A 57,671-nucleotide genomic window follows, 5' to 3' on the forward strand; every position below is an offset into this window, starting at 1 on the left:
ATCGCAGCCGTCAGTGTCGTCTTGCCGTGGTCAACGTGACCGATCGTGCCGATGTTGACGTGCGGTTTGCTCCGCTCAAACTTTGCCTTTGCCATTTTAGGCTCCTATTCTTTCCAGACCCCGCGAAGGGGCTAACTCGTTGAGGTGACGACCCCGGTTACTTAGAACCGGAGTACTTCGCCTGAATTTCCTGCGCGACGTTCGACGGGACCGGCGCGTTGTGATCGAAGGTCATCGTGTACTGTGCACGGCCCTGAGACATCGAGCGCAGCGTGTCGACATACTTGAACATGTTCGCCAGCGGAACCTCGGCCTCGATGACCGTTGCGTTGCCGCGCGGCTCCTGGCCCTGGATCTGGCCACGACGAGAGTTCAGATCGCCGATGACGTCGCCAACGTAATCTTCCGGGGTTACGACCTCGACGCTCATGATCGGCTCGAGGAGCTGGGCACCGGCCTTGCGGGCAGCTTCACGGAAGCAGGCGCGCGAGGCGATTTCGAAGGCGAGAACCGACGAGTCAACATCATGGTAGGCACCGTCAATGAGGGTGGCCTTGATGCCGAGCATCGGGAAGCCGGCGAGCGGGCCCGACGACAGAACGCTTTCGATACCCTTCTGGACACCGGGGATGTATTCCTTCGGAACCGAACCGCCGACGATCTTGGATTCGAAAACGAAATCCTCGCCATCCGGATTGGGTTCGAAGATGATCTTGACGCGGGCGAACTGACCCGAACCACCCGACTGCTTCTTGTGGGTATAGTCTTCTTCGTGGGCCTGCGTGATGGTTTCGCGGTAGGCAACCTGCGGCGCACCGACATTGGCCTCGACCTTGAACTCACGCTTCATGCGGTCGACGAGAATGTCGAGGTGAAGCTCACCCATGCCGGCGATGATCGTCTGGCCGCTTTCCTCATCGGAGAAAACGCGGAAGGACGGGTCTTCGGCAGCGAGACGGTTCAGAGCGATACCCATCTTCTCCTGGTCGGCCTTGGTCTTCGGCTCGATCGCGATCCGGATAACCGGCTCGGGGAATTCCATCCGTTCCAGGATAACAGGCTTCAGCGGATCGCAGAGCGTGTCACCGGTGGTGGTTTCCTTCAGGCCGGCCAGGGCAACGATGTCACCAGCGTAAGCCACTTCGATGTCCGAACGCGAGTTCGAGTGCATCTGCAGCATGCGGCCAACGCGCTCGCGCTTTTCCTTGACCGTGTTCATCACCGAGGAACCCTTTTCAAGGGTACCGGAGTAGACGCGGCAGAAGGTCAGCGAACCGACGAAGGGGTCGTTCATGATCTTGAAGGCCAGCATGGAGAGCGGCTCTTCATCATCAGCGTGACGAGCGATGTCGGCTTCGGTCTTGACGTCGATACCCTTGATGGATTCGATGTCGACCGGCGACGGCAGGAAGTCGACAACAGCGTCGAGCAGCGGCTGAACGCCCTTGTTCTTGAACGCCGAGCCGCACAGCATCGGGAAGAACTGAACGCCGATCGTGCCCTTGCGGATCAACTGACGGATCTTGTCGTTGTCGGGCATCTCGCCTTCGAGATAGGCTTCCATGGCTTCTTCGTCGATTTCGACGATGGCTTCGATCATGGCTTCGCGCCATTCTTCGGCCTTGTCCTTCATGTCAGCCGGAATATCCGTGATATCCCACTGCGCACCAAGATGCTCGCCGTCCCAGACGAGCGCCTTCATCTCGATCAGGTCAATCACGCCCGCAAAGTCGTTTTCAGCGCCGATCGGCAGCTGAATGACAACCGGGGTCGCGCCGAGACGGGACTTGACCATCTCGACCGAGCGATAGAAGTCGGCGCCGATCTTGTCCATCTTGTTGCAGAAGATCATGCGCGGAACGTTGTACTTGTCAGCCTGACGCCAGACGGTTTCCGTCTGCGGCTCAACGCCGGCATTGGCGTCGAGAAGCGCAACGGCGCCATCAAGCACGCGCAGCGAACGCTCGACTTCGATGGTGAAGTCGACGTGTCCGGGGGTGTCGATGATGTTGAAGCGGCGCTTCTTGCCATCGCGGCCCTGCCAGAAGGTGGTGGTGGCAGCGGACGTGATCGTGATGCCACGCTCCTGCTCCTGCTCCATCCAGTCCATCGTGGCTGCGCCGTCGTGAACTTCACCGATCTTGTGCGACTTGCCGGTGTAGAAGAGGATGCGCTCGGTCGTCGTGGTCTTGCCAGCGTCGATATGCGCCATGATACCGAAGTTACGGTAATCTTCGATTTTGTATTCGCGAGCCATGATATCAGGCCTTCCCTCGTATCTGAATTACCAGCGGTAATGGGAGAATGCGCGGTTGGCGTCAGCCATCTTGTGCGTGTCTTCACGCTTCTTGACGGCAGCGCCACGGTTGTTCGCAGCATCCATGAGCTCGCCGGAGAGGCGCTCGATCATGGTGGTTTCATTGCGCTTGCGCGCAGCTGCGATCAGCCAGCGGATGGCGAGAGCCTGACGGCGCTCGGGACGGACGTCGACCGGAACCTGGTAGGTTGCACCGCCAACGCGGCGGGAACGAACCTCAACGTGCGGCGCAACGTTTTCGAGTGCCTGATGAAAGGCCTCGATCGGGTCCTGCTTCATCTTGCCTTCAACGGCGTCAAGCGCACCGTAGACGATCGTCTCGGCGACCGACTTCTTGCCATGCAGCATGATGGCATTCATGAACTTGCTGATCACCAGATCACCAAACTTGGGATCCGGGTTGATCTCACGCTTTTCTGCACTGTGGCGTCGTGACATGCTTTTGTCTCTCAACAGTTGCGGCGCTTAAGACGCGGAGAACCTCGCGCAGCGCCAGAAAAATGAAAACCGAATTACTTCGGACGCTTCGCACCGTACTTCGAACGGCGCTGCTTACGGTTCTTGACGCCCTGCGTGTCGAGAACACCGCGGATGATGTGGTAACGCACACCCGGCAAGTCCTTTACGCGGCCGCCGCGAATCATGACGACAGAGTGTTCCTGCAGATTGTGGCCTTCACCCGGAATGTAGCCGATGACTTCGAAGCCATTGGTCAGGCGGATCTTGGCAACCTTACGAAGAGCCGAGTTCGGCTTCTTCGGCGTCGTGGTGTAGACGCGCGTGCAGACGCCGCGCTTCTGCGGGTTCTGTTCCAGCGCGGGAACCTTGTTCCGCTTGACCTGAGGCTGGCGCGGCTTGCGGATCAGTTGGTTTACGGTAGGCATGTACCCATCCCTTTAGAATTCGTGTCTCGTCGCCCTTCTGGGGCATTTCAATGCCGTCACCGGCGAACAGAAGCACTTTCAGCGTCTATATGCGCACAAGCACGGCCCGACCCGCCTACCCGGCAGATGGACCTTAAAGCAGAGGACACAGGCGCCTTGCCGCGTCATGCGTGCAGCATTTGATCTTCAACGTGCTGTATGAGAACCTAGTCTGAGGTGAACTCCGGGACATTTGGCTTCCCGAACGGCCATGCCTCACATGGGTTCTGTTGGCGCCGACATACTCAAATAGATAACCTCAGTCAAGAGAAAGCGCCGAAAATCTTGCACTGTGGCACCCAAAGGCTTCGCTTTCGCGACCGGCTTCAGACGAACGGCAATTTTCGGCATAGTATCGGCGCTCTGGCGCAACAAAATGTTTCAGGCCCAGAAAAGGGAAGACTCGCTTTCGCATCGTGCCCGAAAACGCGCGAATCCCGCCCGAGCTTGACGAAGAAGCATCGCTAAACTAACAGGCAAGTCTTTCTGAGTTATTCGTCTGAAATCTGCAACTTTCCTTATATTCGCCCGGAGCCGGACTGCCTCACCGACAGACCGGCTCCGGGCGCCCGTTGATATAGTCAGAGATTGGGCAATCCGTGAATCCAAACGCGAAATACAGAGCCGACATTGATGGTATACGCGCTATAGCCGTCATCGCCGTCTTGCTTTTTCACGCCTTTCCCAGCGCCGTTCCCGGAGGTTTCGTCGGGGTCGATGTCTTTTTTGTCATTTCGGGCTTTCTGATTACCGGAATCCTGCACGCTGAGCTTCGAACGGACCGGTTTTCTATCAAGAATTTCTATATTCGCAGAATCAGACGAATCTTCCCTGCCCTTTTGACCGTTCTGTTTGCTTCCATTCTCCTAGGATGGCTTCTGCTTTTGCCGAGCGAGTTTGCGCAGCTCGGAAAACATATCGTTGCCGCCGCGAGTTTCTGCGTCAATCTAGTTTTGTGGAACGAAAGCGGCTACTTCGACAACGCAGCCGAGACGAAGCCGCTGCTGCATCTCTGGTCGCTGGGCGTCGAAGAGCAGTTCTATATTATCTGGCCCATCGTGCTCTGGTTGGTGTTTCGGCGAGGCCGGTCCGTCTTGTGGGCCACGGCGCTCATCCTTGTCGGTTCTTTTATCCTCAACATCGCACAAAGCACCTCCAACAACACCGCCGACTTCTATTCGCCACTTACACGGTTTTGGGAACTCCTGATTGGCGGGGCGATTGCTATCGCCTGGGCGCAGCCGACCTGGACAGGTTCACCGGCCTTTCTCAAATTTCAGCGGTCTGAACGCGCCACATTAATAATGAGCCTGACCGGCCTGTTTCTGATCGGCGCTTCGATTGCTCTCGTGCGCGAAGAAGGGTTCCCCGGATGGCAGGCATTATTTCCGGTGCTTGGAACGGCCCTCATCATCGCCTCCGGTTCCCTGGCCCTTCCGAACAGGACTGTGCTGTCATTGCGCCCGGTGGTTTATGTCGGCAAGATCAGCTACCCGCTTTATCTCTGGCACTGGCTGCTGCTTTCGTTCGCAAGGATCTACACACAATCGGTCCCGAGCCCGGCCCTCGCTTCGCTCTTGCTCATAGCCTCGTTGCTGCTGTCGATTGCCACATATCACGTGATCGAGCGGCCCTTCCGGCAAAAAGCGTTCGGGCGCAATGCGCATGTATGGCTTGTCACCGGCATGGCAGCTCTTGCAATCGCAGGCCTGGGCATCATGCAGTTCAACGGCTTGCCGGAAAGGGCCGTCGCCAAGAACAATACGGACCTGAGTGCAGGTTTCGACGGAGGCCTTCCCGGAAACGCCGAAGTTTGCACCTTCCTGACGCCCGAGGAAGACAAACTCTACGACTGCGTGATCGACACCCGAGAAAAACCTCGTTTCGCCATCTTCGGTGATAGCAAGGCAGGCGCCCTTTATCCGGGAATCTTTCGCACGTCAGAGCCGGGCGGGCGCTGGCTATATCTGGGATCGGGCAAGTCTGGACCGCTCGTGACGGTGTTATCTGACAATCCCATCTACGGATATGTCAATCAGGCAGCCGTAAGCTCAGCAATCAACACAATCAACTCGTTCCCCTCGATCGACACGGTCGTGATAGCAACCGCAGCGCGCGCACTCTTTAGCCTCAAAAATGATTCCGACATCGAGGATCTGCCTTCCAGCCCCAACTTCGATATCGCTTTGAAGGGGTTCGACGACGCGGTCAGCGCATTGCTTGCCGCGGGCAAGGACGTTATGCTTGTGATCGACAATCCTACTCTACCGCCGCCCGAGGATTGCATCGTCAGGATTACAGGTTCCGACATGCTCAACCGGTGGCTGGGCCAGACCCGAAATTCCGCCTGCACTATCTCTGTGGAGCGACAACTGGAACTGTCAGCACAGTACCGGAAGCTGCTGACAACAATCGCGGAGAGGCACCCGGGCAAGGTAACATTGTTTGATACGATTCCCTTGCTTTGCGATCAGGAGAACGGGCTGTGCTCTATGGCTATGAACGGTCGGCCGCTCTACGGCTATACCGATCATATTTCCGATTTCAGCGGGACCATGCTAGGCACAGAGATCAACGGACTTCTGGAAGAACGGCGTCAGCAGTCCGCCGCAGGATCAATGACGGAATAGACCGGCTTGGTCGAAGCTGCGTCCGGAGCTTCTGGTTGGCCTCACGCAATAGTCTATCGTCGGATCGCGCCATCGCCCGAAAGCGCGATCCGCGTCGCAATCCCGATTCTTTCCAGAAACACGCGGTCGTGGCTGATAACGAGGAGCGCGCCATCATAGGCGTTGAGACCCGCCTCCAGCGTCGCGAGGCTTTCAAGGTCGAGATGATTGGTCGGCTCATCGAGGATCAGGAGTTGCGCAGGCCGGGTTCCGCCGACGGCGACGGCAAGTCCCGCCCGCAGCAATTCCCCGCCGCTCAGTTCGGCGACCCGTTTCAGAGCCTCGTCGGCGCGGAAACGGAACCGCGCAAGCGCTGCCCGGCAGGCATTCTCGCCGTCATGCGGGTTGAGGCGCCTGAAATTCTCGCGCACGCTCGCCGCGGGCTCGAGCATGGAGACCGCCTGGTCGAAGAGCGCAAAGGGCACGCAGATCTCCGCCGCTCCGCCAAGCGGGCGTAACCCGCCTGCAAGCGTCTTTACCAGCGTCGACTTGCCGGCACCGTTGCCGCCTTCGATTGCCACGCGCTCGGGCCCGGTCATCTCGAAGGAAAAATCGCGGAAGAGCGGCGCTTCGGCATCATAGCCGCCGGCCAGGCGGTCCGCCTTCAGCACCCGCCGCCCGGCGGCAAGCCCCGAGGGCGGGAGGGTGACAGCAAAGGGCGCGACCACCTCAAGGCGTGCCTTTGCCTCGCTGAGCGCCTCTGCCGCCTTTTCGGCCTGCCGCTCTTTGAGCGCGTTCTGTCGGGCTGCCGTCGCCTCGGACTGGGCCTTCATGCCGTCGAGCACCATTTTCGGCATGTCGTTGCGCTTGCGCGCCTTGCGCCCCTTGGCATCGGTTCGGGCCTTGCGTTCCGCGCGCTGGCGCGCCGCCGCGGACGCCTGCCGCACCTCTCGCTCCGCTTCGCTCAATCTTCGTTCGCGGTTTTCGATTTCGGCAGCCTTTTCCCGTTCATAGAAGCTGTAATTGCCGCCATAGCGCGTAATGCCAAGGCTGGTCAGCTCCGCGATCTCCGTCATTTCTTCCAGCAATTCGCGGTCATGACTGACGACCAGCGCTCCGCCGCGCCAGCCGCCAAGAAAGCCCATGAGAAGCTTTCGCCCGGCCGCATCGAGATTGTTCGTCGGTTCATCGAGCAAGATGAAGTCCGGATCGTCATAAATGAGCGCCGCCAGCCGCGCCCGCGTCAGCTCGCCGCCGGAAAGGCTGACAAGCGGGGTCGTCAGCGGATAGGCAATGGCGAACCGGGACAGGGCGGCGACGGCCTTCTCCTCGGCAAGCCAGTCGATGCGGCCCATGGTCTCGACGCTTGCCCTGCCCTCGCCGGCCTCCCTGATCATCTCAAGCATGGCCGTGATCGCGAAACAGTCGGCAAGCGTCTCTCCGGCCTTGGGGCGAACCGTCTGGTCAAAGAGCGCAAGCCGGCCCGCAACCGAGACAGTGCCGGATGACGGCGCGATCTCACCGGCGATCAGTTTCAGCAGCGTCGTCTTGCCCGCGCCATTGCGCCCGACAAGCCCGGTCAGCCCCGGGCCGAAGGCAGCGTCAATATTATTGAAAAGAGAATGGCCGTCAGCGGTTGTAAAGGACAGGCCGGAAAGCGTGATGGTGGCGTGCATGAAAAGAGTTCTCCCGTAAAGCCAGTGCGTTTGCTGTCTTCAGGTGAGAAATCATTGGCGGCACGTCCCTTGTGATCACGGTTGATCTTTCAACTACCCCCGAAGGGCGGCGATTTCAAGACGGGCCCGCGCCAATTGCCGGATCGCCAACTTTCAATTGCCCTCGTCTTGTGAAAAGAAGGGCCGAACGGAAACGAGAGGCAGAAACATGATCGCTATTCCCGGCTACACCAGCGACGGCGAGCGCATGGTCTTCATCATCACCGGCAAGGTCTATCACGAATGGAACGGCGAGGCGGAAGTGCATGTGATCATCGCCGCCCCGGACGAGGACACCGCCGTGCGCAACACGCTGAACGCGCTCGCCAATGAAGGCTATTCGGAAGCCGATCTCGACCAGATCGGCATGATCACCGAAATTCCGGACGAGGAGCCCCACGCTTCCGCCTATCAGACGGCGCTCGAGGGCGAGGTGGCGATCGTCAAACTCTCCGGCTGACGGGGGGACGGCCGGCTTCCACAGCCCAAGCAGCCGCAGGCTTCGGAATCTCGCGCGCTGCGAGCAATCGCGCTTGCTTTATCGCCGTGCTTTGCCCAAACTCGCCTGTATAAGAACAGGGGAACATCAAAGGGTATTTCCGGCGCTTTCCGGAGGTCCCTTTACCGCCGGCAAGGACAAAGATGTCAATCAAAGCAGCGATTTATCACCTTACCCACTACAAATACGACAATCCCGTCAATCTCGGACCGCAGATCATCAGGCTGAAGCCGGCGGCCCACTCCAAGACCAAGGTCATCTCGCATTCCCTGAAGGTCACGCCGGAGAACCACTTCGTCAATCTTCAGCAGGACCCCTACGGCAACTACCAGGCCCGCTTCGTTTTCCCCGAGCCGGTCACCGAGTTCAAGATCGAGGTCGATCTCGTCGCCGACATGACCGTCTACAATCCCTTCGACTTCTTCGTCGAGGAACAGGCGACCAAATATCCCTTCGAATATGACGAGGCGATCCGCGAGGACCTGTCGATCTATATCAAGCCGGAGCCCATGGGCCCGCGGCTGAAGGCCTTCATGAAGAAGCTCGACCTTTCGCCCGGCCAGGGCACGGTCGACATGATCGTCGGCATCAATGCCCGCCTGCAGCACGAGGTCAATTACATCATCCGCATGGAGCCCGGCGTTCAGACGCCGGAGGAAACGCTGGAGCGCGCTTCCGGCTCGTGCCGCGACTCGGCCTGGCTTCTGGTGCAGATCCTGCGCAATATGGGCCTCGCCGCCCGCTTCGTCTCCGGCTACCTGATCCAGCTCGAGCCGGACCTGAAGGCGCTCGACGGGCCTTCGGGCACCGATCATGATTTCACCGACCTGCATGCCTGGGCGGAAGTCTTCCTGCCCGGCGCTGGCTGGATCGGGCTTGATGCGACCTCCGGGCTTCTGACCGGCGAAAGCCATATCCCGCTGGCCGCGACGCCCCATTTTCGCAATGCCGCGCCGATCACCGGCGGCTATTTCGGCAAGGCGGAGACCAGCTTCGACTTCGACATGACGATCAAGCGCGTCGCCGAGCATCCGCGTATCACCAAACCGTTTTCCGACGAAAGCTGGGAGGCCCTCAACGCGCTTGGCAACAAGGTCGACCGGTTGCTCGAGGAAACCGACATGCGGCTGACCATGGGCGGCGAGCCGACCTTCGTCTCGATCGACGACTTCGAGGCTGATGAATGGAACACCGGCGCCGTCGGCCCGACCAAGCGCGGCCTCGCGGACGAGCTGATCCGGCGATTGCGGCAGCGCTTCGCCCCCGGCGGTTTCCTGCATTACGGCCAGGGCAAATGGTATCCGGGCGAAAGCCTGCCGCGCTGGACCTTCTCGCTTTACTGGCGCAAGGACGGCGTGCCGATCTGGAACAACCAGGACCTGATCGCCGAGGAAAAGCGTGAAATCAAGGTCGACGAGAATGATGCCGGCCGCCTGCTGCAGGCAATCGCCAACGAGCTCGATGTCGATCCCGAACTTGTCACCCCCGCCTTCGAGGATCCGGCCGAATGGCTGATCCGCGAGGGCAATCTTCCGGAAAATGTCGACCCGTCCAACTCGAAGCTGAAGAACCCGGAAGACCGCGCCCGCATCACCAAGGTGTTCGAACGCGGGCTAACGCGGCCGACCGGCTATGTGCTGCCGGTGCAGGCCTGGCAGGGCCGCGCCTCTGGCCTCACCTGGGTTTCGGAAAAATGGACCACGCGGCGCGGGCGCATCTACCTGATCCCCGGCGACAGCCCGGTCGGTTTCCGCCTGCCGCTCGATTCGCTCGCCTGGATCCCGCAATCGCAATATCCCTTCATCAATCCACTCGACCCCTCCGTCAGGCGCGAGCCCCTGCCCGATTACAGGCGCGATGAGGGTCGGCCGCTGCCGCAGGCGAGCTTCACCCCCTTCGAGGAAAGCCCGCAGCCGGCCATTCCTGCCTCCGGCGCATCGATTGGCGGCCATGTGCGCACGGCGATCTCGATCGAGCCGCGCGACGGCAGGCTCTGCATCTTCATGCCGCCGACGGTGACACTCGAGGAATATCTCGACCTGATCGCCTCGGCCGAGCGCGCTGCCGAGAAGCTCGGCCTTCCCGTCCATATCGAAGGCTATCCGCCGCCGCATGACGAGCGCATCAACGTCATCCGCGTCGCACCCGACCCCGGTGTCATCGAGGTCAATGTCCACCCCGCCGCCAACTGGAAGGAATGCGTGGAGACGACGACGGCGCTCTACGAAGAGGCCCGGATGACGCGGCTGGGCGCCGACAAGTTCATGATCGACGGACGCCACACCGGCACCGGCGGCGGCAACCACGTCGTGGTCGGCGGGGCCAATCCGGGCGACAGCCCGTTCCTGCGCCGCCCGGACCTGTTGAAGAGCGTGGTGCTGCACTGGCAGCGCCATCCCTCGCTCTCCTACCTGTTCTCCAGCCTGTTCATCGGACCGACGAGCCAGGCGCCGCGCATCGACGAAGCCCGGCACGACGCGCTCTATGAGCTTGAAACGGCGATGGCGCAGATCCCGCATCCGAAGTCGGGCTTCATGCCGCCGCTGCCATGGCTGGTCGACCGGCTGTTCCGCAACCTGCTGATCGACGTCATCGGCAATACGCACCGCGCCGAGATCTGCATCGACAAGCTGTTCTCGCCGGACGGGCCGACCGGCCGCCTCGGCCTTGTCGAGTTCCGCGGCTTCGAAATGCCGCCGAATGCGCGAATGAACCTTGCCCAGCAATTGCTGGTGCGCGCGCTGCTCGCTCGTTTCTGGAAGAACCCGATCGACGGCAAGTTCGTGCGCTGGGGCACGGCGCTCGCCGACCGTTTCATGCTGCCGCATTACATCTGGCAGGATTTCATGGACGTACTCCAGGACCTGAAGGATAACGGGCTGGAGCTTCGCCCCGAATGGTTCGAGGCGCAGTTGCAGTTCCGCTTCCCCTTCTTCGGCGAGGTCGAATATGAGGGCAACAAGCTGGAGCTGAGGCAGGCGCTCGAACCCTGGAACGTCATGGGCGAACAGGGCGCGCCCGGCGGCACGGTTCGCTATGTCGATTCCTCCGTCGAGCGGCTTCAGGTGCGCCTCGAGACCCAGGCGCCGGAGCGCTACATCGTCACCTGCAACGGTCGCAAGATGCCGATGAAGCCGACCGGAACCAACGGCGTTTCGGTGGCGGGCGTGCGCTTCAAGGCCTGGCAGCCGGCCTCCGGCCTGCATCCGGTCCTGCCGGTCAACACGCCGCTCACCTTCGACATTTACGACACATGGTCGGCGCGATCGGTCGGTGGTTGCATTTATCATGTTGCGCATCCCGGCGGGCGGAACTATGAGACCTTCCCGGTCAACGGCAACGAGGCGGAAGCCAGACGGCTTGCGCGCTTCGAGGCCTCCGGGCACACTGCCGGCGGCTATTCGGTGTTCAGCGAAACGCCGTCGCCGGAGTTCCCGCTGACGCTGGATCTCAGGCGCCCGGCAGGGCTTTGAGGCCGTTCGCAATCGGGTCCATGACCTGAGTTTGCGTCAGATACGACAGATGGAGCATCGGGGTCCATTCGCCCGGTGCTCCGACGCCGGCAAACGGGCGGCACGGACCGTCCCGACCGATTCGATTTGTGGCGGACAAGGGATCCCTCCCCGCATCAGCGGCCGGGGTCTTCGACAATGAGCGGCAGGAAGCGCTCGCGATGGCAGAACCGAAGGCGGAGATTTCCGCCGACAAGCATATGGCTGACGAGGACCACGAGGCGGAACCCGCCATCGCCTGGAACGCCCGGGACTACGTTCCCCTTCCCGGCGTGCCAGACGAAATGGTCGACGCCGAGGGAAAGGTGCGCCCCGTCTGGCAGCCCTTCGTCAACGCGCTTTCCGGCATGACGGCGTCCGAGCTTTCCGAGCGCTTTGCCCGCGCCGATCGCTATCTGCGCGACGCCGGCGTGTTCTACCGCGCCTATGACGGCCAGGACGACACCCGCGCCTGGCCCTTCTCCCACATTCCGGTGATCATCGACGATGACGAATGGCAGGTGCTGGCCGACGGTCTGAAGCAGCGCGCCGATCTTCTGGAAGCGATGATGGCCGATTTCTACGGCGAGAACCGTCTGGTCTCCGAAGGCTTCATCCCGCCGGCTCTGGTCGCCTCCAATACCGAGTTCCTGCGCCCGCTCGTCGGCATCGATCCGCCCGGCGGCCATTACCTGCACTTTATCTCCTTCGAGGTCGGGCGCGGGCCGGACGGCAAGTGGTGGGTGCTGGCCGATCGCGCCCAGGCGCCCTCCGGCGCCGGCTTCGCGCTGGAAAACCGGGTCGCCGCCTCGCGCGCCTTTTCCGGCATCTACGGCGACATGCATGTCCGCCGCGTCGCCTCCTTTTTCGGCGCCTTTCGCGATGCGCTTCAGGGCGAGCCGGCCGGCAATGAGGGCCGCATCGGCGTGCTGACGCCGGGGCCCGCCAACGAGACCTATTACGAGCACGCCTATATTGCCCGCTATCTCGGCATCTCGCTTCTGGAGGGCGAGGACCTGATCGTCGTCAATGACCGGGTGATGGTCAGGACCGTCGCGGGACCGATGCCGGTCAGCGTGCTGTGGCGCCGTCTTGACGCCGGCTTCACCGATCCGCTTGAGCTCAACCCGAATTCGCGCATCGGCACGCCCGGCCTCGTCAGCGCCATCAGGGCCGGCAATCTCACCATGGTCAACGCGCTCGGCTCGGGCATGGTCGAGACCCGCGCGCTTCTCGCCTTCCTGCCGGCGCTGTCGCGCCGTCTCCTGAACGAGGAGCTGAAGATCCCGTCCGTTGCCACATGGTGGTGCGGCCAGGAAAACGAGCGTCGCCATGTGGCCGAAAATCTCGACCAGATGCTGATCGGCCCGGCCTATTCGCGCATGCCGTTCTTTGATGACAGCGGGCAATCCTTTACCGGCGAGCGTTTGCGCGCGCGCAAACCCGGCTCGGTTGCCCGCTGGCTCGACAAGCGCGGCCCCTGGCTTGTGGGCCAGGAAGCGGTCAAACTGTCGACCGCTCCGGCCTTCGTCGACGGCAAGCTGGCGCCGCACCCCTTCTCCCTGCGCGTCTTCGCCGCCCGCACCCGCGACGGCTGGAAGCTGATGCCCGGCGGCTTCGCCCGCATCGGCTCTTCCGATGACGTCGCCGCGATCGCCATGCAATCCGGCGGCAGGGCTGCGGACGTGTGGGTCGTGAGCCAGACGCCGGTCGCGCGGCCGACGCTTCTGACCCAGGAAAGCCGCATCCCGCGCAACAAGCCGGCAAACCTTCCAAGCCGCGCCGCCGACAACCTGTTCTGGCTCGGCCGCTATATCGAGCGCGCGGAAGGCAATCTGCGTATCCTGCGCGCCTGGCACGGACGTTTTGCCGAGGTCGATGATCGCGGTCAGGCGCTTCTGACGCGGGTGGAAGCCTATCTCGACCAGATCGGCCTCGACCTTTCCGAGGCCGCCCTGCCGCCGAGCCTGCTGCGCGACATCGACAGCGCCGTCTATTCCGCCGGCAATATCCGCGACCGCTTCTCACCCGATGGCTGGCTGGCGCTGAACGACCTGTCGAAGACCACGCGTCGCTTCGTCGACAGGGTCAAGCCCGGCGATGATGCTGCCCATGCCGTGACCGTGCTGTTGCGCAAGCTGGCGGGCTTTGCCGGTCTGGTACACGAAAACATGTACCGTTCCACCGGCTGGCGTTTTCTCTCGATCGGCCGTTATCTGGAGCGCGGCCTGCACATGACCCGACTTCTGGGCGAGCTTTCCGGCGAGGACGCGCCCGACGGCGCGCTCGATATGCTGCTCGAGATCAGCGACAACGTGATGACCCACCGGCGCCATTACAACGTCTATACCGATCACCTGACCATCACGGACCTTCTGGCGCTCGACCCGCTCAACCCGCGATCGGTGCTGTTCCAGCTGAACCAGATCCTTGCCGAAGTGGAGAAGCTGCCGGACCACGGTTACCCGACGCAGATGTCGCCGCTCCACCGCGAGACCATGCGGGTGCAGTCCGGCCTCGCGGTGATGACCGCCGACACGGTGTCGACCGATTACTACCTGACTCTGGAGCGCGATTTCGAGGCGCTTTCCGACTGTCTGGCCCGAAACTATCTGTGAGCGACGATGCTTTACGACCTCTCCCTCAAGATGGAATACCGCTACGACACGCCGGCCTCGCTCGCCCGCCACATCACCCGCGTGATGCCGCTCTCGATTGCCGGACGCCAGCGGCTGATCGCCGGCCATGTGAAGTTCGACCCCGAGCCCGACGAGGAGCGCGGTTTCATCGATTTCTTCGGCCATCCGGCGATCGCGACGCTGGTCAACCAGCCGCATCAGCGCTTTGCCATCATGATGAAGGCCCGGGTCAGCATCGATGCGCCGCGCACCATGCTGGAATTCGCCACGACGCTTGCCGAACTGAAGGGCGAATATGACCGCGTGCTCGATCTCGGCCGGGACTCGCCGCATCATTTCATCGGCCCAAGCCCGCGCATTCCGCTCGACCGGAAGATCGGCGCCTATGGGCGCAGCCTCGCGGCCGCCGATAGCAGCGTCTACGCCATCGCCAGGACGATCTGCGCGCGGGTGTTCGAGGATTTCGCCTATGACGGCGAGGCAACGACCGTCGACAGCACGCCGGCGGAAGCCTTCGCGCTGCGCCGGGGCGTGTGCCAGGATTTCTCCCACGTGATGATCTCGGCGCTCAGGATGATCGGCATTCCGGCCGGCTATGTCAGCGGCTATCTGCGCACCATTCCGCCTCCGGGAAAACCGCGCCTTGAAGGCGCGGACGCCATGCATGCCTGGGTACGGGTATGGTGCGGCAACGCCACCGGCTGGGTCGAGTTCGACCCGACCAACAACATGGAGGCCGGCGCCGACCACATCGTCGTCGGCTATGGCCGCGACTATGGCGACGTTGCGCCGGTTCTCGGCATGATGAAGACCTATGGCGAGCATCAGGCGACGCAGGCCGTGGACGTGATCCCGGTTCAGCAGCCGCAGACCGCGCAATAATTGCATGACCGCTCCCCGTCCGCTGGAAACGCGGACATTTCGATCCCTCCTGCGTGCAGCCTTGCCCTTCCGCTGGCGGACGTGCCATGCCGTGCCCATTGGTACCCGGCCCCTCGCGTCTCGGTGATGTCATCAAACCGCCTTATGTCGACGCTTAATTCGCCGGGATTGTCTGGCATGGCGATAATTTCCGACGCCAACTCATCGGTTTGTTGCAAGTGCGTCATATCAGTGCATAAATTGGACGCAAGGATAAGAGCATACCGGTCCTCCAGAGCGGGGAGACTGTTTTTTACGGCGCCGCATATTTCGAAAATTCCAGCCATTGTTTGACGGAAAAAGCCAATGAGCAAATTGACCAACCCCGACCTGCCTCTGCCGACGCCCCGCCCCAACGATGTTGACGGATTGGCCGCCGACATTCTGGAAAAGCTGACATACCAGGTCGGAAAGGATACGATCGTTGCCCAGCAGCATGACTGGCTGCGCGCCGTCATCCTGGCGGTTCGCGACAGGATCACCGACAAGTGGATGGAATCGACCCGCAAGACCTACGAGGCGGGCTCGAAGCGGGTCTATTACCTCTCTCTGGAATTCCTGATCGGCCGGCTTCTGCGCGATGCCATTTCCAATCTCGAAATGGTCGAGGCGATCAATCAGGCGCTGGCCAAATTCGATGTCAGCCTCGCCGAACTGGCCGGGCTCGAGCCGGACGCGGCGCTCGGCAATGGCGGTCTCGGCCGGCTTGCCGCCTGCTTCATGGATTCCATGGCAACAGTGGATGTGCCCGCCTATGGCTACGGCATTCGCTATGTTAACGGGCTTTTCCGGCAGGAGATCGCCGATGGCTGGCAGGTGGAGTTGCCGGAGAACTGGCTTGCCCACGGCAACCCGTGGGAATTCCATCGCCGCGAGAGCACGCATGAAATCAATTTCGGCGGCAAGGTCGACATCATCGAGGAAGCCGGCAAGGAGCCACGCTATGTGTGGAAACCGGCCGAACGCATGATCGCCGAGGCCTACGACACCCCGGTCGTCGGCTGGCGCGCCAAGCGCGTGAATACGCTCCGCCTCTGGTCGGCCGAGCCGATCGACCCGATCCTGCTCGACAAGTTCAATGCCGGCGACCATATCGGCGCCCTGCAGGAAAGCACCAAGGCCGAAACCCTGACGCGGGTTCTCTACCCGGCCGATGCCAATCCGGCGGGACAGGAACTGCGCCTGAGGCAGGAATATTTCTTCTCCTCCGCCTCGCTGCAGGACATCTTGAACCGGCACATGCAGCAGTTCGGTGACATCAAGCTTCTGCCGGAAAAGGCCGCCATCCATCTCAACGACACGCATCCCGCGATCGCCATCGTCGAAATGATGCGTCTCCTGGTCGATATCTACGATGTCGAATTCGATGACGCCTGGGAGCTGACCGTCGGAACCTTCGCCTATACCAACCACACGCTCCTGCCGGAAGCGCTGGAAACATGGCCCGTGCCGCTGTTCGAGCGGCTCTTCCCGCGCCACATGCAGCTCATCTATGCGATCAACGCCAAGATCCTACTGAAGGCCCGCAAGGAGGCGAATGCAACCGATGACGCCATCCGCCAGATCTCGCTGATCGACGAGGGCGGCGAGCGGCGCGTGCGCATGGGCAATATCGCCTTCCTCGGCTCGCATTCGATCAACGGCGTCTCCGCGCTCCATACCGAATTGATGAAGGAGACGGTGTTCTACAATCTCCACCGTCTTCATCCCGACCGCATCAACAACAAGACCAACGGCATCACCCCGCGCCGCTGGCTGAAGGAGTGCAATCCGGGCCTCACCAGCCTGATCCGCGAGGCGATCGGCGACGCCTTTCTGGACGATGCCGAGGAATTGCAGGCGCTCAACGGCCTTGCGGAAGATTCCGCCTTCCAGGAGAAATTTCTGGCCGTCAAACGCGAGAACAAGGTGCGCCTCGCCAATCTCATCGGCGAGCGGATGGGGACCCGGATTGACCCTTCGGCCATGTTCGACATCCAGATCAAGCGCATCCATGAATACAAGCGCCAGCTTCTCAACATCATCGAGGCGGTGGCGCTCTACGACCAGATCCGCTCGCATCCGGAGATGGACTGGGTGCCGCGCGTCAAGCTGTTCGCGGGCAAGGCCGCGCCGAGCTACCACAACGCCAAGCTGATCATCAAGCTCGCCAACGACGTCGCCCGCGTCATTAACAATGACCCGGCGGTGCGCGGCCTTCTGAAGATCGTCTTCATTCCGAACTACAATGTCTCCACCGCCGAAGTGATGATCCCGGCTGCCGACCTTTCCGAGCAGATCTCGACAGCCGGCATGGAGGCGTCCGGTACCGGCAACATGAAATTCGCGATCAACGGCGCGCTCACCATCGGCACGCTCGACGGCGCCAATGTCGAGATGCGCGACTGGGTCGGCGCTGAGAACATGGTGATTTTCGGTCTGACGGCCGAAGAGGTTGAACAGGCGCGCGCAAAAGGTCACAATCCCCGCGAGATCATCGAAGGCTCCAAGGAGCTTTCGCAGGCTCTGTCGGCCATTTCGTCAGGCGTGTTTTCGCATGATGATCCGGGACGCTATGTCGATCTCATCGGGGGGCTCTACGATCATGACTGGTTCATGGTGGCCGCCGATTTCGACGCCTATGCCGCCGCCCAGCGCGAAGTCGACGCGATCTGGAACGATCAGACCGCGTGGAACGTTAAGGCGATAAGGAATACTGCCCGTATGGGATGGTTTTCGTCCGACAGGACGATCAGGGAGTATGCACACGACATCTGGAGTGCTTTATGAAAAAGCCGGAATCAGACGGTCCGGAACAGGCGCGGGGCGATGCCCCGTCGCGGGAGGAAATCAACGCTATCCTGAATGCCACGCACGGCGACGCCTTTTCCGTGCTCGGCATTCACGATATCAACGGCAGTCACGTCGCGCGGTGTTTTTTGCCCGGGGCGGAAACCGTCGAGGCCTGCGACCTCGACGGCAAGTCCCTCGGCAAGCTGAAATGTCTTGATGAAGCCGGCTTCTTCGCCGGCCCGGTCGATATCTCCGGTTTTGTGCCGATCCGCTACCACGCCACGCGCGGCGGGGCTGAGTGGACGGTCACCGATCCCTACAGTTTCTGGCCAGTCCTCGGACCGATGGACGATTATTATGTCCGCGAAGGCTCGCATCTGAGGCTGTTCGACAAGCTCGGCGCCCACCAGATGAACCATCAGGGCGTCGAGGGCTTCCACTTTGCCGTCTGGGCGCCGAACGCCCGCCGCGTCTCGGTCGTCGGCGCCTTCAACGGCTGGGACGGCCGCCGTCACATGATGCGGTTCCGCCGCGATTCCGGCGTCTGGGAAATCTTCGCGCCCGATGTCGAGCCCGGGCAACCCTACAAGTTCGAGATCATCGGCGCCGAGGGCAAGCTGTTGCCGCTGAAGGCCGATCCCTTCGCCCGCCGCAGCGAACTGAGGCCGCAGACCGCATCTCTGACGGCCGCCGACCTGGAACAGGAATGGGACGACGAGGCCCACCGCGAACATTGGGCAAGCGTTGACCGGCGGCGTGAACCGGTGACGATCTACGAGGTCCATGCCGGCTCCTGGCAGCGCCATGACGACGGCTCCTTCCTCTCCTGGGATGAACTCGCCGACCGGCTGATCCCCTATTGTTCGGACATGGGCTTCACCCATATCGAGTTCCTGCCGGTTTCCGAATACCCCTACGACCCATCCTGGGGCTACCAGACGACCGGGCTTTATGCGCCGACGGCCCGCTTCGGCGAGCCCGAAGGCTTCGCTCGTTTCGTCAATGGCTGTCACAAGGTCGGCATCGGCGTCATTCTCGACTGGGTGCCCGCCCATTTCCCGACCGACGAGCATGGCCTCCGGCAGTTCGACGGCACCTCGCTTTACGAGCATGCCGATCCGCGCCAGGGCTTTCATCCCGACTGGAACACGGCGATCTACAATTTCGGCCGCACGGAGGTCGCGTCCTTCCTGTTGAACAACGCGCTCTATTGGGGCGAAAAATTCCACGTCGACGGTCTGCGCGTCGATGCCGTGGCCTCGATGCTCTATCTCGATTACTCGCGCAAGCACGGCGAATGGGTGCCGAACGAATATGGCGGCAATGAGAATCTCGGCGCCGTCCGCTTCATCCAGGAGACCAACAAGGCCGTCTACGGCAATCATCCCGAGATGATGACCATCGCCGAGGAATCGACCGCCTGGCCGAAGGTCTCGCAGCCGGTGCACGAGGGCGGCCTTGGCTTCGGCTTCAAGTGGAACATGGGCTTCATGCACGACACGCTGAGCTATCTCGCGCGCGAGCCGATCTACCGCAAGCATCACCACCAGGAGATCACCTTCGGCTTGCTCTATGCCTTCGCCGAGAACTATGTCCTGCCGCTTTCCCACGACGAGGTCGTACACGGCAAGGGGTCGCTGATCGCCAAGATGGCCGGCGACGATTGGCAGAAGTTCGCCAATCTCAGGGCCTACTACGCCTTCATGTGGGGTTACCCCGGCAAGAAGCTTCTGTTCATGGGCCAGGAATTTGCCCAGTGGAGCGAATGGAGCGAGGCACGCGGGCTTGACTGGAACCTGCTCGACTATCCGACCCATGAGGGCATGCGCCGCCTGGTGCGCGACCTCAACTTCACCTACCGCTCCAAGAAGGCGCTGCATGCGCGCGACTGCGAGCCGGAGGGCTTTGAATGGGCGATCGTCGATGATGACGACAATTCCGTCTTTGCCTGGCAGCGCAAGGCGCCGGGCGAGAAGCCGATCATCGTGATCTGCAATTTCACGCCCGTTCCGCGTGAGGACTATCACGTCCCGCTGCCGAAGGCCGGCGTCTGGCGGGAAATCCTGAACACCGATGCCGAAATCTACGGCGGCAGCGGCAAGGGCAATGGCGGGCGCGTGCGCGCCGATGTCCATGGCCATGGCGGCATTTCCGCCACGCTGCTCTTGCCGCCGCTTGCAACCATCATGCTGGAACCGGAAGACTGAGAGGGAGGGAAGGATGAATACGCGCACTGGATACCCCCTGGCACGTGACGCCATGGCCTATGTTCTGGCCGGCGGTCGCGGCAGCCGATTGAAGGAACTGACCGACACGCGTGCAAAGCCCGCGGTCTATTTCGGCGGCAAGACCCGCATCATCGACTTCGCGCTGTCGAATGCGCTCAATTCCGGCATCCGGCGTATCGGCGTCGCCACGCAGTACAAGGCGCACTCGCTGATCCGCCACCTTCATCAGGGCTGGAACTTCTTCCGGCCGGAACGAAACGAGAGTTTCGACGTGCTCCCCGCCTCCCAGCGCGTTTCGGAGACGCAGTGGTATGAAGGCACGGCCGACGCGGTCTACCAGAATATCGACATCATCGATTCCTACGGCCCGGAATACATGATCATCCTGGCCGGCGACCACATCTACAAGATGGACTATGAGGCGATGCTCCAGCAGCACGTTAACGAGGGCGCCGACATCACCATCGGCTGCCTCGAAGTGCCGGTGGAAGACGCCAAGGGCTTCGGCGTCATGCATGTGGACGCCACCGACCGGATCGTCGACTTCGTTGAAAAGCCGGCCAAGCCGCCAGGCATTCCGGGTAATGAGAAGATGTCGCTCGCCTCCATGGGCATCTACGTCTTCAACACGAAATTCCTGTTCGAATGCCTCTATCGCGATGCAGCCGATCCGACCTCAAGCCGCGATTTCGGCAAGGATATCGTCCCCTACATCGTCAAGAACGGCAAGGCGATGGCGCATCGCTTCTCGCAAAGCTGCGTGCGCTCGAGCTTCGAGAAGGAGGCCTACTGGCGCGACGTCGGCACGATCGACGCCTATTGGCAGGCCAATATCGACCTCACCGCCGTTGTCCCGGAACTCGACATCTACGACAAGTCCTGGCCGGTCTGGTCCTATTCGGAGGTCACGCCGCCGGCGAAATTCGTCCATGACGACGAGAACCGTCGCGGCTCGGCCATCTCCTCGGTGGTTTCGGGCGACTGCATCATCTCCGGTTCGCAGCTCTACAAGAGCCTGCTGTTTACCGGCGTCAGGGCCAATTCCTATTCCCGCCTCGAAGGCGCCGTCATTCTCCCCCATGTCCATATCGGGCGGCACGCGCGGCTGAAGAATGTGGTCATCGATCATGGCGTCCATATTCCGGAAGGCCTCGTCGTCGGCGAGGACCCGGACGTGGACGCCCGCCGTTTCCGCCGCTCGGAAAACGGCATTTGCCTGATTACACAGTCGATGATCGACAGATTGGATAACTGAGACATGAAGGTCCTCTCCGTTACGTCGGAAATCTACCCGCTGATCAAGACGGGTGGTCTCGCCGATGTGGCCGGCGCGCTGCCGCTTGCCCTTGCCGGCCTCGGCATCGAAACCCGCACCATCGTTCCTGGCTACCCGGCAATCATGAAGGCGGTCGACGGGCATGCCGAGAAGGTTCACACCTTCGCGGAGCTTTTCGGCGAGCGGGCAACGCTCTACGCGGCGAAATACGAGGGACTGGACCTTCTCGTGCTCGATATCCCGGCGCTTTTCGGCCGGTTCGGCAATCCCTATAATTCGGCAACCGGGGAAGGCTATTCCGACAACTGGCGCCGTTTCGGCGCGCTGTCGAAGGCAGCGGCGGAAGTGGCCGCCGGCGTGCTGCCGGACTGGGAACCGGACATCGTCCACTGCCATGACTGGCAGGCGGCGATGACGCCGGTCTACATGCGCTTTTCCGACGTGCCGGAAAAACCATCGATCCTCACCATCCACAATATCGCCTTCCAGGGCACGTTCGGCCCCGACATCTTCCCCTGGCTCGGCCTGCCGGCCCATGCCATGGCCGTCGACGGCGTCGAGTATTTCGGCAATGTCGGCTTCCTGAAGGGCGGGTTGCAAACGGCCTGGGCCGTCACCACCGTCAGCCCTACCTATGCGCGCGAGATCCAGACGCCACAATACGGCATGGGTCTCGAGGGGCTGATCGCCGCGCGCGCCCACACGGTGCACGGCATCGTCAACGGCATCGACACCGATGTCTGGAACCCGACCACGGATCAGTCACTCGCCAGCCGCTACACCCCGAGCCGGTTGCGCCTGCGCGAGCCGAACCGGCAGGTCTTAAGCGAGCGTTTCGGCCTCGATGACGATCATTCTCCGATCTTTTGCGTCGTCTCTCGCCTCACCTGGCAGAAGGGCATGGACCTCCTCGCCGAAGCCATAGGGCCGCTTGTCGCCATGGGCGGCAAGCTCGCCGTGCTCGGCACCGGCGATCATTATCTGGAGGAAGCCTTCCGCAATGCCGTGCGGCTCTACCCCGGGCGCGTCGGCACCATTATCGGCTATGATGAGACGCTGTCGCATATCCAGCAGGCCGGCGCCGACGCGATCGTCATCCCCTCGCGCTTCGAGCCGTGCGGCCTGACCCAGCTTTACGGCCTGCGCTATGGCTGCGTTCCGGTTGTCGCCCGCACCGGCGGTCTGGCCGACACGATCATCGATGCCAATCCGGCCGCGCTTGACATGAAGGCGGCGACGGGAATCCAGTTCTCGCCGGTAGAGACCTGGTCGCTCGTCCACGCGCTACGCCGCGCGGTCAATCTCTTCAATGACAAGAAATCCTGGATGCACATGCAAAAACAGGGCATGAAAAGCGATGTGTCCTGGAAATCCAGCGCCAAAATTTACGCCGACCTTTATTCAAGCCTTTTCGTATGACGGTTCCAAAATCATGACCAAGACCATTGCCACCAAACCCTTCGACGGACAGAAGCCCGGCACATCGGGCCTCCGCAAGAAAGTGCCGGTTTTCGCCCAGCCGCATTATGCCGAAAACTTCATCCAGTCGGTGTTCGACAGCCTCGAGGACTATCAGGGCAAGACGCTGGTGATCGGCGGCGACGGGCGCTATCTCAACCGCGAGGTGATCCAGACCGCGATCAAGATGGCGGCTGCCAACGGTTTCGGCAAGGTCATGGTCGGCCAGGGCGGCATCCTGTCGACGCCGGCCGCCTCCAACATGATCCGCAAATACCAGGCCTTCGGCGGCATCATCCTTTCGGCCAGCCACAATCCGGGCGGCCCGAACGAGGATTTCGGCATCAAGTACAACACCGCCAATGGCGGCCCCGCCCCCGAACGCATCACCGACGCGATCTACGAGCGCACCAAGCTGATCGACCGCTACCGCATTTCAGAGGCCGACGACGTGCCGCTCGACGAGATCGGCGCCTACAAGGTCGACGACATGGACGTGGAAGTCTTCGATCCGGTCGCCGACTATGCCGCGCTGATGGAGGAACTGTTCGATTTCGAGGCGATCCGCTCCTCGATTGCCGGCGGCTTCCGCATCGCCTTCGACGCGATGAGCGCGGTGACCGGACCTTACGCCAAGGAAATCATCGAGAACAGGCTCGGAGCGCCCGAAGGCTCGGTGCGCAATTTCGTTCCGCTCGAGGATTTCGGCGGCCATCATCCGGACCCGAACCTTGTGCATGCCAAGGCTCTGTATGACGAGGTGATGAGCGCCGACGGTCCCGATTTCGGCGCGGCCTCCGACGGCGACGGCGACCGCAACATGGTGGTCGGCAAGGGCATCTTCATCACGCCGTCCGACAGCCTGGCGATCCTTGCGGCGAACGCCCATCTGGCGCCGGCCTACAAGGCCGGCCTTGCCGGGATCGCCCGTTCCATGCCAACCAGCCAGGCCGCCGACCGGGTCGCCGAAAAGCTCGGCATCGAGGCGTACGAGACGCCGACGGGCTGGAAATTCTTCGGCAACCTGCTCGACGCCGGCAAGGCGACGCTGTGCGGCGAGGAGAGTTTCGGCACGGGCTCCAACCATGTGCGCGAGAAGGACGGGCTCTGGGCCGTTCTTCTGTGGCTCAACATTCTGGCCGTGCGCGGCGAAACCGCCTTCGACATCGTCAAGAAGCACTGGGCGGAATACGGCCGCAACTACTATTCCCGCCATGACTATGAAGGCATCGAAACCGATGCGGCGAATGCCCTGATGGATGCGCTGCGCGAAAAACTTGCCAGCCTGCCGGGTTCCTCCTTCGGCGACCTGACCGTGAAGGAAGCCGACGATTTTGCCTATCACGACCCGGTCGACGGCTCCGTCAGCCGGAATCAGGGCGTGCGCATCATGTTTGAAAGCGGTTCGCGCGTGGTCTTCCGCCTTTCCGGCACCGGCACGTCGGGGGCGACGCTGCGCGTTTACCTTGAGCATTTCGAGCCGGACCCGGCCCGCCACGAGGAAGACACGCAGAAGACCCTTGCCGGGCTGATCGCCTATGCCGAGCATATCGCCGGCATCAAGGAACGCACCGGCCGCGATGCCCCGACCGTGATTACCTGAGAACGAGATGCACAACCCTGAAGCAAGACCCGGCGTGAAGGTTCTCGACCGGGGCGTCGAATTCTCCGTCTATTCGGAGAACGCGACAGGCATGGAGCTATGCCTGTTCACGCCGGACGGTACCGAGACCGCGCATCTGCCGATGTCGCACGAACGGGGCAATCTCTTCCGCCTGCTCGTCGACGGGCTGAAGCCCGGCCAGCGCTATGGCTACCGCGCCTTCGGACGCTATGACCCGATGGCCGGCCACTGGTTCGATTCTTCGAAACTCCTCGTCGATCCTTACGCGCGGGAGATCGATGCGGCCTACCGCTACGATCCGAAGCTAGCGCAATATGGCGTAGAGACCGCTGACATCGTGCCGAAAAGCGTTGTGGTCGCCGACCTTCCCGAGGCGACAGACCATGTCGCCCTGCCCGATGGCGCTTTCATCTACGAGGCCGGGGTAAGGTCGCTGACCATGCTTAACCCGCACATTCCGGAAAGCATTCGCGGCACAGTCGCGGCCCTTGGCCACCCCGCCCTGGTCGAGCATCTGCAAAAGCTTGGAGCGGATGCGATCGAGCTTATGCCGATCACCGCCTGGATCGATGAACGCCATCTCAGGGAACTTGGGCTTACCAATGCCTGGGGCTACAACCCGGTCACCTTCATGGCGCCCGAACCGCGGCTTTGCCCGGGCGGGATCTCCGAATTGCGCGGCGCGGTCGAGGCCCTGCACCAAGCGGGTATTGCCGTGATCCTCGATCTCGTTTTCAACCACAGCGGCGAAAGCGACCAGTTCGGCGGCTCGCTCAGTTTCCGCGGGCTTGACAGCGCGACCTATTACCGGCTGGCGGAAGACGATCCGTCAGTGTTCATCAATGATACCGGCTGCGGCAACACGATCGCCTGCGACCATCCCATGGTTCGGCGCTATATCATCGACAGCCTGCGGTTCTTCGTCACCCAGGCCGGCGTAGACGGCTTCCGCTTCGACCTCGCTCCGATCCTCGGACGCACCCGGCATGGCTTCGACACGCATGCGGCCACACTCGACGCCATTCTGTCAGATCCGGTGCTCAAGGACAGGACCATGATCGCCGAGCCATGGGATATCGGCCCCGGCGGCTACCAGCTCGGCCATTTCCCCGCTCCCTTCCTGGAGTGGAACGACCGGGCGCGCGACGACATGCGCCGCTTCTGGCGCGGCGACCCGAACATGACCGGCCTTCTTGCCGATGCACTTTCGGGTTCCTCCCACATTTTTTCGGTGCGCGACCAGCATGTGACCCGCTCTGTCAATTTCATCGCCGCCCATGACGGCTTTTCGCTACACGACGTGACCGCTTATGTGCACAAGCACAACGGCCCGAACGGCGAGAGCAACCGCGATGGCCACGACGAGAATTTTTCGTGGAACAACGGCGTGGAGGGCGAGACCGAAAATCAGGTGGTGATGGCAAGGCGCCGTCAGGACATCAAGGCCCTTCTCGCCACCCTGTTCGCCAGCCGAGGCGCCATCATGCTGAAGGCGGGCGACGAAGGCGGCATGACCCAGTACGGCAACAACAACGCCTATTGCCAGGACAATGAGACCACCTGGATCGACTGGAAGGCCATGGACGAGGAGCTGATCGCCTATACCGGCGAGCTTGCGGCGCTGCGCAGGCAGTTCGCGGTCTTTTCCGAGACCGCGTTTTTCACCGAGGAGGATGTGAGCTGGCTGCGCCCCGACGGCGAGACCATGACCGTAAAGGACTGGGAGGCGGCCGAATGCGACAGTCTCAGCGTCGTTCTTTCAACGGTCGAGCGCGAGAGCGCCGCCCCGACGCGCCTCGCCATCCTGATTAACCGCAGCCACGAGGAAGTGGCCTTTAGCCTGCCCGAACGCGACGCCCATGGCTGGCACAGCCTCGCCGGTCAGGCGCGGGGCGCGGTCGAGATCGCGCTTGCACCGCGTTCGGTATCGTTTTATGCGGAGATGCTTTCCGAAACCGGATAGCCTTGAACAACAACAGATGTGCGCACACGAAAGAAGACCATGGCCAAAGAGATTTCGCTTGCGGAAGTGAAGGACTATATCGGCCAGGAGGTCGGCGTGTCGCGCTGGTTCACGGTCGATCAGACGATGATCGACACCTTCGCCGACGCAACGCTTGACCATCAGTTCATCCATACCGATCCCGAACGCGCCCGTGCGGAGACGGCCTTCGGCGGCACGATCGCCCATGGTTTCCTGACGCTCTCGCTGCTTTCGGCGATGAATTACGATTGCGCGCCGAAGGTGCGCGAACAGACCATGGGCATCAATTTCGGCTTTGACAAGGTCCGTTTCATGGCGCCGGTTAAATGCGGCAAGCGGGTCCGGGGCCACTTCACCCTGAAGGAGGCCCGTTTCCGCGGCGCCGAGCTTCTGGCAATCAACTACGCCGTCAGCATCGAGATCGAGGACGAGCGCAAGCCAGCGCTCACGGCCGACTGGATCACACTCGTTCAGTTCGCCGCCGAAGACCGCCCGGAAACGGCCTGAGCGATGCTTTCCGGCACGCCCGTTGGCGCAATGTTGGAACGGCCGGCGAAAAAGTGGTCGCCGGATTTCGATAAACCGAAATCTCAATGCAAAAAGCTGGATCAGTGAGCGGCTCTGATTGACCGCCCGATGATCCAGAAGGCTGGCTTCGGCCTGCGATGAAGGCGGCTCTGCATTCCACGAAAATGCAATTCCGCCCTGTCGTTCTGTCTTGGCAAATTCTCGCCGTCAGGTGTTTCCACCCAACGGCTGAGAAGTGCTCGGGCACGGAAGGCCGAGCGAGCAGATAACCAGTTGCTGTCTTCACGCTTCATCTGCGCGAAGAACGGGGGGTGGCCAGATCGAGCCACGGCCAACGATCAGCGGGATCAGAAGGGAGAGGCGCGACCCCCATTCTCGCGTCCAGATCGTGTCCGCGCTTCATCGCATCACCGATGTCCGTGAAGAGATTGAGCGCCGCCGCCGGGTGCATGTGCACCCCTTCCGGGCTAGATGTGATTGCCTCGTATTTTTTCGAAATTGCGTCTGCTTCATTCGGAAACGCGAAAACATGTTTTTCCCCTCCTCCCTCCCGGTCGACAATGACCACGCGTCTAAGCTTGTCTGCGATCCCAATTTGGGATATGTCGCGCATTACTGTACCAAGTTGATTGAACATAAAGTCCGAGCCACGGTCTGTCATAAACCGCGGACCATCTTTGTGGTTTTCACGAAACTTCTTCGGAGAAGCCTTCAATTCTGCCCGCTGCTTTTCGTAGCGGAGATAGGAAGACAGGCGGGTGGTCATGAGTTTCGTTGCAACTACCCAAAGCTCGATATTCTGCACGCGACGCAGCACCTGTGGAAGTCTGCCTGCTGCAGCAACTGTCGGCGCACTCAGGAAAATTATATTGCGCCGGCAACTAATAGCCTCCTCCAGAAGCATCTCCTTGGCTCTGTCGGCATAGCTGTTAATTGGCAAGAATCTTGGGTCGGTGTACGGGCTCTCCACTCCGGTTGTGAACAGATTGTAGTGATCTGGATGATACGTACTCAACATATCTTTGTCGATAACAACGCCGCCGGCGTGACCGAAACCCCGTTTGATCTCACTGACTGCGTATGATTTTCCGCTGGCAGGCTGGCCGATGAGAAGTATAAATCGAGGGTTTTGTTCCATGAACGTGCCAGCAAAAGCGCGTTTCCTGATCTGACCATGATAGATAGTTGCAAAGCTTTGATCATCAATATTACGACTTTCTCGCTGTTCGCTGGTATCTATTTCGTGCAAATACATTCTGCTTGGAGGAGAATAAACTCTGGGGCGTTGCATGTTTTCTGTCATCCTTCAAATAACGCATATGCCGGTTCTCCGACGTCTGCGTAAATTTCGTTGGTTCATGCATGACGACATCGTATGGACCAATGCGCCTTCGGCTTTCAGACTCGAAAGGCGACCGAGAGCATCAGATTTCTCGTAGATTGTTCGCCGTTCGAGTCAGCGATTGGCCGTAGTTTTCCCCGACCATTCGGATTGCAAGTTCACCCCCGTAGCGTGGCTTCCCTATGACGGAAAAGTGGCGTTGAGGTCTTTTTAGGGCCGCGCAAGGCGGACAGCACTTGACCAGCGTTGTCTTCCGACGAAAATCCTAGCCATGGCTCCGTCGGCAATTCCGGGGCGGCGAGCAAAAGCTTTTATGGCGAGTATGCCGGGGCATTCGTACCATACCGACATTGGCTCTCACGATGACAGAGCGGGCGAAGGCATCGAACATCAGAACGTGGCCTCATGAGCGAGGAGATTCTGTTGCGCCGTACGTCCAGCAATGAAGGTCGCCCTCAGGCTTTGCGGTCTCCATCCGCCGCAACAGTATGTCCTCTATTGTCTCACCCCTGCGGATCGCAACATGCAGCCGACCCGAGCGTTGGTCCACGGATGCTTCACTTTTGACAGGCGATGTTCAAAGGCCGTTTCCATCGCGAACCCGATCAAAGTTGCTCCGGAAAGCAAAGAGCTAGCCTACCCGCGTGGTGAATTGGGTGCCGCTGTCGGTCAGAACAGTATGGATGATATACGGCACGGTGGCGATCAGATTGCGCAGGACCTGTGCCGCATTCATTTTTGCGGCCCTGGTATGGAGTTCAGTCAAAGCCGAGGATCAAACACCACGCATCGGGCAATCAACTGGAATCGGCCGATTATCGAGTTTCTTTCTTTTGGTGCATTGGGGTAATGCCGCCGTCGGAAGAAGCCGGAACGCGCCAGAGGCGTGACGCCCTTCTCTTGTTCAACTTCAAAAATACTGCGGAAACTGTTCCCTGATCTGCGCGACAGCAGCAAGGGTTCCGCTCAGATGCTCCCTCAGGACGCCTTGCGCCTCCTCCAGATTGCCCGTGCCGATGGCCGCCAGAATGGCCTCATGATGCCGGATGACGGATGCCATCTTGCCGGGATCCGGCAGGTTGAGCCGGCGCAGGCGATCAATATGTCCGGACCTGGTAACCAGATGCTGGTAGAGTGAGACGACGCCCGCGGCCTCGGCCAGGGAAAAGTGAAAGAGCCGATCGAGCGAAGTGAACTCGTTGATGTCCCGGTCCTCGCCCGCCATTTTCTGAAGCGCCAGAATGCGCCGGGCCGGACCGAGCAGTTCCGGCTGCCCACTGAGCGTGAGCGCGCGAACCACTTCCAGTTCCAGCGCCACCCTCAGGAATTGCGTTTCTCGGGCATGGTCGACGTCGATCCGTGAAACCACGGTGCGCGATTGCGGATAGGAGAGCACCAGCCCCTCCTGTTCCAGCCGGTTGATCGCCTCGCGTATCGGCGACTGGCTGAGGCCGAAGCTGTCGGCAATCTCGCCGCGAACCAGGTTGGAATGCGGCTCTAGTTCGAGCAGGATGATGCGCGCACGGATGCCCTGATAGACGCGAGCAGCCGCCGGGGCGAGGCCTGCCGGCCTGAGCAGGTCCTCCTGCGTGCCGGTCAGCACCGAGTGGAGCGGATTTATCGTCATTTGCCTCGTCATTCACATGCCCGTCTGCCGCTTGCTTTCTCCCTACATAAGCGTTCCCGGCAGAAGTAGCGACAGTTGGGGAAAAATAACCAGCAAGAAGAAGAAGACGCCTAGCGCGATGAAATAGGGGATCGACGCGCGGGCAAACGCACTCGTCTTTACATCAAGAAGCCCGCAGACCGTGAACATGATCACGCCCACGGGCGGGGTCAGGCCGCCGAGATTGATCAGGGTGACGATCAGAATGCCCATATGCACCGGATCATAGCCCGCATGCACAAGGACCGGCATGACGATCGGCGTGATCAGGAGAATATTGGCCGCGCCCTCCAGGAACATGCCGCTGACGACCAGAAGCGCCATGATCAGGATCAGGATCATCACCGGCTGGCTGGTCAGCGACGTTACGAACTGGGTGACCTGCTGCGGCCCCTGCTCGATCGTCACCGCATAACCCAGAACGCCCGCCATCATGATCAGCAGCATCACCATGCCGAGATCGGAGACGGTGCCCTTCAGCGCTTCATAGAAGGTCTCGAAGGTCAGTTCCTTGTGCATGACGATGCCGACGAACAGCGCATAGAAGACCAGGAACGCACCGGCTTCCGTTGCCGTGAAAAAGCCGAAGCGGAAGCCGACGATCAGGATGATGGGAAAGGCGATCGCCCAGATGCTGTCGCGGAAGCTCGCGGCCAGTTCGCCGAATTTCGGAAAGCCCTCGATATCCGGCTGGTAGCCATGCTTTTTCGCCACGAGATAGGTGGCAGCCATCAGGATGGCCGTCAAGAGCGCGCCGGGAATGACGCCGGCCAGGAACAGACGCCCAATCGAGACCTCGTTGATGAAGCCGAAGAGAATGAGCCCGATGCTCGGCGGAATGGTCGCGGTGATGACCGAGCCGAAGGCGATGACGGCGGCCGCACCCGCTTTGGAATAGCCGTTCTTGTTGATCATGCCGGGGCCGAGAAGCCGGGCCTCCATGGCGGCATCGGCAACGGCCGAACCCGAGATGCCGCCCATCAGCAGGCTGAGCACGATCGACGCCTGGCCAAGCCCGCCGGCCATCCAGCCGGTCAGAAGCCGGGCGAAATTGATCAGCCGGTTGGTGATCCCCGTCGCGTTCATCAGATTGCCGGCGAGGATGAAGAAGGGCACGGCCAGGAGCGGAAAACTCTGCGTTGCGGTCACCATCTTCTGCACCGCGACGGTCGGCGGCATGGCGCCGCTGACGATGAAGACCGGGATCGAGGCCAGCGCCAGCGCGAAGGCGACCGGCAGGCCGATGAAGAGAAACAGGACGAACAGTCCGGCAATGGTCAGCAGCATGGGTTACGGCCTCTGGCGGAGGGTGGCGATGAGCTTGACGGCAAGCGTGCGGACGAGAAGCCCGAATCCGAGCACCATGGGCGCATAGAAAAGCGAACCCGGCAGTTGCAGCGCTCCGTCGAGGCGGCGGTGCATCAGGATCATGTTCTTCCAGGCGTAGTAGAGAAAGAACGCCGAGAGACCGATCAGGATGACGATGTTCGCCGCTTCGATAAGCTTGCGCGCCAGCGGCGACACATTGTCGAGCACCAGCGCCAGACCGAAATGGCGGTCCTCCTGCATGCCGAGGTCGATAGCCAGCACGCAGAGCCAGAGGAACATGAGCTGGGCGATTTCGACGGACCAGATGATCGGCCAGCCGAGAGAGCGCGCGGCCGCCCCACCGCCGACGAGCAGGACAATGCCCGTCAGCAGCAGCGCGGCGCACGCATATTCGATACGTTTCAACATGAAGTCAGATCCACACCCGAAAATGCGCGCTGCAGGATCCGGACGGCACTTTACCGACCGAGAACCTGGTTTACGATCTTGACTTCATTTTCGAGATCGAGATCGGCGTAGACGCCCTTTACCGCTTCCTTGAACGGCGCGATGTCGACACTGTTGACCGCGACGCCCGAAGCGGCAACCTGCTCCAGTGATGCCTTGCCGAGCTCGATGGTGAGACCCGACGCATAGCGTCCGGCCTCGACGGCCTTCTCGCGCACGATCGCCTGGTTTTCCGCCGAGATGTCGTCCCAGGAATCGGCCGAAATCACCAGCGCGGTCACGAGCTGGATATGGCCGGTCAGCGTGACATCCTTGATCACCTCGAAGAGCTTGGCGCCGGTAATGGCAGTGGGCTGGGCTTCCGCGCCGTCGATGACGCCCATCTGCAACGCCGGATAGACTTCCGCCCAGGGAAGCGGCGTCGGCGTAGCGCCCATGGCCTTGATGGTCTCGATCCAGACCGGAGCGCCGATGGTGCGCATGCGCACGCCGGAAAGATCGGCCGGAGCCGAGATCGGCTTCTGGGTGAGAAGATGACGCGGGCCCTGATACCAGTTGGAGGCCAGCATCACGAGATCGGACTTTTCCTTCAGTTCGTCGCCCCAGGCGAGATAGTCGGGCGACAGCGCGAACTTGTCTGCCTGTTCATAGGTGTCGAACAGGAACGGCGCCGACATGATGGCGAGCGACGGCACGAAGCTCGACAGGCGGGCGACGTCCGTAATCGTGCCGATCGAAGCGCCCGCGCGGGCCTGGTCGATCATCTCTGACGTGTCGCCGAGCTGCGAATTGTGGAAGATGGTGACCTTCACATCACCGCCGGTCGCGGCCTCGACCTCCTCCTTGAACTTCTCCAGACCCTGCCCCATTGGGTCTTCCGGCGGCAGAACCGTGCCGATCTTGAGCGTCACGGCGGCAAAAGACGGTACAGCCATGCCGAAAGTCGCGGCGGCAACGCATGCCAAAAGTGCGGCAGTTGAAAATCGCATGATATCCTCCCCTAAGCGATCAACAGGCAACTGATATTTTAGTTGCACTAATATATCAATCTGATTAGTTGCAAAGAGTCAAGCCGTTCTTGGTATGATTGACCATTGCGTTCATGGAGGAGCAGAACATATGGCGACAAGTCGCATTTCCGCAGCGTATCGCTTCGCGCAACCGGCAGGCGCCGCGGCGCTTCTGGGCGAGAGCCCGGCGGTCGACGACAGGACCGGCCATGTCTGGTGGGTCGATATCGCCGGACGACAGCTCAACCGGACGCACAAGGAAAGCGGCGAAACGGAAGCATGGCCCAGCCCCGAGGAGCCCGGTTTCGTCGTGCTCCTGCGCGACGGAACGCCGGCAATCGGCATGGAGACAGGTATTTTTGCATTCGAGCCTGAGAGCAGCGGCTTCCGCAAGCTGATCGATCAGCCGCGCGGCGGGCACCGGTTCAATGACGCGACCGTCGGCGCCGACGGTACGCTCTTCGTCTCGACCATGACGCGCGATGTCGCTGCCGGCGAAGCGGCAATCTTCCGGGTCGACCGTTCGGCAGCCCTCGTGCCGGTCACGGACGGGCTGACGATTCCGAACGGCATGGTCGCGGATCTCAAGCGGGAGCGGTTTTATTTCTCTGACTCCGAGCCCCGCACACGGCGCATCTGGGTCGCCGATCTCGATCCTACCGACGATACGATCGGCACGCCCGCGCTGTTCGCATCGATGGAGGGCCTGCCCGGCCGGCCGGATGGCGCGGCGGTGGATGCCAGCGGACGGTACTGGATCGCCGCTGTCGATGGTGCAGCGCTCTATGTCTACACACTGTCCGGCGAGCGTGAATTCGAGGTGCCGCTGCCGGTCCGCTACCCCACGAAGCTCGCCTTTCTGGGCACAAACCGGGACAGCCTGGTCGTGACATCGAAAGCCGATGGCCAGGACGGCGGCAAGCTGCTCTTCGTCACCTTTCCGCACGGGACCATACGCGGCACAGCCCAGCACAGATGGCGCTTTGGCGGCTGACCAAACCGCAGGTCAATCAGTAGGCTGTATCCTTTGCGCCCTGGTCGAGCAGGCCGAAGACATAGGGTGCGAAGGAACGCCAGCATTCCACGCGGAAGGTGTTCTCCTCCTTGCGGAACAGCACGATCTCGGCCTTGCCGAGAACGGTGCGGACAACCTTGCCGACGGGAAAGCTTGCAAGCCTCAGGTCCTGCGGGCAGGCGGCGTTGATCGCCGCCGCGGCCCCCGGTCCGTCAACCATCACCGCGACATTGCGGTGGGAGACGTCGACGGCGGAGAACGGCGCGTCGATCCCTTCAACGCGCGACATCAGGTCGTCGCCATATTCATTGATCACCAGCCACTCATCCGGCCCCAGCCAGAAGGCATAACGGGCGTCCTTCATGGTGGCAGACAGCGGCGCGCGGGGCAGGTCGATCTCCAGAGCGCCGGAAAGCGCGCCGAGCGCCTCTTCGCCGGCCCTCAGCGCAAGCCGCGTCGCGTCGCCGGCAACCACGAGCCGGGCGAGGCCCGATCCGCCATAGGCGCCGGCGAGCGGAAATGCGCGTGTCGCAACGAGTTCCTCAGCCATGGATGCGCGCTCCTTCCTTGTCGTAGAATACGGTATCGACCACCTCGACGGCGATATTGCGGTCCGGCATCGGCACGTAGAGCGTCTGGCCCTTGAGATTGTGGCCGTTCTTGACAACCGCCATGGCGATGCCGCTCTGCAGCGCCTCCGACCAGTAGGCAGAGGTCACATGGCCAAGCATCGGCACCGGTTTGGCGGCATTCGGATCGGCGACGATCTGCGCGCCCTCCTCCAGAACCAGACGCGGATTGTTCTTGACCATCAGGCCGACAAGCTGCTTGCGGTCCCCGGCCACCAGATCCGGGCGTTTGAGCCCGCGAATGCCGACGAAATCGGTCTTCTTCTTCGACACAGCCCAGCCCATGCCGGCATCAAACGGCGTCACGGTGCCATCGGTATCCTGACCGACGACGATATAGCCCTTTTCCGCGCGCAGCACATGCATGGTCTCCGTGCCATAGGCGCAGGCGCCGAAGCTCTCAGCCCGCTCGAAGATGGCCTTCCAGACGGAAAGCCCGTAATCGGCCGGCACATTGATCTCGAAGCCGAGTTCGCCGGTAAACGACACCCGGAAGAGCCGCGCCGGAACGCCGCAGACGGTGCACTCGGCAAGGCTCATATGCGGGAAGGCTTCCGCCGAAATATCGACGCCCTCGACAAAGGGCTCGATGATCTCGCGCGCCTTCGGCCCCTGCACGGCGATCACCGACCATTGCTCTGTCGCAGAGGTCAGCCAGACGTGCAGATGCGGAAACTCGGTCTGCAGATAGTCTTCCATGAGGTTCAGGACGCGCGGCGCGCCGCCGGTCGTCGTCGTCACATGGAAGCGGTCCTCGGAAAGCCGGCCGACCACGCCGTCATCATAGATATAGCCATCCTCGCGCAGCATCAGACCATAGCGGCACTTGCCGGGCTTCAGCGTCGACCAGGCGTTGGAATACATCAGGTTCATGAAGGCTTCGGCATCCGGGCCGACGACCTCGATCTTGCCGAGCGTCGAGGCATCGAAGACGCCGGCCGCCTCGCGCACGGTGCGGCATTCGCGGTTGACCGCATCATGCTTGGTCTCGCCGGGACGCGGGAAATACCAGGCCCGCTTCCAGTTGCCGACATCCTCGAAGGCGGCTCCCTCACCTTCCGCCCACTCATTGATCGGCGTCTTGCGCGCCGGATCGAAAAGCGGGCCCCGCGAATGGCCGATCAGCGTGCCGAAGGTCACCGGCGTGAAGGGTTGCCGGAACGTCGTCAGACCCACCTGCGGGATCGGCCGGTCCAGCATCTCGGCGGCAATCGCCAGGCCGTGCATGTTGGAAAGCTTGCCCTGGTCGGAGGCCATGCCGTTGGTGGTGAAGCGCTTGATATGCTCGATCGAAGCCATGCCCTCATGCACGGCCTGCCGGATATCCTTGGCGCAGACATCGTGCTGGTAGTCGATGAAGGCGCGCGCATGGCTGTCGGCGCTGTCGTCTTCACCCAGCATGCCGCCAGTCCACGGGCGGGCATTTTCGGCCGTGATATCGGCAGCGCCGCCGCCGGCTGCCGCCGCCTCGCCGATCAGCGCCTCGATTGCGTCCGTACCATTGCAGGCGCCGACGCAGATGGATGCCTGCGCGTGGGTGCCGGGAACGAAACGCTGCTCATCCGCATCGAAAACCAGCTTGCCGCGCGACTGGGAGAAGAGATGGACGGAAGGCGTCCAGCCGGCAGAGGTAATCAGCGCGTCGATATCGAAGCTGCGCGTCTTGCCGCTGGCCTTGTCCTTCACCTTCATCGACGAGACGCGAAGCCGCCCCTTGGTGCCGACGACCGTATTGTTGGCGAGCACCTTGATGCCGAGCGCCTTTGCTTCTTCGGCCAGCCCCGCACCCGCTTCCGCACGGCTGTCGACGATGACGGCGACGTCAACGCCGGCCTTCTTCAGGTCGAACGCTGCCTCATAGGCCGAATCATGGGCGCAGTAAACGCCGACCCTCTTGCCGACGACGACGCCGTAGTGATTGAGATAGGTCCGTGCGGCGGAGGCCAGCATGATGCCGGGCCGGTCGTTTTCCGGAAACACCATCGGCCGCTCGATCGCACCGGTGGCGAGAATCACTTCGCCGGTCCTGACCTGCCACAGCCGCTCGCGCGGTCCGTTGGCCTTTGCATTCGGCAGATGATCGGTCAGCCGTTCGCAAAGCGCGAGAAAATTGTGGTTGTAGTAGCCGAAGGCCGTTGTGCGCGGCAGGAAGCGGACATTCTCCATGCCCTTCAGTTCCTCCACGGCGGCAAGCGCCCAATCGTAGCCCGGCTTGCCGTCAACCGTGGTGCCGCTTTCATATTGCAGCGCGCCGCCGGGTTCGGGTTTTTCATCGCAGACGATCACGTCCTTGCCGGCTTTCGCGGCGGAAAGCGCCGCCGTCAGCCCGGCAAGGCCTGCGCCGACCACCAGCACATCGCAGTGAATGTAACGGCAGGCATAGGTGTCGGGGTCTTCCTCCGTCGGCGCTTCGCCAAGACCGGCGGCCCAGCGGATCAGAGGTTCATAGAGCTTGTGCCAGGCAACGCGCGGCCACATGAAGGTCTTGTAGTAGAAGCCGGCAATGAAGAAGGGCGAGAGGAAATCATTGACCGCGCCCGCATCGAAGGAGAGCGACGGCCAGCGGTTCTGCGACGACGCCTTCATCCCGTCGAAGACTTCCTGCACCGGACCGCGGACATTCGGCTGACGCCGGGCGCTGTCGCGGGAGATGTCGAACAGCGCGTTCGGCTCTTCCGAGCCTGCCGTCAGAAAGCCGCGCGGACGGTGATACTTGTAGGAGCGGCCGACCAGATGTACGCCATTGGCCAGAAGCGCGGAGGCGAGCGTATCGCCCTCAAGGGCCGAATAGGTCTTGCCGTCAAAGGAGAAGCGAATGGTCTTGGCAGGCGTCAGACGCCCCTTGCCGGCAATGCGCGATGCGCCGCTCATCGGCCTTCTCCTTCGAATTCAGAAAGATCCGGCTTCGGCTCGCCGGCTTTGTAGGTCTTCAGGAACCGGTCGGAGACGGTATCGCGCACGGCGTTGAAGAAGCGGCCGCAGCCATGGGCATGGCGCCAGCGCTCGTAATGAATGCCCTTGGGATTGCTGCGCATGAAGAAATATTGCGCAAAGTCCTCGTCAGAGATTTCGGCGATGTTGTCCGGCCGGGCGATATGGGCTTCGCCGGCGGCGGCAAATTCCAGCTCGCTTCGCGCTTCGCCGCAATAGGGACAGTGGATGAGCAGCATTTTCTAGTTCCCTTCCAGTTCGGGCAGGGCTTCGGGCAAGGAGAGGATCATGTCGAGCAGCGGACGCGGCGCCTCGAGCTGCGGCATATGACCGACGCCCTCGAGCGCTTGAAGCTGGACGCCGATGGCGCCGGCAAGCTGATGACCGCGCGAGACCGGGATCCACGGATCCTTCTCGCCCCAGATCACGGTAACGGGGCAGTCAATTGCCTTCAGCTTGTCTGCGAATTCGTCGGTGAAGCGGTCGTCGGCCTGGGCGAACTGCTTGTAGAAGCTTGCCTGCCCTTCCGGCGTCAGCCAGGGCGAGGCGAGTTCGTGCAGCTCGTGCTCATCGAGCTCGCTCACCAGCGCGCTGCGGATATAGGCGGCAACGATCGCCGAATGGATATGCGGCGGCAGCGGCGTGAAGGCGTCGATATGGCGGCTGACATGGTCGAAGAATTCCGAACCCCAGGGGCTGACGGCCACGACGTTCATCAACAAGAGGTCGGTATAGGCAACATCATGCAGCAGGTTGGCGCGTAAGGTCACCGCGCCGCCGAAATCATGGGCGAAGACGCTCGGGCGGTCGAGTTCCCAGAACTCAACCATTTCCTTGAAGACACGCCCCTGAACATCGAGCCCGGTCGCCTGCTCGGGGTCCTTGGCCGAACGGCCAAAGCCGGGCATGTCGTACCAGTAGCAGGTATAGGCGCGCGACAGGGGCAGGATCATCCGGTGCCAGGAAAAGGACGACCACGGCCAGCCATGGGCCAGCACCAGCGGCGGCCCCTCGCCTGCCGAACCCCAGGCAACGGTGCCTGCGCTCGTTTCTGTCTTGTTGTTGACGCTCCAGAGCATGGCGGGCCTCAATGCGCGACGGCGGCAGCAGCCGCCTCGTCGATCAGGCGGCCGGTGCGATAACGATCAAGCGTCAGCCCTTCGGCAAGCTTGTGCGGCTCACCCTTGGCGATCAGATGGGCGAAGAGATGGGCGGAACCCGGCGTCGCCTTGAAACCGCCTGTGCCCCAGCCGCAATTGACGAAGAGCCCCGGCACCGGCGTCACGCTCTGAATCGGCGAGCGGTCCGGCGTATTGTCGGTAATGCCGCCCCATTGCCGCATCATCTTCACCCGGCGGAAGATCGGGAAGAGTTCGCAGATGGCATCGAGCGTGTGGGTGATGATCTGCAAGCCCCCAGTTTGCGAGTAGGAGTTATACTGGTCGGTGCCCGCCCCGATGACGAGTTCGCCCTTGTCCGACTGCGAGATATAAGCATGAACCGAATTCGACATGACGACGCAGGGGAAGATCGGCTTCAGCGGCTCGGAGACGAGCGCCTGCAGCGGCTGGCTTTCGAGCGGCAGGTTAACGTCGGCCATCGCCATCACCACCGAATTGTGGCCCGACGCCGAAACGCCGATCTTCTTCGCGCCGATAAAGCCCTTCGAAGTCTCGACGCCGGTCACGGCCCCATCCGGCCCGCGACGAATGCCCTTCACTTCGCAATTCTGGATGATGTGGACGCCGCGATCGGAGGCCGCGCGGCCATAACCCCAGACGACGGCATCATGACGGGCCGTGCCGCCGCGTCGCTGCAGGGCGGCGCCGTTGACCGGATAGCGCGCGCTCGCGGCGATATCGAGCGGCGGACAGTATTCCTTCGCCTGGACCGGCGTCAGCCATTCATTGTCGATGCCGTAGAGCCGGTTGGCGTGGACGTGGCGCTTGAACGACTGGCGGTCATGTTCGTTATGCGACAGCATCATCACGCCGCGCGGCGAATACATGACATTGTAGTTGAGATCGAGCGCGAGGCCTTCCCAGAGCTTCAGCGAGTGCTCGTAGATGTCCATGCTCTCGTCATAGAGATAGTTGGAACGCACGATGGTGGTGTTGCGGCCGGTATTGCCGCCGCCGACCCAGCCCTTTTCGATCACGGCGATATTGGTGATGCCGTGCTCCTTGGCGAGATAATAGGCCGCCCCCATGCCGTGGCCGCCGCCGCCGATGATGATGACGTCATATTCCGGCTTCGGCTCGGGCGAGGTCCAGTGCTTCTCCCAGCCGGTGTGATGGCGCATGGCCTCGCGCGCCAGGGCGAAAACGGAATATTTGCGCATCTGAATGCTCCCTCGGGCCGGCTGCGTTTGTGCGTCTCACCCTATACCAATCGCAAATCGGAAAGTGACGCAACGTCCTTTTTGCGACGCTTTTGCCACCTGCGTTCGACATCGAATTTTCCGAGCTTGCGTGGCGGGGGAAACCGGACTATCGAGGCGCAATCGCGCAGACGCAATTGGTTTCGCGGCAAATTGGGCTTGATCGCCTGATATCAGGCGCCTAGGGGCTGGACTTCACCGCCGAAATCTGATACTCGCGACGCCAAATGTCGGGCAGAACCCGATAATGACAAGCAACACTGCCTGACGTGCAAGTATTTGCCAGGCTTAACGAGACCAACGAAATTTAAGGAACGGGATACACGTGCAAGTACTTGTCCGCGACAACAATGTTGACCAGGCTCTCCGCGCTCTGAAGAAGAAAATGCAGCGCGAAGGCATCTTCCGCGAAATGAAGATGCGTGACTTCTACGAGAAGCCCTCGCAGAAGCGCGCCCGCGAAAAGGCCGAAGCGATCCGCCGCGTTCGCAAGCTGGCCCGCAAGCGCGCCATCCGCGAAGGTCTGGTTTCGCGCTGATTGTCGTTATTTCGGCACATTGAACATGTTGTGATGGCGGGAGCGTAGGCCCCCGCCTTTTTATTTGCTAGATATTTACCTTGCGGCGGTACACATCACCGCGCGCATGCAATCTGCGCGCGACAAGCGATACGACACGAGGGACGGACATGACAGAGATGACTGCTGGCACATTCATGACAGGCACTGGCCGGAAGCTGAGGTTCGCCCTGCTCTTCGGGACTGTCAGCCTGCTTGCCGCCTGCCAGAGTTCCCAGATGATGAACCAGAACGTCGTCTCGATCGACGCGACTCAAGGTTCGGAGCAGAACATCGCATCGCTGTCCAACGTGATCGCCGCAAACCCGAACGATCCGGAAGGCTACAATGTGCGCGGCGCCGCCTATGGCCGCGCCGGCGACAACCGCCGCGCCATGGAAGACTTCAACAAGGCGATCGCGCTCAACCCGAACTATTATCAGGCCTATGCCAACCGCGCTCTGATCGAGCGCAGCCTCGGCCAGCGGATGGATGCGCTGAACGACTACAATCGCGCGCTGCAGATCAACTCGAACTACGACGTTGCCTATATCGGGCGCGGCAATCTCTATCGCGAGGCCGGCCAGCAAAACGACGCGTTCAACGATTTCAGCCGCGCCATCCAGTTGAACACGACGGACGCGCGCGCCTATCACAATCGCGGCCTGATCTACCAGCAGCGCGGCCAGCAGGAATTGGCAATCGCCGATTTCTCCAAGGCGATATCGCTCTCGCCGAAGGCTGCCCAGCCCTATAACGGCCGCGGCGTCTCCTATCTGGCGCTGAACGACGACCAGAATGCCCGCGCCGATTTCGACAAAGCGCTGGCGCTCGACCAGCAGAATGCCGAGAGCTGGGCCAATCTCGGCCTGATCTTCGAGCGCCAGGGCGACTTCACCAAGGCGGCCTCCTACTATCAGCAAGCCAAGAGGCTGAACCCGAACTATCAGCCGGCGCTGCAGGGCCTGCAGCGCACAATCGGCACCACATAGGGTTCCGGTTCTCGCGGAAACGCAAGCCCGTTTTTCTTTTGATTTTGATCCACTTGCGCCGGCGGATGCTTCTGCTTGAATAAAACGGATACTCTAGCGGCGCAGGGTGAGATTGATCGGCAGGCTGAAGCTTTTCCCGGAACCCGAATAGCTTGCCGGGAACGGCCCGAAAGAGCCGGCTGCGCGCGCGCGCTGCAGAACGACCGCATCGACCTTGGCATTTCCGGAAGAGCGCGCAAGCGACAGGGACGTGATATTGCCCGAGCGGTCAAGCGAGACGCGCACGACCACCGTCGCCGTCAACGGACCGAGGCCACGATAATAGCGTTCGGACGAAACCGCACGGGCAAGCCGCGCCCGCACCTTTCCCGCATAATTGGCCATTGCCGCAGCACCGTTGCCGGACGCGCCGCTACGCGCATCGGCGGCCTGGCTCGCGCCGCGCTCCGATGTGCCGCTGACGGAGCCCCGGCGCGCATCGTTCGTCGACTGCCCGCCTGAACCGGAAGACTGGCGCTCGACAGTCCGTGTGCGCTCGCGCGCGCGCTCGGCCTCCGCCTGGCGCGTCGCCACCTGGTCTTCGGGAAGGGGCTCCGATTGCCACGGCGAGGGTTCGGGGATCGGCGGAGCGATGTCATAGGCAAGATCGGGATCATCTTCCTGCGCCGTGATCGTCTCGGTCTCGGGCGCCTGAGCGGCAAGCGGCAGCGTCTCCTGCTGCGGCGGCGTCAGCGCGCTTGCCTCCGGCGGCGGCGCGTCGGCGGCCTCGGGCATGGCGGCTTGCGCGATTTCGACCGCCTCGGCCGCTTCCGCCTCCGGTGGCGGCGCCTGCTCGGACAGAACGGGCGCAGCAGCCGGCGCCTGATCAGGAGACGCAGCTTCGCTCGGCGCGACGGCGAGCACGTCCGGCAGCGGACTTGAAAGCGCAGCGGCAGGCGCCGATTCGGTAGGCTCGACCGGAAGAGAAGCCGCAGTTTCGACCGGTGGAGCCAAAGCCTGTTCGGCCACCGGTCGGGGCGCGGCGAGCGTCTCGACCGGTGGCGCCTGCTCGGCCGGCGAGGCCTCAGGCGGCGGCTCCGTGACCGCGGGTCTCAGCGCCTCGGGTTCGCTTGCGGTCGCCTGCCCCACCGGAACGGTCTCTGCTTCGACCTGTATGGGTTCGGCATTCTCCACGCCGCTTGCCGCCGCATCGACATCGCCGTTACCGAGCATGACGACGCTGACCACGGCGCCCCCTTCTTCGGCTGGCGCCTCGGGGATGATTTCGGCGACATGAAGCGCCATGGCGAAAGCCACGCTGTGAACGAGGATCGAGGCAAGCGCCGCCATGGGCAGACGCCTGCCGCTTTCCGCTTTGGCGGAAGCACCGGCAATGCGCGGCAGGGTCACGCTGCCGAGATCCGCCTCATCGGCGCCAAGCTCCGGCCCGCGTTCCTCAACATCGCTCGCCCCGGGCTCCGGCGCGGCGAAGACGCCCGCCGCCGCCTTGAGCTCGAGAACGATGGCATCGAGATCGACAGGCTTTCTGCCGGGTGGGACGACAGCAGGCGCATGTCCCGCCGGGCCGGCTTCGGCCCGGAAATCGGGCTCCACCGGTTCCGCGTCGCGGACGCCGCCTGGCAACCCAAAAGCAAACATCGCCCTGTCATCCGTCATCGGCAGCTTCGTTTCAGCGTGTCTTATTGGTCTTGGCGCAAAGAGCGCAGTGTCTCGTCAAGGGGCTCAGCCGTCGAAGGGAATACCTGCTTTTGATCCGGTCTTGAGCTCCGCCATGCAATCGGCTCCGGCCACGTCGCAGACCTTGAGGTCATTGAGAAGCAGCCCGCCCAGAGCATCGCAGCCTTCTCCCGGCAGTTCGAACTGGCGCACCCGCATCTTCCCGGCTGGCAGAGAAAGAAAATCGAGCATGGTCAAGCGGTCGACAATACCGTCGGTGTCGAACAGCGCCACCTCGGCCTGCAGGCTGTTAATCGGCTCCGACAGGTTGTTTTCCACCAGAAAGGTGAGCTTGCAGCCATTGTCGGTCGTATCAAGCGCATTGAGCGAAATCGACAGACCTGCGGTCTCGTCGGCCGGCATCGCGGCATCGCTGGCGGCAGTGTCCTGAGCCAGCAGCGGCTGCGACATGACGAAAAGCGCGGCGGCGGCGCATGGGAAAATTTTCATTTCTCAAATCTCCGGCGGTTTCAGATCGGAAGTAAGGGGCAACACGCAGGGTGCTCCGTGACGCGTCATCCTACCGCTCACTTCGGAAAACGTCTATTGCGTGGATAGACAAAGGTGACTAATAGAGTCAACTTATAAAACCGGATTCGAAGATTCAAGTTTTAACACGAGAAGACAATATCGATCAGGATGAGTGACGACAAGACGACCGCACGGGCCGAGGCAAGCGAAAACAGCGCACCGGTGCTTCAAAGCGAGACGCTCTTCAAAGGCGGCAATGAGGTCATCATTCGCCACCAGGGCGCCGATTACCGCATGAAAATCACCCGCCAGGGCAAGCTTATTTTGAACAAGTAGACCAGACGAGATGAGACCGATGACGACCATGACACCCGAAGAGATCCGCGCCTTTCGCCGCGACAACCCGAAAATGCGCGAGCGCGATATCGCTTCGCAGCTCGGCATTTCCGAAGCAGAACTCGTTGCCGCCGAAGTCGGCATCACGGCAACCCGCATCTCTCCCGAACCTGCCCACCTTCTGGCGCATGCCGAAGGCTTCGGCGAGATCATGGCGCTGTCGCGCAACGAGAGCGCGGTGCATGAGAAGATCGGCGTTTTCGAGAACATCAAGAACGGCAAGAAGGCCGCGATCGTGCTGGGCGAGAACATCGACCTCCGGATATTTCCGAACCGTTGGGTCCACGCCTTCGCCGTGACCAAGACGGATGACGAGGGCCATGAAAAGCTGAGCCTGCAGTATTTCGATGCCAGCGGCGCGGCCGTGTTCAAGCTGCACTGGCGTCCGAAATCCAATGTCGAGGCCTATCGCGCCTTCGTCGAGGCCCACAAGCTTGATGACGACAGCCAGGCGATCGAGACAGGCGAGATCAAGGCCCACGACGCAGACCACGCCCGAGACCCTCAGGCCGTCGATGTCGAACTCTTGCGCGACCGCTGGACGGCGCTGACCGACACGCATCAGTTCTTCGGCATGCTGAATGACTTGAAGGTCCACCGCCAGACGGCGATTTCGACGGTCGGCGACGACTACGCCTTCCGCCTTGCCGATGATGCGGTCGGCACGATGCTGCACGGCGCATCGAAGATCGAAGACCTGCCGATCATGGCCTTTGTTTCCAACAACGGCATCGTGCAAATCCATTCCGGCCCGGTGAAGAAGATCGTCGAGATGGGACCGTGGATCAACGTCATGGACCCGACCTTCCATCTTCATCTGCGCCGCGACCACATTGCCGAAACCTGGCTGGTGCGCAAGCCGACGAGCGACGGCCATGTGACCTCGGTCGAGGCCTTCAATGCGGCAGGCGAGATGATCATCCAGTTCTTCGGCAAGCGCCTCGAGGGCTATGCCGAACGCCCGGCCTGGCGCGAACTTGCCGAAAGCCTGCCGCGCCACAGCGAAACCGCAGCCGCCTGAGGAGAACCATGTCTGCCATCTCATCCGCGCTCAAAACCGCGCCCCTCCTCGCCGGCTTGCTTCTGGCCGGCGCCACGACGGCATCCGCCGTCGAGCCGCTTGACGACACGTCGGCCATCGTCACCATCGGCGGCTCGGTCACCGAGATCGTCTATGCGCTCGGCGCAGGCGATGCCGTGATCGGCCGCGATACGACCAGCACCTATCCGCCGGAAGCGCTCGCGCTGCCCGATATCGGCTATATGCGCCAGCTCTCGCCGGAAGGCATTCTCTCCGTCAATCCGTCCGCGATCATCAGCATCGAAGGGGCCGGTCCGCCGGAAACCATGGAGGTGATGGAGAAGGCCGATGTCGACCTCGCCTTCGTGCCGGAGGACTATAGCCGCGACGGCATCATCGAGAAGGTCACGACCATCGGCAAGCTGCTTGGCCGTGAGGACCAAGCCCAGACCCTCGCTGATGAGATTGCGGCGGAGCTGGATCCGGTTCTCGCCAAAAACGCCGCCCGCGATCCCGAAGAGACGAAAAGCGCGATCTTCATCCTCAGCCTGCGCGGCGGCAAGGTGATGGGCTCCGGCACGGGCACGGCCGCCAATGGCGTGATCGAAGCCGCAGGTCTTGAAAACGCCTTTGGTGATTTTGCCGGCTACAAGACGCTGTCCGATGAAGCCGTGATCGAGGCTGCCCCCGATGTCATCCTGCTGATGGATGGCGCTGCCGGAAATCATGTGCCGAAAAACGAGGATATCGCATCCCAGCCGGCCCTGGCCCTGACGCCGGCTGGCGAGGCCATGGCGATCTACCGCATCGATCCGGTCGGCATGATGAATTTCGGCCCGCGCTTCGGCGAGAACCTTTCGAAGCTGACGGCGGAAATTTACGGAGACTAAGACAGGCATGGTGGTGATCGACACACTGACCTCGGCCGGAAGGCGGCTCAACTGGCGCGAAAGCGGCGACCGCTCACATGTCGCGGTCTTCACCATCATGGTGCTTGCCGTGGCCTCCGTCTTCGCGGTTCTGATCTCCGTGGCCAACGGCGCCTCGGATGCCTCGGTCTTCGATGTCGGCCGGGCGATCCTCACCGGCAATGCGGATGATGCGCTTGCCGCCCGCGACCGCATCATCGTCTTCGACATCCGCCTGCCCCGCGCCATCATGGGCTTTCTGGTGGGGGCGTCACTCGCGGTCTGCGGCACGGCCATGCAGGGCCTCTTCCGCAATCCGCTGGCGGACCCCGGCCTTGTCGGCGTCTCCGCCGGCGCCGGCCTCGGCGCGGTGGTGATGATCGTGCTTGGCGGCACGGTTGCCGCGCCGCTGACCAATCTTCTGGGCTTTTACGCCCTGCCCGCCGCCGCATTTCTCGGCGGGCTGGCGACGACGCTGATTCTCTACCGGATCGCGACCCGGCACGGGCAGACCTCGGTCGCCACCATGTTGCTCGCCGGCATCGCGCTTTCGGCGCTTGCGGGCGCGGCCACGGGTTTTCTCGTCTATCTTGCCAATGACCAGCAATTGCGCGACCTGACCTTCTGGTCGATGGGATCGCTTGCGGGCGCGACCTGGACCAAGATCTGGGCGATCGCGCCGATCATGCTGGCGGCCTTCGCCGTTCTGCCCTTCATGGCGCGCGGGCTCAACGCCATCACGCTCGGCGAGGCAACGGCCTATCACATCGGCATTCCCGTGCAGCGGCTGAAGAACATTACCATTGTCGCGGTGGCGGCCGCGACCGGCGCGGGCGTTGCCGTTTCCGGCGGCATCGGCTTTGTCGGCATCGTCGTGCCGCATCTCCTGCGCCTCGTCATCGGCCCGGACCATCGCTACCTTCTGCCGGCCTCCGCCCTTCTCGGCGGCGCGCTTCTGGTGCTGGCCGATCTGTTCGCGCGCACCATCGTCGCGCCCGCCGAACTGCCGATCGGCATCATCACCGCAACCGCCGGCGGCCCCTTCTTCCTGTGGATCCTCTTGAAGAACCGCTCGCGCCTCAATCTGTGACCGCATGACCATGATCACCACCTCCCGGATCTCCGTGGCGCTTTCGGGCCGCCCGGTCCTCAACGACGTTTCGCTCGAGGCGCGCGCCGGCCAACTGACAGCCATCTGCGGCCCGAACGGCTCCGGCAAGACGACAACGCTGAAGGCGATCTCCGGCGACCTGAAGCCCGGGAGCGGCAATGTCGCCATCAACGGCGCGGATATCGCAGCGCTTGCGCCCTGGCAGCTTGCGGAACTGCGCGGCGTGCTGCCACAGGCGTCCAACCTCGCCTTCCCCTTCACCGTGACCGAAGTGCTGCGCATGGGGCTTTCCGGCCGCAGCCACCGCGCAGGCGAAGCCGACCGGCAGACCATGGCCAGGGCCCTGAAGGCCGTCGATCTCAACGGCTTCGAGGGTCGCTTCTATCAGGAGCTTTCCGGCGGCGAGCAGCAGCGCGTCCAGCTTGCCCGCGTGTTGTGCCAGATCGAGGCGCCGGTCGCCGACGGCGCGCCGCGCTGGCTGCTCCTCGACGAGCCGGTGGCAAGCCTCGACATTCTCCACCAGTTGGCGATCATGCGCCTTGCGCAGAGTTTCTGCCGCGCCGGCGGCGGCGTCATCGCCGTCATGCACGATCTCAACCTGACGGCGCTTTTCGCCGACCGGATCGTCCTGATGAAGGATGGAAGCGTGGCGGCTGCCGGTACGCCAAAGGATGTGCTGACCGACGATAATCTCTACGCCGTCTTCGGCGCACGGCTTTCCGTCAACCAGACGCCAACGGACGGCACGACCTTCGTCCTGCCGCACAGCGCGCTTTGAAAGCCTAGGGCTGGTACCGGTAGAAATGCATGCGCGTATCGCCGAATTCGCGCTCTTCGATCGCAGCGAATGTCGACGGAAGCGCAGGGCTGACTTCGTCCGTCTCTTCCAGAATGACGAGCGCATCCGGTTTCAACCAGCCGCCCTCTCCGGCCGCCGCAATCGCTTTTTCGCCGAGCCCCTTACCATAGGGCGGGTCGGCAAACAGCAGATCATAGGGCTCCAGCTTGCCGACGCTGCCGAGCTTCGTTGCATCCCGTCGCATGATGCGGGTGCGGCCTTGAAGCCCGAGCGCTTCGATATTGGACCAGAGCAGCCCTCGGCCCTCGACGCTGTTTTCCACGAAGAGTGCTGCCCGGGCGCCGCGCGACAGGGCTTCAAGCCCGACCGCGCCGGTGCCTGCGAACAGTTCCAGTAGCCGCGCGCCCTCAACGGCGTCTGGATATGCATGCGCCAGAATGTTGAACAGGCTTTCGCGGGTGCGATCCGTCGTCGGCCTTATCTCAGAGGTCTTTGGAGCTGCGAGCGTGCGCCCGCGAAACTCACCGCCGACGATCCGCATTGCCCCTAGGCCCCTTGCCGCCTGCGCCACCGCGTGGCCGGTTATTTCCCTCCGGCTTGCCACGCTTGCCGTTGTCGGGACGTGCGGCGCGCTTGTCGCCCGAAGGACGCCCACCTGCCGGGCGGCCTTCACCGCGCGGAGGCCGGCCTTCACCGGCTGGACGCTTCGGCCCGGAGAAACGCTTCTCGCTACCGGCCGCCGCATCGCCCTCGGCGCGCGGCTTGCGCGGTCCCTTGGCGAAACCGCCGCCGGGTTTGCCGCCGGAAGGCTTGGCGCCGCCCCTCGGTCCCTTGCCGCCTGCCGGGCGCGCGCCGCGCGGGCTGTCGCCCTCGTCGCGGCGGCGTGAATCCTTGCGGGCGTCGCGGCGGGCATCCTCACGGGCCTTGTCCTCGGCCTTCTTCTTGGCCTTCGGACCGAGCGGACGGGCGCCCGACGCCATCCACACATTGGCGGAGCGGGTATTGCGCTCGACATCGCGGATGGGCTTTTCCTCGCCCTTGCGCTTGGTATCGAGCCGGTCGCGGCCGCGTTCGGCGCGCTCCTGCCGGTCAAGCTTTTCCCGGCGCGGCGCCCGCTTCGGCGCTTCGGCCTCAGCCGGCTTCGGCACGGCGGCCTCGCCGTCATGGTAAAGCGGCGCGTCGAAATTGGCGCCGGCTTCCTCGATCAGGCGGGGCCCGAGCTGTTCGCGCAGCGTGCGGCCGCGCACTTCCAGCACATTGCCCTCGGCAAGCTCGCCCAACTGGAAAGGTCCGTAGGAAATGCGGATCAGGCGGGAGACTTCGAGACCGAGCGCGCCGAGCACGTTCTTGATCTCGCGGTTCTTGCCTTCGCGCAGCCCCATGGTGATCCAGACATTGGATCCCTGCTCGCGGTCCAGCGTCGCGTCGATCGCGCCGTAGAGCACGCCGTCAACGGCAATGCCGTCTTTCAGCTTGTCGAGGTCCTCCTGCGTGATCCGGCCGTGGGCGCGCACGCGGTAGCGGCGCAGCCAGCCGGTCGCCGGCAGTTCCAGAACGCGGGCCAGGCCGCCGTCATTGGTCAGGAGAAGAAGACCCTCGGTGTTGATGTCGAGGCGGCCGATCGAGATGACGCGCGGCAGGTCCTTCGGCAGCTTTTCGAAGACCGTCGGCCGGCCTTCGGGATCGGAATTGGTGGTCACGAGGCCGCCGGGCTTGTGATAGATCCACAGCCGCGTGCGCTCGATGCCGCGAATTTCCTCGCCATCGACCTCGATCTTGTCGGCAAGCGTCACGTTCAGAGCCGGGCTTTCGAGCGTCTTGCCGTTGACCTTCACCCGTCCGTCGAGGATCATCCGTTCCGCGTCGCGACGCGAGGCAACGCCTGCGCGCGCCAAGAGCTTGGCGATGCGCTCCGGGGCCTGTTCTTCCGTCGCAACCTTGGGCGCGTCCTTGGCCGGCGCGGGCTTGCGGTCAGGCTTGCCCTGGGGCTTTCCGCCGCGTTTGGGGAATTTGTCTTTCTGGTTCATATCGCTTTGCCTGTTGATCCCTGTCCGCCGGAACGCTTCTATTCGGGAAAGAAACGCTCTAACAGGACAGGAAGAATTGGTTAAGAGGAAACTTGTCAAAATGGCCGAGCGCCTCGATTTCATGGCACTTGCGCTGGCCGAAGCCGAAAGTGCGGGCGCGCGCGGCGAGGTGCCGATCGGCGCCGTCATCGCACTTGACGGCGCGGTCATCGCCTCTGCCGGCAACCGCACGCGCGAACTGAACGATCCGACGGCCCATGCCGAAGTGCTTGCCATCCGCGCCGCCTGCGAGAGGCTCGGCTCGGAACGGCTTCCCGGCGCGCATCTCTATGTGACGCTCGAGCCCTGCGCCATGTGCGCGGCGGCGATCTCGTTCGCCCGCGTCGAACGGCTTTACTATGGCGCGGCGGACCCCAAGGGTGGCGGCGTCGATCACGGCGGCCGCTTCTTCGACCAGCCGACCTGCCATCATCGACCGGACGTCTATTCCGGCTTTTCCGAAACCCGCGCCGCCGCGCTTCTGAAGGATTTCTTCAACGAGCGCCGATAAGCCTCACCGGCCGGCAAAGGCGGAAAGCGTCTCGTCTTCCAGCCGGTAGCGGATCCATTCGCTCTGCGGCTTGCCGCCAACCGCGTCGTAAACGCGGATCGCATCGACATTCCAGTCAAGCACGCTCCACTCCATGCGGCCGCAATTCTTCGCGACGGCGACCTCGGCGACCGCGCGCATCAGCGCCTTGCCCAGCCCGTTGCCGCGAAATTCCGGCGACACGTACAGGTCTTCCAGATAGATGCCGTTGCGGCCCTGCCAGGTGGAGAAGGTATAATAATAGACCGCGAAACCGGCGGGCTTGCCATCGATCTCGGCGATCAGGCCGCCGGTCACGGAGCCATCGCCGAAGATCGCCTCGGCGAGGCCTTCCTCGGTGGTCTCGACCTTGTCCAGCGCCTTCTCGAATTCGGCCAGTTCGCAGACAAAGCGGTAGATGGTCGCGGCGTCAGCGCGCTCCGCCGGACGGATCGTGTAGGTCATCGTATCCCCTCGAAATAAGTCCTACTGGCCGGCGTTCTTCGATGATTCGAGGAAGTCGTCCGTCTTGCCGCTGTTGCAGTTCAGGAACAGGAAGCAGCGGTCCGGGTCCTTGCCCTCGGCCAGCTTCTGGCGGCGGCGTTCCTTGGCGCGCTCGGGCTCGCCGAGATCGCTCAGCGCGTCCGGGCTGGATGGCGTGCGATATTCCTCGGGCGGATCGATCAGGTAACGCCGCTGGCTGATGTCGATTGAATTGGCTTCGGCGCGCGCCTTGCGGAAGGCCTCAAGCTGTTCCTTCTCGGTCAACTGTCCCGAACCACTGCCGACAAGCGGCGACTTGTAGAACGGGTTGTCCTCATTGTCCTCGATTTCCTGATAAACGCGTTCGCGCTGCTCTTCCGGCGATTCGATCCAGTTCGGATTATCGGCTGAGGCCACCGACTTCTGCGGCGGCACCAGCGTCCGGCCGGCAGTGCTGCTGGTCGGCTTGACCAGTTCGGGACGCGGCTCGTAATCGATATCGGGCTGATCGGGATTGATCACCAGAACGGCTTCGCCGAGATCCTCGACAAGCTGGGTTGTGGCGGATGTGCCGGTTCCGTAGGTCGGCGCACTGATGCAGGAGGCGAGCGACGCAACGCCCGCCAGGGCGAGTGCGATTTTCATCGAACGGGGAACAAAAGTCATGCGCTCTACTACCACTCCTTCGATCGCCAGGCGGCCGTTGAAACCGCAAGGTGATCTCGTTCTTTCCTTGACGCGCCCGGACGGAGACCGGTATCCGCGTTCCAGCACCGCTGGGCCATTCAACTCTTAAGGCAATCCGCCATCATTCGACGACAAATCCGGCGAAAACGCGACATTCCTACCGCAGAACGGCCGTTTTCGCAATTCGCCCTGAAAATTGCAGCCGGACGAAATTTCGCCCGGCCGCCTGTTTCGTTCAGGCCTTGCCGGCCAGTTCCCGCAATGCCGCCGCATCGCGCGCGGAGACATCCGGAAAATCGGGATCCGAGCCGACATCATCGGTGATCCGCCAGGAGCGGGCGCATTTGCGACCCTCCGCAAGAGCGGGCACGACGGCGACATTGGCGACCTCCGACAGGCGGAAAGCCTCTTCCGGCCCCTCGCCTTCCTTCACCGTGATCGCCGAGGTGATGCAGATCTCCTCGAAATCGCGGTCATCAAGTGCTGCCAGAAGCGCCTTGTCGTTGACGTAGACGACCGGAGCCGCTTCCAGCGATGAACCAATCCGCTTGTCTCGACGTTCGACCTCCAGCGCGCCGGTGACGACCTTGCGGACCTCGCGGACCTTCAGCCACTTGGCCGCAAGCGCCTCGTCCTTCCAGTCAGCCGGCACCGTCGGGAACTGCTCCAGATGAACAGAAACGGCCTCCGGATTGCGCGAAAGCCAGGCCTCTTCCATGGTGAACGGCAGCATCGGCGCAAGCCAGGTCACCAGGCAATCGAACAGCCTGCGGATGACGACGAGGGCCGAACGACGACGCAGCGAGGACGGCGCATCGCAGTAAAGCGCATCCTTGCGGACGTCGAAGTAGAACGCCGACAATTCGATATTGGCGAAATCCGTCAGCGCGCGGGCGATCTTCTTGAACTCGAAGTCGTCATAGCCCTTGCGCACGAGCTGATCGAGTTCGGCCAGCCGGTGCAGCATCAGCCGCTCCAGCTCCGGCATCTCGGCGATCGCGATGTCCTCGCCCTCGTCATGGGCAAGCGTGCCGAGCATCCAGCGCAGCGTATTGCGAAGCTTGCGATAGGTGTCGACATTGGTCTTGATGATCGTTTCGCCGAGACGCTGGTCTTCCCAGTAATCCGTGGTCATGACCCACAGCCGCAGGATATCGGCGCCGGATTTGGCCATCACGTCCTGCGGGACCACGGTATTGCCGAGCGATTTCGACATCTTGCGGCCCTGCTCGTCCATCGTGAACCCGTGGGTGACGACGGCGTTGTAGGGCGCGCGGCCGCGCGTGGCGCAACCTTCCAGCAGCGAGGAATGGAACCAGCCGCGATGCTGGTCGGAACCTTCGAGATAGACATCGGCCGGCCATTTCAGGTCCGGGCGGTCTTCCAGGACGAAGGAATGGGTCGAGCCCGAGTCGAACCAGACATCGAGGATGTCGGTGACCATCTCCCATTCCTCGTTCGCCCGGCTTCCAAGGAAGCGCTCGCGCGCGCCTTCGGCAAACCAGGCGTCCGCCCCTTCCTTTTCGAAGGCCTCGAGGATGCGGCCGTTGACAGCCTCGTCCACCAGCACTTCACCGGCCTTGTCGGCAAAGATGCAGATCGGAACGCCCCAGGCGCGCTGACGCGACAGCACCCAGTCGGGCCGGCCCTCGATCATGCCGCGCAGGCGGTTCTTGCCGGCGGCCGGCACGAAGCGCGTATCGTCGATCGCCGAAAGGGCGCGGGAGCGCAGCGTCGTCTCATCGCCGAGGTCCTTGTCCATATAGACGAACCATTGCGGCGTGTTGCGGAAGATGACCGGCTTTTTCGATCGCCAGGAATGCGGATAGTCGTGCTTGATCCGGCCACGGGCAAACAGGCGATCGGCGGCGATCAGCGCCTTGATGACGCGGTCGTTCGCATCGCCCTTCTTGCCATTGTCGTCCATGACGCGGGCAGCCCCGCCTTCAGCCGAGGGGCCGAAGCCCGGTGCCTCGTCGGTGTAGAAGCCATCGTCTCCCACCGTGAAAGGGATTTTCGGCGAGACGCCGCGCGCTTCGAGGTCGCGGGCACGGTCCATCCAGGCATCAAAGTCCTCGCGACCGTGGCCGGGCGCGGTGTGGACAAAGCCCGTACCGGCATCATCGGTCACATGGTTTCCAGCTAGCAACGGTACTTCGAAATTGTAGCCTAGAGCTGCGAGCGGATGAGCACATGTGATACTCGCGACTTCATCGGATTCGAGATGGGTAAGCATCTCCAACTTGACTTTAGCTTTGGCTGCGCACTCCTCATAAAGGCTATTTGCCAAAACAACGCGCTCTCCCTGTTGCGGCCCATACTCGTTTTCTGCAGCCGTGACCTCGTAAAGCCCATACGCTACGTTTGGCGAATAACTGATGGCACGGTTGCCGGGTATCGTCCAAGGAGTGGTAGTCCAGATAAGGACAAAAGCTGACTTGAGCTGAGCCAAACGTTCGGAAGCCTTATCTGGGTCGTTGAGGCGGCGAGCTTCGTTGACACTCGCCTCGACCACCGGAAACTTCACCCAGATCGTGTCCGACTGGACCTCGTGATATTCGACTTCCGCCTCGGCCAGCGCCGTGCGCTCGACCACCGACCACATCACCGGCTTGGAGCCGCGATAGAGTTGGCCGGATTTCGCGATCTTCAGGAGTTCGCCGGCGATCCGCGCCTCGGCATGAAACGCCATGGTCGTGTAGGGCTTTTCGAAATCGCCCTCGATGCCGAGCCGCTTGAATTCCGCCGTCTGCACGTCGATCCAGTGCTGGGCGAAGTCGCGGCATTCCTGGCGGAATTCGTTGATCGGCACCTCGTCCTTGTTCTGGCCCTTGGCGCGGTAGGCTTCCTCGATCTTCCATTCGATCGGCAGGCCATGGCAATCCCAGCCCGGCACATAGTTGGAATCGTAACCGCGCATCTGGAAGGAACGGGTGATCACGTCCTTCAGGATCTTGTTCAGCGCATGGCCGATATGGATGTTGCCGTTGGCATAGGGCGGGCCGTCATGCAGCACGAATTTCTCGCGGCCGGCGGCGTCCTCGCGCATCTTCTTGTAAAGATTGATCTCCTCCCAGCGGGCGACGAGCTCGGGCTCCTTCTTGGGAAGGCCCGCGCGCATCGGGAAATCCGTCTTCGGCAGATAGAGTGTTTCGGAATAGTCGATCGTGTCTTTTGTGTCGCTCATGGTTTCGCGGCTTTTTCTCTGGTGCGGCGCCGTGTGGCGAGCTTTCGCAAGTCTTTGGGGAAACTGTCGGTGGCAGGGGCGTGAAAACGCCAAAATCCCGGACCTTCCGGCGCCTCAAATCAGGCTGCGCGGAAAGCCGGGCCGATAATTCGAATGATGCGAAACCGTATCCCAGTCATCATGGGGCCGTCTTTACGGCTTTTTGGCCGGGATGAAAAGAGGGTTGTCGGGGACAGGGAAGGGCGAATTGCAAAAACGTCTACATGGTCAAGTTAAAACGCGATCTTCGCATCCAGCGGCGAGAATGGCTGAACGGCGGAAAGCAAGGCCTTGGCTTGATCGGCGTCGCGGTGCATCTGGGCGACGAGGGCTTCCAGGCCGTTGAACTTCAGCTCATCGCGCAGGCGGCCGAAGAGCGAGACGGAACCGGTCTCGCCGTAGAGATCGCCCTTGAAATCGAAGATATAGGTTTCGAGCAGCGGCCTGCCGTCTTCCACCACGGTCGGGCGGCGGCCGAAGCTTGCCACGCCATCATGCAGCGTGCCGTCGGGACGGCGATAGCGCACGGCGTAGATGCCGGGCCTGAGCTTGGCGTCCGGATCAAACGCCATGTTGGCAGTCGGAAAGCCGAGCGTACGGCCGAGTTTCTCGCCATGGATCACCTCGCCCGAAACCGTGTAGCGATAGCCGAGCAGGCTGGACGCCTCCACCACTTCGCCGCGGGTCAGAAGATCGCGGATGCGGCTGGAGGAAACGACATCGGCGTTTTCGTCACGAAAGGCATCCATCAACGTGACGCCGAAACCGTGGCGCTTTCCCGCCTGCATCAGATAGGCAGGCCCGCCCTCGCGATTGCGACCGAAATGAAAATCGAACCCGGTAACGACTTCGCTTGCGGCAAGCCAGTCGATCAGAACGGTTGTGACGAACTCCTCCGGCGAGCGCTGCGAGAAGGTCCGGTCGAAGGGATATTCGATGACGGCATGATAGCCCATCGCCTCCAGAAGCCGCGCCTTCATCGGCGCTGGCGTCAACCGGAAGACCGGGGCCTTCGGATTGAAGACGGAACGCGGATGTGGCTCGAATGTCAGCACCAGCGCCGGCACGCCGCGCTCTTCGGCAATGGCGAGCGCGCGTTCCAGCACGCTCTGGTGCCCGCGATGGACGCCATCGAAATTGCCGATGGCCACCACCCCGCCCTTCAGTTCGGAAGGCAGGGGTTCACGAAATTCGTTGCGGTGAAATACGGTCATTCTCTTTGTCCACGTGGCTGCGGCGCTCTTATGCGAGGTCAGGCATCCAGTATTTCGGCTTTGCGTTCTTCTCCGTCAAGAACCGATCGAGCAACGCTTCGTCAACCTTTCCGTCGACCGTGTAGTCGGCTGCATGAATGCCCTCGGCGATGAACAAGAGGTCGAGGCCGTAGTCGAGCGCGCCCTTCACATCCGTCGGCATGCCGTCGCCGATCGCCAGGATACGGGACTTGTCGACCTCTCCCGCAAGCGAACGGGCTTTCTCGAATGCGGCCTCATAGATCGGCGTATGCGGCTTACCGGCAATGCGCGTCTCTCCGCCAAGCTCATCATAGAGCGCTGCCAGCGCGCCCGCGCATGGGATCAGCCGGTTGCCGCGGGTAACGACGAGATCCGGATTGGCGCAGATCAGCGGCGCGCCGCGCTCCTTGAAGCTGACAAGCATGTCGCGATAGTCTTCCGGCGTCTCGGTCTCGTCATCGAAGAAGCCGGTGCAGAGAATGCCCTCGGCCTCCGCCTCGCCGACGAGTGAGGCGCCGGTTCCATCGATCAGGCCGGTATCGCGTTTCGGCCCAAGGTGGAAGAGCTTGCGCGGCCCCTCGGCAACAAGCGTCTTCGTCACGTCGCCGGAGGTGACGATCCCGTCATAACTTTCGTCATATATCTCGAGGGCCGCAAGCTGTTTGGCGACCGCCGGCGAAAGCCGGGGCGAATTGGTCAGAAGGATCACGGTCTTGCCCGCTTCGCGCGCCGCCGAGAGGGCGCTCCGCGCCTCGGCGAAGGCTGCCACGCCGTTGTGCAGCACGCCCCAGACATCACACAACACCACGTCGTAATCGGCATAGAGCGCGCTGAGGGCGGGGATCGAACGGGGCATGGCATGTCCTTTTGGGGGTCTGGCGATCGTCTTGGGCGGAATTCACGGCCCTAATGGTCATAACCAGGTGGCAATGGCAAGCCCCGCAAGTCCAGCGCCAAGAAGAAGCGGCACGACGCCGATGCGCAGCGCAAACAGCGCGACCGCAGACAGCAGGCTCAACAGCAGCGACCAGCCATGCAGGCTCGACCAATCCGGCCAGACCGGCCCGGCATCGATGAAGGGCGGCAGAACGAAAAGCTCGATGCGCCCCACGGTATCGAACATCACATGTAAAGCAAACCAGAGCGAGAGGTTTGCGATCACCCCGACGATTGCCGCGCCGATGCCAGCCATGGCGCCCGTCAGCGCCGGGTTCTTTCTGAGTTCTTCGATGAAGGGCGCGCCGGCGAAGATGAAGACGAAACTGGGCACGAAGATCGCCCAGGCCGTCAAAAGCGCGCCGATCACCCCGGAGATGAGCGGCGCGGAAAAGGCAGGCACCGCATAGGCGCCCAGAAAGCCGACGAAACAAAGCACCAGGACGAGCGGGCCCGGCGTGGTTTCGGCGAGCGCCAGACCATCCAGCATTTCCGCAGGCGTCACCCAGTGATAGGTGGTGACAGCCTCCTGCGCCACGTAGGAGAGCACGGCATAGGCCCCGCCGAAGGAAAACAGCGCCACTTTGACGAAAAAGCCGAAAATGTCGGCAAGCGTCCCATCGCCGCCCAATGCGGCAAGGATGCCGAGCGGCAACAGCCAGATGATCGTCCAGACGATGATCGTGCCGATCGCCCGCATCCCCTTCTTCGACGTAGGGGACGCGGATATCCCGCCTTCATCCCAATCGTCGGGACCGCCGCGCAGCAGAAAGTAGCCGCCGACCCCGGCCGCGAAAACCACGATC

At 62.2% G+C, this 57,671-nt stretch carries 46 protein-coding genes and 1 pseudogene (1 of these 47 running past the window's edge); 21 read left to right on the forward strand and 26 right to left on the reverse strand.

The annotated features are described in order from the left end of the window. From GGR30_RS19500 to rpsL, 4 genes are all read right to left on the reverse strand, one after another. Positions 1-95: GTP-binding protein (locus GGR30_RS19500; RefSeq protein ID WP_139788842.1), on the reverse strand; the 95-nt coding region annotated here is incomplete at its 3' end. 62 nt (positions 96-157) lie between these two features. Next, positions 158-2,257 (reverse strand): elongation factor G, encoded by a 2,100-nt coding sequence (gene fusA, locus GGR30_RS19505; RefSeq protein ID WP_183490055.1) that lies wholly within the window; start codon positions 2,255-2,257, stop codon positions 158-160. Positions 2,258-2,284: 27 nt separating this feature from the next. Continuing rightward, positions 2,285-2,755, reverse strand: coding sequence for a 30S ribosomal protein S7 (rpsG, locus tag GGR30_RS19510; protein WP_183490059.1), 471 nt, complete (start codon positions 2,753-2,755; stop codon positions 2,285-2,287). 74 nt (positions 2,756-2,829) lie between these two features. Next, positions 2,830-3,201, reverse strand: a complete 372-nt coding sequence (gene rpsL / locus GGR30_RS19515) for a 30S ribosomal protein S12 (RefSeq protein ID WP_018065617.1) — start codon at positions 3,199-3,201, stop codon at positions 2,830-2,832. A 638-nt stretch (positions 3,202-3,839) separates the two neighbouring features. On the opposite strand from rpsL, the gene GGR30_RS23705 reads away from it, so the two are divergent. Beyond that, positions 3,840-5,870, forward strand: a complete 2,031-nt coding sequence (locus GGR30_RS23705) for an acyltransferase family protein (protein WP_183490062.1) — start codon at positions 3,840-3,842, stop codon at positions 5,868-5,870. 53 nt (positions 5,871-5,923) lie between these two features. Here the strand turns inward: GGR30_RS23705 and GGR30_RS19525 are convergent, their stop codons facing one another. Beyond that, positions 5,924-7,525 (reverse strand): ABC-F family ATP-binding cassette domain-containing protein, encoded by a 1,602-nt coding sequence (locus tag GGR30_RS19525; protein WP_183490065.1) that lies wholly within the window; start codon positions 7,523-7,525, stop codon positions 5,924-5,926. A gap of 208 nt (positions 7,526-7,733) precedes the next feature. Between GGR30_RS19525 and GGR30_RS19530 the strand changes: the two genes are divergently transcribed. The 11 genes from GGR30_RS19530 (at position 7,734) to GGR30_RS19580 (ending at position 26,963) form a co-directional block, all read left to right on the forward strand. After that, positions 7,734-8,024, forward strand: a complete 291-nt coding sequence (locus GGR30_RS19530; RefSeq protein WP_183490068.1) for a transcriptional regulator — start codon at positions 7,734-7,736, stop codon at positions 8,022-8,024. Positions 8,025-8,206: 182 nt separating this feature from the next. Beyond that, positions 8,207-11,536 carry a transglutaminase family protein gene (locus GGR30_RS19535; RefSeq protein ID WP_183490071.1) on the forward strand — a complete coding sequence of 1,110 codons (3,330 nt, stop codon included), beginning with the start codon at positions 8,207-8,209 and terminating at the stop codon, positions 11,534-11,536. A gap of 239 nt (positions 11,537-11,775) precedes the next feature. After that, complete coding sequence (locus tag GGR30_RS19540) at positions 11,776-14,172, forward strand: circularly permuted type 2 ATP-grasp protein (protein WP_246414053.1); 2,397 nt, start codon at positions 11,776-11,778, stop codon at positions 14,170-14,172. Between the two features lie 6 nt (positions 14,173-14,178). Then, on the forward strand, positions 14,179-15,075 hold the full coding sequence (locus tag GGR30_RS19545; protein ID WP_183490077.1) for a transglutaminase family protein: 897 nt from the start codon (positions 14,179-14,181) through the stop codon (positions 15,073-15,075). Between the two features lie 345 nt (positions 15,076-15,420). Then, positions 15,421-17,883, forward strand: a complete 2,463-nt coding sequence (locus tag GGR30_RS19550) for a glycogen/starch/alpha-glucan phosphorylase (RefSeq protein ID WP_183490080.1) — start codon at positions 15,421-15,423, stop codon at positions 17,881-17,883. Continuing rightward, a complete protein-coding gene (gene glgB / locus GGR30_RS19555; protein ID WP_183490083.1) occupies positions 17,880-20,093 on the forward strand; it encodes a 1,4-alpha-glucan branching protein GlgB in 2,214 nt (737 codons plus the stop codon). Before GGR30_RS19550 ends, glgB begins: the two co-directional genes overlap by 4 nt. Before the next feature lie 13 nt (positions 20,094-20,106). Then, positions 20,107-21,369 (forward strand): glucose-1-phosphate adenylyltransferase, encoded by a 1,263-nt coding sequence (glgC, locus tag GGR30_RS19560; protein WP_183490086.1) that lies wholly within the window; start codon positions 20,107-20,109, stop codon positions 21,367-21,369. A gap of 3 nt (positions 21,370-21,372) precedes the next feature. After that, on the forward strand, positions 21,373-22,809 hold the full coding sequence (gene glgA / locus GGR30_RS19565) for a glycogen synthase GlgA (RefSeq protein ID WP_183490090.1): 1,437 nt from the start codon (positions 21,373-21,375) through the stop codon (positions 22,807-22,809). 13 nt (positions 22,810-22,822) lie between these two features. After that, positions 22,823-24,451 (forward strand): alpha-D-glucose phosphate-specific phosphoglucomutase, encoded by a 1,629-nt coding sequence (locus tag GGR30_RS19570; RefSeq protein ID WP_183490093.1) that lies wholly within the window; start codon positions 22,823-22,825, stop codon positions 24,449-24,451. Between the two features lie 7 nt (positions 24,452-24,458). After that, positions 24,459-26,435, forward strand: coding sequence for a glycogen debranching protein GlgX (gene glgX / locus GGR30_RS19575; protein WP_183490096.1), 1,977 nt, complete (start codon positions 24,459-24,461; stop codon positions 26,433-26,435). Positions 26,436-26,474: 39 nt separating this feature from the next. Then, entirely contained in the window at positions 26,475-26,963 is a 489-nt protein-coding gene (locus GGR30_RS19580) for a MaoC family dehydratase (RefSeq protein WP_183490099.1), read from the forward strand. Between the two features lie 310 nt (positions 26,964-27,273). Here the strand turns inward: GGR30_RS19580 and GGR30_RS19585 are convergent, their stop codons facing one another. The 6 genes and pseudogenes from GGR30_RS19585 to GGR30_RS19610 form a co-directional block, all read right to left on the reverse strand. Next, a complete protein-coding gene (locus tag GGR30_RS19585) occupies positions 27,274-28,275 on the reverse strand; it encodes a zeta toxin family protein (RefSeq protein WP_183490102.1) in 1,002 nt (333 codons plus the stop codon). Between the two features lie 564 nt (positions 28,276-28,839). Continuing rightward, a pseudogene (locus GGR30_RS23460) lies at positions 28,840-29,095 on the reverse strand (IS481 family transposase); the annotation flags it as partial. Positions 29,096-29,236: 141 nt separating this feature from the next. Beyond that, positions 29,237-29,953 (reverse strand): GntR family transcriptional regulator, encoded by a 717-nt coding sequence (locus tag GGR30_RS19595; RefSeq protein ID WP_183490108.1) that lies wholly within the window; start codon positions 29,951-29,953, stop codon positions 29,237-29,239. 42 nt (positions 29,954-29,995) lie between these two features. Further along, positions 29,996-31,279 carry a TRAP transporter large permease gene (locus GGR30_RS19600; protein WP_183490111.1) on the reverse strand — a complete coding sequence of 428 codons (1,284 nt, stop codon included), beginning with the start codon at positions 31,277-31,279 and terminating at the stop codon, positions 29,996-29,998. A 3-nt stretch (positions 31,280-31,282) separates the two neighbouring features. Further along, a complete protein-coding gene (locus tag GGR30_RS19605; protein WP_183490114.1) occupies positions 31,283-31,729 on the reverse strand; it encodes a TRAP transporter small permease in 447 nt (148 codons plus the stop codon). Between the two features lie 50 nt (positions 31,730-31,779). Further along, complete coding sequence (locus GGR30_RS19610; RefSeq protein WP_183490117.1) at positions 31,780-32,757, reverse strand: C4-dicarboxylate TRAP transporter substrate-binding protein; 978 nt, start codon at positions 32,755-32,757, stop codon at positions 31,780-31,782. A 130-nt stretch (positions 32,758-32,887) separates the two neighbouring features. Between GGR30_RS19610 and GGR30_RS19615 the strand changes: the two genes are divergently transcribed. Further along, a complete protein-coding gene (locus tag GGR30_RS19615) occupies positions 32,888-33,772 on the forward strand; it encodes an SMP-30/gluconolactonase/LRE family protein (protein WP_183490120.1) in 885 nt (294 codons plus the stop codon). Between the two features lie 16 nt (positions 33,773-33,788). On the opposite strand, the gene GGR30_RS19620 is transcribed toward GGR30_RS19615, so the two are convergent. From GGR30_RS19620 to GGR30_RS19640, 5 genes are read right to left on the reverse strand one after another with little or no spacing between them, the layout of a single operon-like run. Beyond that, positions 33,789-34,343, reverse strand: a complete 555-nt coding sequence (locus GGR30_RS19620) for a sarcosine oxidase subunit gamma (protein ID WP_183490123.1) — start codon at positions 34,341-34,343, stop codon at positions 33,789-33,791. Then, on the reverse strand, positions 34,336-37,293 hold the full coding sequence (locus tag GGR30_RS19625; RefSeq protein ID WP_183490126.1) for a sarcosine oxidase subunit alpha: 2,958 nt from the start codon (positions 37,291-37,293) through the stop codon (positions 34,336-34,338). The genes GGR30_RS19620 and GGR30_RS19625 overlap by 8 nt, the downstream gene beginning before the upstream one ends. Beyond that, the gene (locus GGR30_RS19630; RefSeq protein ID WP_183490129.1) at positions 37,290-37,592 is read right to left on the reverse strand and encodes a sarcosine oxidase subunit delta; all 303 of its coding nucleotides are present in this window, start codon (positions 37,590-37,592) and stop codon (positions 37,290-37,292) included. Before GGR30_RS19630 ends, GGR30_RS19625 begins: the two co-directional genes overlap by 4 nt. Before the next feature lie 3 nt (positions 37,593-37,595). Next, positions 37,596-38,432 carry an alpha/beta fold hydrolase gene (locus GGR30_RS19635; protein WP_183490132.1) on the reverse strand — a complete coding sequence of 279 codons (837 nt, stop codon included), beginning with the start codon at positions 38,430-38,432 and terminating at the stop codon, positions 37,596-37,598. A gap of 8 nt (positions 38,433-38,440) precedes the next feature. Further along, on the reverse strand, positions 38,441-39,694 hold the full coding sequence (locus GGR30_RS19640; RefSeq protein ID WP_183490135.1) for a sarcosine oxidase subunit beta family protein: 1,254 nt from the start codon (positions 39,692-39,694) through the stop codon (positions 38,441-38,443). A 364-nt stretch (positions 39,695-40,058) separates the two neighbouring features. On the opposite strand from GGR30_RS19640, the gene rpsU reads away from it, so the two are divergent. Further along, positions 40,059-40,271 carry a 30S ribosomal protein S21 gene (gene rpsU / locus GGR30_RS19645; RefSeq protein ID WP_024710130.1) on the forward strand — a complete coding sequence of 71 codons (213 nt, stop codon included), beginning with the start codon at positions 40,059-40,061 and terminating at the stop codon, positions 40,269-40,271. Between the two features lie 149 nt (positions 40,272-40,420). After that, entirely contained in the window at positions 40,421-41,281 is an 861-nt protein-coding gene (locus tag GGR30_RS19650) for a tetratricopeptide repeat protein (protein ID WP_183490138.1), read from the forward strand. Between the two features lie 93 nt (positions 41,282-41,374). On the opposite strand, the gene GGR30_RS19655 is transcribed toward GGR30_RS19650, so the two are convergent. Together GGR30_RS19655 and GGR30_RS19660 are read right to left on the reverse strand one after the other, a co-directional pair. After that, entirely contained in the window at positions 41,375-42,937 is a 1,563-nt protein-coding gene (locus GGR30_RS19655) for a TonB family protein (protein WP_183490141.1), read from the reverse strand. A 66-nt stretch (positions 42,938-43,003) separates the two neighbouring features. Continuing rightward, positions 43,004-43,447 (reverse strand): hypothetical protein, encoded by a 444-nt coding sequence (locus tag GGR30_RS19660; RefSeq protein ID WP_183490144.1) that lies wholly within the window; start codon positions 43,445-43,447, stop codon positions 43,004-43,006. Positions 43,448-43,636: 189 nt separating this feature from the next. Here GGR30_RS19660 and hemP point away from each other — a divergent pair, with 189 nt between their 5' ends. From hemP to GGR30_RS19685, 5 genes are read left to right on the forward strand one after another with little or no spacing between them, the layout of a single operon-like run. Further along, complete coding sequence (gene hemP / locus GGR30_RS19665; RefSeq protein ID WP_183490148.1) at positions 43,637-43,804, forward strand: hemin uptake protein HemP; 168 nt, start codon at positions 43,637-43,639, stop codon at positions 43,802-43,804. Positions 43,805-43,814: 10 nt separating this feature from the next. Beyond that, a complete protein-coding gene (locus tag GGR30_RS19670; protein ID WP_183490151.1) occupies positions 43,815-44,885 on the forward strand; it encodes a hemin-degrading factor in 1,071 nt (356 codons plus the stop codon). Between the two features lie 8 nt (positions 44,886-44,893). Then, positions 44,894-45,775: a heme/hemin ABC transporter substrate-binding protein gene (locus tag GGR30_RS19675; protein WP_183490154.1), complete on the forward strand. Its 882-nt coding sequence runs from the start codon at positions 44,894-44,896 to the stop codon at positions 45,773-45,775. Between the two features lie 7 nt (positions 45,776-45,782). Then, entirely contained in the window at positions 45,783-46,883 is a 1,101-nt protein-coding gene (locus GGR30_RS19680; RefSeq protein WP_183490157.1) for a FecCD family ABC transporter permease, read from the forward strand. 10 nt (positions 46,884-46,893) lie between these two features. Next, on the forward strand, positions 46,894-47,682 hold the full coding sequence (locus GGR30_RS19685) for a heme ABC transporter ATP-binding protein (RefSeq protein ID WP_183490309.1): 789 nt from the start codon (positions 46,894-46,896) through the stop codon (positions 47,680-47,682). Between the two features lie 4 nt (positions 47,683-47,686). On the opposite strand, the gene rsmD is transcribed toward GGR30_RS19685, so the two are convergent. Continuing rightward, positions 47,687-48,244, reverse strand: a complete 558-nt coding sequence (gene rsmD, locus GGR30_RS19690; protein WP_246414043.1) for a 16S rRNA (guanine(966)-N(2))-methyltransferase RsmD — start codon at positions 48,242-48,244, stop codon at positions 47,687-47,689. Then, positions 48,225-49,730 (reverse strand): pseudouridine synthase, encoded by a 1,506-nt coding sequence (locus tag GGR30_RS19695; protein WP_246414045.1) that lies wholly within the window; start codon positions 49,728-49,730, stop codon positions 48,225-48,227. Before GGR30_RS19695 ends, rsmD begins: the two co-directional genes overlap by 20 nt. 100 nt (positions 49,731-49,830) lie before the next feature. Between GGR30_RS19695 and GGR30_RS19700 the strand changes: the two genes are divergently transcribed. Beyond that, positions 49,831-50,280, forward strand: a complete 450-nt coding sequence (locus GGR30_RS19700; protein WP_183490163.1) for a nucleoside deaminase — start codon at positions 49,831-49,833, stop codon at positions 50,278-50,280. Positions 50,281-50,283: 3 nt separating this feature from the next. Here the strand turns inward: GGR30_RS19700 and GGR30_RS19705 are convergent, their stop codons facing one another. The 6 genes from GGR30_RS19705 to chrA all read right to left on the reverse strand — a co-directional run. Next, complete coding sequence (locus GGR30_RS19705) at positions 50,284-50,763, reverse strand: GNAT family N-acetyltransferase (RefSeq protein WP_183490166.1); 480 nt, start codon at positions 50,761-50,763, stop codon at positions 50,284-50,286. Between the two features lie 21 nt (positions 50,764-50,784). Further along, on the reverse strand, positions 50,785-51,447 hold the full coding sequence (locus GGR30_RS19710; RefSeq protein WP_183490169.1) for a hypothetical protein: 663 nt from the start codon (positions 51,445-51,447) through the stop codon (positions 50,785-50,787). A gap of 256 nt (positions 51,448-51,703) precedes the next feature. Further along, a complete protein-coding gene (gene ileS, locus GGR30_RS19715) occupies positions 51,704-54,655 on the reverse strand; it encodes an isoleucine--tRNA ligase (protein ID WP_183490172.1) in 2,952 nt (983 codons plus the stop codon). A 272-nt stretch (positions 54,656-54,927) separates the two neighbouring features. Continuing rightward, entirely contained in the window at positions 54,928-55,908 is a 981-nt protein-coding gene (locus GGR30_RS19720) for a bifunctional riboflavin kinase/FAD synthetase (protein ID WP_183490175.1), read from the reverse strand. 28 nt (positions 55,909-55,936) lie between these two features. After that, entirely contained in the window at positions 55,937-56,785 is an 849-nt protein-coding gene (locus GGR30_RS19725) for a TIGR01459 family HAD-type hydrolase (RefSeq protein ID WP_183490178.1), read from the reverse strand. A 57-nt stretch (positions 56,786-56,842) separates the two neighbouring features. Further along, positions 56,843-57,671: the 3' portion of a chromate efflux transporter gene (gene chrA / locus GGR30_RS19730; RefSeq protein ID WP_343066524.1), read on the reverse strand. The gene runs 503 nt beyond the window's last position; the window shows 829 of its 1,332 coding nt (coding positions 504-1,332); its start codon lies off the right edge, out of view; its stop codon occupies positions 56,843-56,845.

Origin of the sequence: Martelella radicis (genome assembly GCF_014196625.1) — a bacterium.
Classification (GTDB): Bacteria; Pseudomonadota; Alphaproteobacteria; order Rhizobiales; family Rhizobiaceae; genus Martelella; species Martelella radicis.

Bases quoted from the DNA above. Each gene is read 5' to 3' on its own strand.
- GGR30_RS19620 (WP_183490123.1), bottom strand. From the start codon at position 34,343: ATGGCTGAGGAACTCGTTGCGACACGCGCATTTCCGCTCGCCGGCGCC.
- rpsG (WP_183490059.1), bottom strand. From the start codon at position 2,755: ATGTCACGACGCCACAGTGCAGAAAAGCGTGAGATCAACCCGGATCCC.
- GGR30_RS19585 (WP_183490102.1), bottom strand. From the start codon at position 28,275: ATGCAACGCCCCAGAGTTTATTCTCCTCCAAGCAGAATGTATTTGCAC.
- GGR30_RS19655 (WP_183490141.1), bottom strand. From the start codon at position 42,937: ATGACGGATGACAGGGCGATGTTTGCTTTTGGGTTGCCAGGCGGCGTC.
- GGR30_RS19570 (WP_183490093.1), top strand. From the start codon at position 22,823: ATGACCAAGACCATTGCCACCAAACCCTTCGACGGACAGAAGCCCGGC.
- GGR30_RS19685 (WP_183490309.1), top strand. From the start codon at position 46,894: ATGATCACCACCTCCCGGATCTCCGTGGCGCTTTCGGGCCGCCCGGTC.
- GGR30_RS19670 (WP_183490151.1), top strand. From the start codon at position 43,815: ATGAGACCGATGACGACCATGACACCCGAAGAGATCCGCGCCTTTCGC.
- GGR30_RS19580 (WP_183490099.1), top strand. From the start codon at position 26,475: ATGGCCAAAGAGATTTCGCTTGCGGAAGTGAAGGACTATATCGGCCAG.
- GGR30_RS19535 (WP_183490071.1), top strand. From the start codon at position 8,207: ATGTCAATCAAAGCAGCGATTTATCACCTTACCCACTACAAATACGAC.
- GGR30_RS19545 (WP_183490077.1), top strand. From the start codon at position 14,179: ATGCTTTACGACCTCTCCCTCAAGATGGAATACCGCTACGACACGCCG.
- GGR30_RS19600 (WP_183490111.1), bottom strand. From the start codon at position 31,279: ATGCTGCTGACCATTGCCGGACTGTTCGTCCTGTTTCTCTTCATCGGC.
- glgA (WP_183490090.1), top strand. From the start codon at position 21,373: ATGAAGGTCCTCTCCGTTACGTCGGAAATCTACCCGCTGATCAAGACG.
- GGR30_RS19615 (WP_183490120.1), top strand. From the start codon at position 32,888: ATGGCGACAAGTCGCATTTCCGCAGCGTATCGCTTCGCGCAACCGGCA.
- GGR30_RS19710 (WP_183490169.1), bottom strand. From the start codon at position 51,447: ATGACTTTTGTTCCCCGTTCGATGAAAATCGCACTCGCCCTGGCGGGC.
- fusA (WP_183490055.1), bottom strand. From the start codon at position 2,257: ATGGCTCGCGAATACAAAATCGAAGATTACCGTAACTTCGGTATCATG.
- rsmD (WP_246414043.1), bottom strand. From the start codon at position 48,244: ATGCGGATCGTCGGCGGTGAGTTTCGCGGGCGCACGCTCGCAGCTCCA.
- GGR30_RS19530 (WP_183490068.1), top strand. From the start codon at position 7,734: ATGATCGCTATTCCCGGCTACACCAGCGACGGCGAGCGCATGGTCTTC.
- GGR30_RS19625 (WP_183490126.1), bottom strand. From the start codon at position 37,293: ATGAGCGGCGCATCGCGCATTGCCGGCAAGGGGCGTCTGACGCCTGCC.
- GGR30_RS19700 (WP_183490163.1), top strand. From the start codon at position 49,831: ATGGCCGAGCGCCTCGATTTCATGGCACTTGCGCTGGCCGAAGCCGAA.
- GGR30_RS19540 (WP_246414053.1), top strand. From the start codon at position 11,776: ATGGCTGACGAGGACCACGAGGCGGAACCCGCCATCGCCTGGAACGCC.
- GGR30_RS19640 (WP_183490135.1), bottom strand. From the start codon at position 39,694: ATGCGCAAATATTCCGTTTTCGCCCTGGCGCGCGAGGCCATGCGCCAT.
- GGR30_RS19660 (WP_183490144.1), bottom strand. From the start codon at position 43,447: ATGAAAATTTTCCCATGCGCCGCCGCCGCGCTTTTCGTCATGTCGCAG.
- GGR30_RS19725 (WP_183490178.1), bottom strand. From the start codon at position 56,785: ATGCCCCGTTCGATCCCCGCCCTCAGCGCGCTCTATGCCGATTACGAC.
- GGR30_RS19650 (WP_183490138.1), top strand. From the start codon at position 40,421: ATGACAGAGATGACTGCTGGCACATTCATGACAGGCACTGGCCGGAAG.
- hemP (WP_183490148.1), top strand. From the start codon at position 43,637: ATGAGTGACGACAAGACGACCGCACGGGCCGAGGCAAGCGAAAACAGC.
- glgC (WP_183490086.1), top strand. From the start codon at position 20,107: ATGAATACGCGCACTGGATACCCCCTGGCACGTGACGCCATGGCCTAT.
- rpsL (WP_018065617.1), bottom strand. From the start codon at position 3,201: ATGCCTACCGTAAACCAACTGATCCGCAAGCCGCGCCAGCCTCAGGTC.
- GGR30_RS19610 (WP_183490117.1), bottom strand. From the start codon at position 32,757: ATGCGATTTTCAACTGCCGCACTTTTGGCATGCGTTGCCGCCGCGACT.
- GGR30_RS19630 (WP_183490129.1), bottom strand. From the start codon at position 37,592: ATGCTGCTCATCCACTGTCCCTATTGCGGCGAAGCGCGAAGCGAGCTG.
- GGR30_RS19705 (WP_183490166.1), bottom strand. From the start codon at position 50,763: ATGACCTACACGATCCGTCCGGCGGAGCGCGCTGACGCCGCGACCATC.
- GGR30_RS19720 (WP_183490175.1), bottom strand. From the start codon at position 55,908: ATGACCGTATTTCACCGCAACGAATTTCGTGAACCCCTGCCTTCCGAA.
- GGR30_RS19635 (WP_183490132.1), bottom strand. From the start codon at position 38,432: ATGCTCTGGAGCGTCAACAACAAGACAGAAACGAGCGCAGGCACCGTT.
- glgB (WP_183490083.1), top strand. From the start codon at position 17,880: ATGAAAAAGCCGGAATCAGACGGTCCGGAACAGGCGCGGGGCGATGCC.
- glgX (WP_183490096.1), top strand. From the start codon at position 24,459: ATGCACAACCCTGAAGCAAGACCCGGCGTGAAGGTTCTCGACCGGGGC.
- GGR30_RS19595 (WP_183490108.1), bottom strand. From the start codon at position 29,953: ATGACGATAAATCCGCTCCACTCGGTGCTGACCGGCACGCAGGAGGAC.
- GGR30_RS19525 (WP_183490065.1), bottom strand. From the start codon at position 7,525: ATGCACGCCACCATCACGCTTTCCGGCCTGTCCTTTACAACCGCTGAC.
- GGR30_RS19680 (WP_183490157.1), top strand. From the start codon at position 45,783: ATGGTGGTGATCGACACACTGACCTCGGCCGGAAGGCGGCTCAACTGG.
- GGR30_RS19675 (WP_183490154.1), top strand. From the start codon at position 44,894: ATGTCTGCCATCTCATCCGCGCTCAAAACCGCGCCCCTCCTCGCCGGC.
- GGR30_RS19605 (WP_183490114.1), bottom strand. From the start codon at position 31,729: ATGTTGAAACGTATCGAATATGCGTGCGCCGCGCTGCTGCTGACGGGC.
- ileS (WP_183490172.1), bottom strand. From the start codon at position 54,655: ATGAGCGACACAAAAGACACGATCGACTATTCCGAAACACTCTATCTG.
- GGR30_RS19550 (WP_183490080.1), top strand. From the start codon at position 15,421: ATGAGCAAATTGACCAACCCCGACCTGCCTCTGCCGACGCCCCGCCCC.
- GGR30_RS19695 (WP_246414045.1), bottom strand. From the start codon at position 49,730: ATGAACCAGAAAGACAAATTCCCCAAACGCGGCGGAAAGCCCCAGGGC.